Here is a 57,671-nt window from a genome sequence, read left to right as displayed (position 1 = left end):
ACGGCGGCTGGTTACGGCAAGGATGATGACCAGGTTGCGTTCGCTGACGGTTTTCCGTTGTTGCTGATTGGCCAGGCGTCCCTCGACGATCTGTCGCAGCGTATCGGTCGGCCCATGGAAATGCTGCGCTTTCGCCCCAACCTGGTGATTGAAGGCAGCGAGGCCTTTGCCGAGGATGGCTGGAAGCGTATCCGCATTGGCGATGTGGAGTTGCGGGTGGTCAAGTCCTGTTCCCGTTGCATTCTCACCACCATCGACCCGGCAACCGGTGAGCGCAGTGCTGACCGTCAGCCGCTGGCAACCTTGGAAACCTACCGTAAAGAGCCCGATGGCGTGATGTTCGGCCAGAACCTGGTCAATGACGGGGTTGGCCGCCTGGAAGTCGGCATGCCGGTGACGATCCTGGAGTAAACCAGGCTTCACAAAAAATGCCCGTCTCACAGAGACGGGCATTTTTTTGCGCGGGGTAAAGGCTTAGCCGCGGTATTCGCACAGGTAGGCAGTGTCCACGGCCACCTTGAGCTGGAACTTGCTGTCGGCAGGCACATTGAACTGGCTGCCGGCGGCGAAGGTTTCCCAGGCATCGCTACCTGGCAACTTGACGCTCAACGCGCCCGAGACCACGTGCATGATTTCCCGCTGGGCCGTGCCGAATTCGTATTCACCCGGTGCCATGACGCCGATGGTCGCCGGGCCTTCCGGGGTACCGAAAGCGATCGACTTGACGGTGCCGTCGAAGTACTCATTGACTTTGAACATGGGTGAATCCTCGAAAAAAGGGGCAAGAAAGGCCGGCCAGTATGCCTTCTACACGGGCAAAATCAACGGCAGCAAGCGTGCCGTGTTACGCGCATCTTCCAGTGCCCGGTGTTGCTGGCCGTTGAACTGCATGCCCGCCAGTTGCAACGCGCCATTGAGCCCCAGCGGCTTGTCCAGGCGCCGGGCCTTGGCGAAGCGTTGTTTGAGGTTCACATGGCGTGTCTGGCCAAGCACACTGGCCAAGCCATGGCGCTGCCACTCCAGCTCCAGTTGCTGGCGATCGTAGTCGCCCCAACTGGCCCAGCCTTCCAGGCGCGAATGATGCTGGCCCAGCCAGCGTTCGAACAGCGGCCAGACCTCGGTCAACGGCGCAGCGCTGTCGATATTGGCCTGGCTGATGTGCGTCAACTGGCGACAGAACGGCGTCAACAGCGGGCGGCGCAACGGCCGCACGAAACGCTGGAAGTGATCCAGTTCGCGGCCTTGACGGTTGACCAGGCTCACGCCGATTTCGATGATTTCCATCTCCGACACGGGCCAGCCGCCTTCATCCGTTGTGGCTTCAAGATCAATAATCAGCCAATGAGGCATCGCAGGTTCCCGTACTCATCCCTTTCTGATGGGGATAGAGCGTAGCCAAGCCTGGTAGTTCCGCCCAGGGCTACTCGATCTGCAGCAATACCTGGCGATTGCGCACCTGATCGCCTGCGGTGACGTGAATGGCCTTGACCACACCGTCGATGCCCGCCTTGAGCGGGTGCTCCATTTTCATGGCTTCGAGCACCAGCAGCAGTTGGCCTTTGCTCACCCTATCGCCTTCGCGCACCTGCGCCAGAATGATGGCCCCGTCCATCGGCGCCTTGACCGTACCGTTGCTGGCTGGCGTTTCACGACTGGCCACGGTTTGTGTCTGATTGCTCACGCACAGGCTGTTGCCGGCGTGCAACAGCCAGAGCTGGGTGCCTTGCAGGTGATAGGCAACCCGTCGCCGAACGCCATTGATGTCCAGGCTGGCCCAACGCCCGTCGCTGTGGCGGATGTGTATATCGATGTTGGCGACTTGCACATGATCGTCCGCCAATAGCCGCACGCTGACCTCGTGACGGTGTTCATCGATGCCCAGGCGGCAGGTCCAGGGCACGTTGGCGTTGTTGCGCCAGCCCGCCAGGGCCGGGCGATGCACTGCCGAGCTGTGCCGATAGAACAGGGCGGCGGCCAGTGCCAGCGCTTCTTCGCTGATGGCGGGGCGGGCAATATCGCTGAAGTGTTCGGCGATAAACCCGGTGCTGAAATCTGCCGCGACAAACTGTGGATGCTGGAGCAGGTCCGCCAGTAACCGCTGATTGCTGGGAACCCCCAGCAACACGCAGTCCTGCACCGCGCGCAGCAGCTTGCGCCGCGCCTCTTCGCGAGTGGCGCCATGGGCGATGATCTTGCCCAGCATTGGGTCATAGAACGGGCTGATGTGCTGCGGGGCCTGCAAGCCATGGTCGACCCTGACGCCGGCCGCCGGCTCCCAGCGCAGTACCTCGCCGGTTTGTGGCAAGAAACCCTGGGCCGGGTCCTCGGCGTACAGTCGCACCTCCATGGCATGGCCGGTCAGCGTCACCTGCTCCTGGCGCAACGGCAGGGGTAGGCCGGCGGCGATTTGCAGTTGCCAATCCACCAGGTCCAGGCCGGTGATCAGTTCGGTAACCGGGTGTTCCACCTGCAGGCGGGTGTTCATTTCCAGGAAATAGAACTGCCCGTTCTGGTCCAGCAGGAATTCCACGGTGCCAGCACCGACATACTCCACCGCGCGCCCAGCCTTGAGCGCCGCCTCGCCCATGGCCTGGCGCAGCTCGGCGGTCATGACCGGGCAGGGCGCTTCTTCGATGACCTTCTGATGGCGGCGCTGCACCGAGCAATCACGCTCGCCCAGGTAGATCAGGTTGCCGTGGGCGTCGCCGAACAGCTGGATTTCCACATGGCGTGGCGCAATCAACGCCTGCTCCAGAATCAGCTCGTTGCTGCCAAACGCGTTCAGGGCTTCGGAGCGTGCGGTGTGCAACTGTTCTAGTAGTTGCGCAGGCGTATGCACCAGGCGCATGCCGCGTCCGCCGCCGCCAGCACTGGCCTTGATCATCAGCGGGTAGCCGATGCGTTCGGCCTCGTTTTGCAGGGTGGCGTCGTCTTGTGCGCTGCCCTGATAGCCGGCAATGCACGGCACACCCGCGGCGAGCATGGCGATTTTCGACAGGCGCTTGCTGCCCATTAGTTCGATGGCGTGGGCGCTGGGGCCGATGAATACCAGGCCGGCGGCGATGCAGGCCTTGGCGAACTCGGGGTTTTCCGACAGAAAGCCATAACCGGGGTGGACCGCATCGGCGCCGGTGAGGCGCGCGGCGTCGAGGATCGCCGGGATGTTCAAGTAGGACTGCTGCACCGGGGCTGGGCCGATGTTGACGGCTTCGTCGGCCATGTGGACGTGCAGGGCGTTGGCGTCGGCCTCGCTATAGACTGCCACGGTGCGGTAGCCCTGGGCCTGGGCGGTGCGCTGGATCCGGCAGGCGATTTCGCCGCGGTTGGCGATCAGTATTTTATTGAAGCTGGGCATGTTCGGTCCCTGTTTGATTGGTTGCGCAGGTGTTGGCTTATGTGGGAGCTGGCTTGCCTGCGATTGCATCACCTCGGTATCCCTGACAGACCGAGGTGCCCGCATCGCAGGCAAGCCAGCTCCCACAGGGGATGTGGCGTTTTCAAGATCAACTCACCCACCTGGCCTTGCGCTTCTCGACAAACGCCCGTGTTCCCTCAATGCCTTCTTCCCCGGTCACTGCTTCGGCAAACCAATCGGCAGCCTGATCCAGCAGCAGTTCCAATGGCTGATCCAGGCTCTGGAGCAACAACGCCTTGGTCCGGGCATTGGCACGCGGCGCACAACGCAACACCTGGCCCAACACCTCATCCAGGCGCTGCGCCAACCCCTGGGGATCATGCTCGACAAAATGCACCACCCCCAGGCGCTGCGCCTCGACCCCGTCAAACTGCGCCGCCGTCAACGCCAGGCGCCGGGCCTGGGTCAGGCCGATACGCTGCACCACAAAGGGTGCGATCTGTGCCGGCAGCACGCCGAGGCTGGTTTCCGGCAAGCCGAACTGCGCCTGGTGATCGGCAATCGCAATGTCGCTAACGCACGCCAGGCCAAAACCACCTCCCAACACCGCACCCTGCAACACCACGATCACCACCTGCGGCAATGCCTGGACCTCTTGCAGCAGCGCACCAAACACCCGGTTCAGATCTCGCAAGCCCTCGCGGCTGCTCGCACGGCTCATGTCCTTTACATCACCGCCGGCACAGAAATGCCCACCGGCGCCGCTGATCACCAATGCCCGCACCTGCTCGTTACGCGCGACATCCGCCAGCACCGTGCGCAGCTCGCTGACCATCTGCACACTCATGGCATTGCGGCTCTGCGGGCGATTGAGGGTGACATGCAGCACGCCGTTGTGCGGCTCCAGCATCAGCGTCTCGCAGGCATTCACGACTTTTTACCCGGCAGCGTGCCCATCAGTTTGCAGATGATCCCCAGCATGATTTCGTCGGCACCGCCGCCAATCGATACCAGGCGCACATCGCGATAGGCGCGGGCCACCGGGTTGTCCCACATAAAACCCATGCCGCCCCAGTATTGCAGGCAACTGTCGCTGACTTCACGGCCCAGGCGCCCGGCCTTGAGCTTGGCCATCGAGGCCAGCCGCGTCACGTCCTGGCCCTTGATGTATTGCTCGGTGGCCTGGTAGACCAGCGCACGCAGGCATTCGATCTCGGTGGACAGTTCGGCCAGGCGGAAGTGGATCACCTGGTTGTCGATCAAGGCCTTGCCGAAGGTCTGGCGCTCCTTGCAGTAGGCGATGGTGCTGTCGATGCACGATTCCAGGCCCTTGATCATATTGGCTGCGCCAAACAGCCGTTCCTCCTGGAATTGCAGCATCTGCATCATGAACCCCGCGCCTTCATGGCCGATGCGGTTGCGCTGGGGGATGCGCACATCATCGAAAAACACCTGGGCAGTTTCCGAGCTGTGCATGCCGAGCTTTTCCAGGGGCGGGCTGACGCTGATACCGGGGGTGTTCATCGGCACCATGATCAGTGACTTGTTGATATGGGGCTTGCCGTCCGAGGTGTTGGCCAGCAGGCAGATAAAATCGGCACTGGGGGAGTTGGTGATCCACATCTTGCTGCCGTTGATCACATAGTCGTCGCCATCCTTGCGCGCGTGGGTTTTCAAGCCCGCCACGTCGGAGCCGGCGCCGGTTTCCGAGACGCCGATGCAGCCCACTTGTTCGCCGCTGATGGCCGGGCGCAGGAATTCCTCGCGCAACTCATCGGAGCCAAAACGTGCGAGGGCCGGGGTACACATATCGGTCTGCACGCCGATGGACATCGGGATACCGCCGCAGTGGATGGTGCCGAACTCTTCGGCGGCGACTATGGAGTAGCTGTAGTCCAGGCCCATGCCGCCGAACTTCTCGGGCTTGGAGATGCCCAGCAGGCCGAGGTCACCGGCCTTGCGGAAAATCTCGTGGATCGGGAAGCGCCCGGCTTTTTCCCATGCGTCGACATGGGGGTTGATCTCGCGGTCGACAAAAGCCCGTATGGTACGACGCAGCTCTTCGTGTTCCTGGGTGAAGATCATTTTTATTGTTCTCCTGATCGTTAAAAGCGCGCGGCGCCGAAGCTGTTGGGTTGCAATTGGCGCACCTGGGCCTCTTGGCAGATATCCAGCAGGTAACCCAGCAAGGTGCGGGTGTCCCGTGGGTCAATCAGCCCGTCGTCCCACAGGTTGGCGCTGCCATACAGGGCCGTGGACTGGCTATCGAGTTTCTGTGCGGTGACCTGTTCGAGCATGTCGAGCATCTTGGGATCGGGCACCAGGCCGTCTTTCAATTGCTTGGCCTCGGTGACAATGCGCAGCACTTTGCCGGCCTGGGCTCCGCCCATCACAGCGGTGCGGCTGTTGGGCCAGGCAAAGATAAAGCGCGGGTCCAGGCCGCGGCCGCACATCGCATAGTTGCCGGCGCCGTAGGAACCGCCGACCACCACAGTCAGCTTGGGCACGCGGGCATTGGCCACCGCCTGGATCATCTTCGCGCCGTGCTTGATCACCCCTTGTTGTTCGGATTCGGTGCCGACCATAAAACCGGTGGTGTTGTGGAAGAACAGCAGCGGGGTCTGGCTCTGGTCGCACAGCTGGATAAACTGCGCGGCCTTGCTCGCGCCCTTGGGGGTGATTGGGCCGTTGTTGCCGATAAACCCGCAGGCGCGGCCCTGGATCTGCAAGTGACCGCAGACGGTGTGGGGATCGTACTCGCCCTTGAATTCGAGAAAGTTGGAGCCGTCGGCGATGCGCGCGATGATTTCCCGTGCGTCGTAGGGCTTTTTCGGGTCGTCGGGGATCAGGCCCAGCAACTCTTCAATCGGATACAGCGGCTCGGCGTAGGCCCGCACCTGTATAGGCGGCAGCCGGTCGTCCCACGGCAATAGGCTGACAATCTCGCGCACGATGCGCACGCCATCGGCATCATTTTCGGCCAGGTATTCGGCGGTACCGGCGGTTTGCGCATGCATCTGGGCGCCACCCAGCTCTTCATCCGTCGCCACTTCGCCAGTGGCCGCCTTGAGCAACGGTGGGCCGGCCAGAAACAGCTTGGCCTTGCCGCGCACTACCACCACGTAATCCGAAAGTCCCGGCTGATAGGCACCGCCAGCGGTGGCCGAGCCGTGGACTACGGTGATCTGCGGCAGGCCCATGGCCGACATCCGTGCCTGGTTGGCAAAGCTGCGCGCACCTTCGACGAAAATCTCGGCGGCGTAGTTGAGGTTGGCGCCGCCGCTTTCGGCCAGCGTCACCACCGGCAGTTTGTTTTCCATGGCGATCTGTTGCAGGCGCAGGGATTTTTTCAGGCCCGATGGCGAGATCGTGCCGCCCTTGATCGCACTGTTATTGGCCACCACCAGCATGCGCACGCCGCTGACATAGCCGATACCGGCAATCAAGCCGCCACCGGCGGCGCTGCCGTCCTTGTCGTCGTGCAGCTTGTAGCCGGCCAGGCTCGCCAGTTCGAGGAAGGGCGCACCGGGGTCGAGCAACAGGTTCAGGCGTTCGCGGGGCAGCAGTTGGCCGCGTTTGTCGAACTTGCCCTTGGCTTCGGCGGCCTTGTCCAACAGGTTCTGTTCCAGTTGGCGCAGGTGGTTGATGGCGGTGAGCATGGCCTCGCGGTTCTGCGCGAACTGCGGGCTGTGGGCGTCGAGTTGGGAGTCGATGACCGGCATGGTTTATTGGCCCTCCTTGAGTACATCCGGCAGGTAGGCGCGGTGAAAACCATTGAAGGACGGGCTCGGCGCCTGCGCCTTGTGCAGCGGCCAGGCACGGCTGCCCAGGCTGGCGGCGCCGTCGATGCGCAGGGTGCTGCCGCTGACGAACGCGGCGGCGGGGCTGAGCAGGAACACAATCGCCGCGCTGACTTCCGACTCGGTGCCAATGCGCTTGAGCGGTACATGCTCGCGCAGGGTCGGGATCACCGCCTTGAACGCACCTTCGTAGGTGTCCATGCCGCTGGAGGCGATCCAGCCTGGCGCCACGGCATTGACCCGCACCCCGGCGTAGCCCCACTCGAACGCGGCGGTCTTGGTGAAGTTGTCCATCCCCGAGCGTGCCGCGCCGGAGTGGCCCATGCCAGGCATGCCGCCCCACATATCGGCCAGCATGTTGACGATGGCGCCGCCTTTTGTTCCCAAAGAAGGTTTGCTCATGGATTGGTTGAACACCTCACGCGCCATCAGGAAACCGCCCACCAGGTTGGTGCGCAGCACCGTTTCAAAGCCTTTTTGATTGATCGACGCCAGGGGCGAGGGGTATTGGCCACCTGCGTTGTTCACCAGGCCGTGGATTGGCCCGTGTGCTTCGATGATCTGGCTGACCAGCGCCTTGACCGCTTCTTCATCACGAATATCGCAGGCCTGCCAACTGGCGCGGCCGCCGTCATCGCTGATTTCCTGGGCGACACCTTGCAGTTTTTCCGGCTTGCGCCCCACCAGCACCACATGGGCGCCGAGGGCTGCCAGTTCATGGGCGGTGCAACGGCCGATGCCACTGCCGCCACCGGTGACGATAATGGTCTGCCCCAGGAACAGGTCGGCTTTGAAGATCGAGTCGAAGGCCACGGCGAGAGTCCCTTAGTTGAGTTGATCGGCGAGGTGGCGGGGCACGGCAACCGGTATTTCCAGCAGTTGCTGGGCGAAGGCCTTGCCCTGTGGGTCGATGCGCAGGCTGGCGATACCGCCGCCGCCCAGGGCGTTTTCGAGGAGGAAATTGAGGCTGTGGCTGCCGGGCAGGTACCAGCGTTCCACGCGCCCATGCAGTGGGTCGAGGACGTGGCTCATCCAGTCGACGATCACCTCGGGCGTCAACGCCTCAGCGATCCACGGCAAGTATTCGGGGCGGCGCGCGATCACCCCGATATTGCTGTGATTGCCCTTGTCACCGGAGCGCGCCACGGCCAGTTTGACCAAGGGCACGCTGGCATCGGCACGGCCTTCGGGCTTGGGTGGGTCGAGCGGTGTGTGGGGCGTGCCCAGGGCCGCTGTGGCAGGCAGCTCGCAGGGGTGGGACTGGCCCTGGAAGTCGACGCTCAAGGTGCAGGCGCGCTTATCGATCAGGAACGAAAACAGGCGGATCAGCGGATACACGGTGGGCCTGCCGCCAACTATGCCGGTCAGGCCCGGCGCCATGCCGGTGGCTGCCTGGGCAATTTCCCGGGCGAACAGCACCAGCGCTTGTTTGTTCGGGTGGCGCACCGCCAGTTTGAGCACCACCTCGCGGCAATCCTGGCGCCGGGCGTGGGCGCCGTAGGTGGCTTCGCTGCCGAGCAATTCAATATTGACCTCGGTATAGGGCGCCCAGCCGCGCTGGCTGAACAGTTGCGAAGTCTTGTTGATGATCGCCTGGCTGACCCGCTCGGCCTTGGCCACCGCATCCATGCCGGCCAGCAGGCAACTGGCGGTGCAGCGAAAACCGTCGGGGTAGGTGGCGCTGACTTTGTACTGATCGGTCGGCGCCAGGCCTTTGGCACCGCGCAGGCGTACGCGGTTTTCGCCTTGTTGCTCCAGCGTGACCTGGCTGAAGTCGCAGATCACATCCGGCAGCAGATAGGCGCGGGGGTCGCCGATTTCATACAGCAGTTGTTCGGCGACGCTCAGTTCGCTGATCAACCCGCCCGTGCCCGCAGCTTTGCTGACGGTGAACTGGCCGTCGGCGCTGACGTCGACAATCGGGAAGCCGATGTGCTCGTAGTCCGGCACCTCGTGCCAATCGGTGAAGTTGCCGCCGGTGCACTGCGCGCCGCATTCGATGATATGCCCGGCCAGCGCGGCCTGGGCCAGTCGGTCGTAGTCCTGCCACGACCAGTTGAATTCATGCACCAGGGCCGCGCTGACCACCGCGCTGTCCACTACGCGCCCGGTGATGACGATATCGGCGCCCAGTTGCAGGGCCTGGACGATGCCCGGCGCGCCGAGGTAGGCATTGGTCGACACGCACATCGCCGGCAACGGCGCGCCGCTGAACATATCGTTGATGCCCTGCAGTTGCTTGAACTGCGGTTGCAGGTCGTCGCCCAGCACCACGGCGATTTTCAGCGGCACCCGTGCCTGGTCGCAGGCAGCCTGCAATGCCGCGGCGCAGGCCTGGGGGTGGATGCCGCCGGCGTTACTGATCACGCGGATGCCCTGGCGCTGGATATCGGCGAGCAATGGCGCAAGCACTTCGACAAAGTCCGTCGCGTAGCCGGCCTGGGGATCCTTCATCCGCGCCCCGGCGAGGATCGACATGGTGACCTCCGCCAGGTAGTCGAACACCAGGTAATCCAGGGCGCCGCCGTGCACCAACTGCGCGGCGGCGGTGCAGGTGTCGCCCCAGAATGCACTGGCGCAGCCGATACGAACGGTCTTGTCCATGGGACGTCCTTCTCTGGAAAATCGCTGGGTCGAGACTACCAAGCAAGCGCTTGGTTTGTAAACTCCGCTCATAACTTTTGCCCAAGCGCTTGCTTGGGTGGCTGTCACGGCCTAAATTGCCGGCCATGACGCAATCAAAGTAGTTGAGGAGAGCAGCATGGATGAGCAAAAAGCCCTGGAGGTGATGCGCACCATGGTGGACGGCGGGCAACTGACCGACCCCGACAGCGCCCGGGGCAAGCTGCTGCAGACCGCGGCCCACCTGTTTCGCAACAAGGGCTTTGAACGCACTACCGTGCGTGACCTGGCCAGTGCCGTGGGGATCCAGTCCGGCAGCATCTTTCATCACTTCAAGAGCAAGGACGAAATCCTGCGGGCGGTGATGGAAGAAACCATCCATTACAACACCGCGCTGATGCACGCCTCCCTGGCCGAAGCGGGCAACGTGCGCGAGCGGGTGCTGGCGCTGATTCGCTGTGAGTTGCAGTCGATCATGGGCGGCAGCGGCGAAGCCATGGCCGTGCTGGTGTATGAATGGCGTTCGCTGTCGGCAGAAGGGCAGGCCCAGGTGCTGGCGTTGCGTGATGTCTACGAAAACATCTGGCTGCAGGTGCTGGGCGAGGCCAAGCAGGCGGGTTATATCAAGGGGGATGTGTTTATCACCCGGCGTTTTCTGACCGGGGCGTTGTCCTGGACCACGACCTGGTTCCGCGCCCAGGGCAGCATGACCCTCGAACAATTGGCCGATGAGGCGTTGCTGATGGTTCTCAAGGCTGATTAGGCCTGGAGCGCAAGCCATTTATTGTCGGGCCGAAAGTTGTCTCTCCAGACAAAAACGCCTAGCTTAGCGAGATTCAGATTTGAACGGTGCGTGCCTGATGTTTTCGCCATTGCGGCTGGCTGCGGGACTTACAGTATTGGCAATGGGCACCCTGTGGCAGGCGCAAGTTTCGGCGGCCCAGTTGGTGCGGATCGGTGCCGCGCATTTTCCGCCGTACACCGTGCGTCCGGAGCAGGGCGCCGACACCGGATTGCTGCCGCAACTGCTGGAGGCGCTGAATCGTGCGCAGACCGAGTACCAATTCGTGCTGGTGCCGACGTCCATCCCCCGGCGTTTTCGTGATTTCGAACAAGGCCGGGTCGACATGGCCATCTTCGAGAACCCGCAGTGGGGGTGGCAGGATATTCCCCATACCAGCGTCGACATGGGCCTGGAGGACGCCGAGATTTTTGTCGCCCAGCGCCAGCCCGGTCGCGACCAAGGGTATTTCGCCGAGCTCAAGGGCAAGCGCCTGGCGGTGTTCAGCGGTTATCACTACGCCTTTGCCAACTTCAACCCCGACCCCAAGGCCATGGCCGCGCAGTTCAATGCCACGTTGACCTATTCCCATGACAGCAACTTGCTGATGGTGACCCGTGGCCGTGCGGATATCGCCCTGGTGACGCGCTCCTACCTCAGTGACTTCATGGTGCGCAATGCCGACACTGCCGGGCAGTTCCTGGTGTCCGAACGCATTGACCAGGTCTACCACCACTACGCATTGCTGCGGCCCAAGGCAGCGATCAGTGGCCCGGCGTTTGCCGAGTTGCTCAAGGGCCTGCGCGACAGTGGCGAGTTGCTGAAGATCTTCGAACCGTACCGCATCGATGTGCTGCCGGTAGCGGATGCGCCCTGATCCCGGGAACGGCGCTTAAATTTTTGCTGTTGGTTCACGTCACTTCGTCTAACTGTCGATGATTACCGTGAGCCCCTTCCATGCCTAATCCCAATGATTTGTCAGTCCTGCCACTTCCGGCAGGGCCCACCCTGAACGCAGACGAAAGCGATAGCCGCCTGACCCTGACCCTTGCAGGCCAGCCGTTGGTGCGCCTGCGCCTGGCGCGCGGCGATGCACTGGACGTGCATCTGCAAAACCCCGCTGAGGTTCCTTCGGTGCAAGCCTTGTGGGCGGCGTGTTACTGGCTGTTTGCCCGGGAACCCGAGCGCCAGCAACTGACCTGGCACCTGGAGCACACCCCTGACGAGGCCCTGCGCAGCGGCCTGCTGCTGGCCACCGACGTGGTGGGGCAGTTGCGTTGCGAGCGCACCCTGTTCTGGCAATTGCCGCAGCCGTGGTTGGGCCAGCCGTTGAATGATGCCTATCCGCAGCAGATGATTATCAGCAACGGCAAGCGCCATCCGGTGCGTGCGCCCAAGCCGCGCGGTGAAGTCTATCGACGCTTCGATGCACGCCTGGGTGCGTGGATCTCACTGCGTACGCTGGAAATCGATGTCGACCTGGCGCGCTTCAATCGCTGGCAGAACAGCGCGCGGGTCGCCAACTTCTGGCAGGAAAGCGGCAGCCTGGAGCAGCATCGCGACTACCTGGCGAAGCTGGACGCCGACCCGCATACCCTGACGCTGATCGGCTGTCTCGACGATGAACCCTTTGCCTATTTCGAGGCCTATTGGGCCAAGGAAGACCGCATCGCGCCGTTCTATGATGCGGACGATTACGACCGGGGTATCCATATGCTGGTGGGGGAGGAGCATCACCGTGGGCCGCACAAGGTTGCCAGTTGGCTGTCGGCGCTGGTGCACTACCTGTTCCTCGACGACCCGCGCACCCAACGCGTGGTGGCGGAACCGCGAGCCGACAATGCGAAGATGATCGGGCATATGCAGAACCAGTGTTTCCACTGCGAGAAGGAATTCGATTTCCCCCACAAGCGTGCGGCGCTGATGATCCTGGGGCGGGAGCGGTTTTTTGAGCGGTGTGGGTTGGTCTGAGCGCTACAGGGCAACGAATATCAAATGTGTGGGAGCGAGCAAGTCCGCTCCCACACAAGCTCACCCGTGATTGCAATTGCGGGGTGCTCAGACGCGTCGGGCAAAGGTATCGCTATGCGTCCCCGAAACCTTACGGCAGTGCACCAACGCATCGCGGATCATGAAGTTGACCAGGGTCGGCGACACGCCCAGTTCCTTGGCAATGTCCTTCTGCGGCACGCCATGCAGGCGGTACATCTCGAACGCGTAGCGCGTGCGCTGGGGCAACTCGGTCAGGGCGTCGGCGATGTTTTCCAGGGTGGAAAAATTGATATGCGAGGTTTCCGGTGAAGCGCCATGAATAACCACATTCAAGCCTTCCTCTTCCGTCCCGGAGTATTTCAGTTCCAGGGCCTGTTTACGGTAGTGGTCGATAGCCAGGTTGCGCACGATCTGGAACAGATAGCTCAGTTGCGCCTTGAACGATGAGGTGATCTGCGGTGCCGATTGCAGTCTGAAGTAGGCGTCCTGCACCACATCTTCGGCGCGGGAACGGCAGCCGGTAATGCGCGCCGCGATCTTGACCAGGATCAGTCGATTATCGACAAACGCCTGGAGTAACGGTGAATCGCACCTGCTTGTGGATACTTGTTCCGTCATGGAAATCACCTTGCTGCAATAAGGTTAGTGGAGGGCATCCCTGCTGAGGCCTCCTACACATCGGGCAACAAATTATTCTTAATGATAATGATTGTCAAATGAGAAGCGGAACTAATCTTATACCGAAATGCAAACGGTGAGGCACTTCTCTTTGTCTGCGGACCTTGGCCTGTCGAGTAATTATTTTGCCGGGCCATCCGTTCTCATTGGTGACAGGCCCGCCAACACGCCGGCCATGGATGTGCACCCAGAGGAGGACGACATGCGTTTGTATCGCGAGAACCCGGCGTTCCAGGCAGGGGTGTCTGAGATGAGCCCATCGACCCGCTGGCACCATGGCCCGGCGCGGCAGGCGGCCGGCTGAATACGCCGCGACACGCCCCCTATCCCCCGATTTCCCCGTAAGCCGATTGCAGGCAGGAACCCCTCATGATGGACGCCCTCGAACTTCCCCGCACCCTGGTCCAGTCCCTCCAGCGCCGTGCCGCGCAGACCCCGGACCAGGTGGCCCTGCGCTTTTTGGCCGAGTCCGCCGATGACAGTGTGGTGCTCAGCTACCGTGACCTGGACCTGCGCGCCCGCACCATTGCCGCCGCCCTGCAGGCCTCGGCCGGCCTGGGCGAGCGTGCGGTGTTGCTGTTCCCCAGCGGCCCGGATTATGTCGCGGCGTTCTTTGGCTGCCTGTATGCCGGGGTGATCGCGGTGCCGGCCTATCCGCCGGAGTCCACCCGCCGGCATCACCAGGAGCGCTTGCTGTCGATCATCGCCGATGCCGAGCCCAGGCTGTTACTGACCAGCAGCGGTTTACGCGATGCCCTGAGGCAGATCGAGCAAGCGCCGCCGTTGCTCTGCGTGGATGAGCTGCACAGCGAAATCGCCGCTGATTGGGTCGCGCCAAACCTGCAGGACAACGATATCGCCTTCCTGCAATACACCTCCGGCTCCACGGCCTTGCCCAAGGGCGTGCAAGTCACCCACGGCAACCTGGTGGCCAACGAACTGCTGATTCGCCGCGGGTTTGGCATCGACCTCAACCCCGATGACGTGATTGTCAGCTGGCTGCCGCTGTACCACGACATGGGCCTGATCGGTGGCCTGCTGCAACCGATCTTCAGCGGCGTGCCGTGTGTGTTGATGTCGCCGGCGTACTTCCTTGGCCGGCCCCTGCGCTGGCTGGAAGCGATCAGCCAATACCGCGGGACCATCAGCGGCGGCCCGGACTTCGCCTACCGCCTGTGCAGCGAGCGGGTCAGCGACTCGGCCCTGGAGCGCCTGGACCTGAGCCATTGGCGCGTGGCCTATTCCGGCTCCGAGCCGATCCGCCTCGACACCCTGGAGCGCTTCGCCGAAAAATTCGCCTGCTGTGGTTTTACCCCGAACAACTTCTTTGCCTCCTATGGCCTGGCCGAGGCGACCCTGTTTGTCGCTGGCGGCACCCGTGGCCAGGGCATCCCGGCGTTGCGCGTGGACGAGCAGGCGCTGGCCGCCAACCGGGCCGAGCCAGGGCAGGGCAGTGCGATCATGAGCTGCGGCACCAGCCAGCCCGAGCATGGGGTGCTGATCGTCGAACCGCAGACCCTGGCTGAACTGGCCGACAACTGTGTCGGCGAAATCTGGGCCACCGGCCCGAGCATTGCCCACGGCTACTGGCGCAACCCCGAAGCCACCGCCAAGACGTTTGTGTCGCACGCCGGGCGCACCTGGTTGCGCACCGGGGACCTGGGCTTTATGCGCGACGGCGAGGTGTTTATCACCGGGCGCCTGAAAGACCTGCTGATTGTGCGTGGCCACAACCTGTACCCGCAGGACATCGAGCAAACCGTCGAACGCGAAGTGGAAGTGGTGCGCAAGGGGCGTGTCGCGGCCTTTGCAGTGAACGACCAGGGCCTGGAAGGCATCGGTATCGCCGCAGAAATCAGCCGCAGCGTACAGAAGATCCTGCCGCCCGAAGCCCTGATCAAAGCCATTCGCCAGGCGGTGGCCGAGGCCTATCAAGAGGCGCCGTGCGTGGTGCTGCTGCTCAACCCCGGCGCGTTGCCGAAAACCTCCAGTGGCAAGCTCCAGCGTTCGGCCTGCCGCACCCGCCTGGCCGATGGCAGCCTCGACAGCTACGCGCAGTTCCCCGAACAGGGCGGGCAGGCCGGCGAGGAGGGCCTGCAATCAGCACTGCAACAGCAGATTGCGGCGATCTGGTGTGAACAGCTGCAGGTGGCACAAGTGGCTGGCGATGACCATTTCTTCTTGCTTGGTGGCAACTCCATCAGCGCCACCCAGGTGGTCGCCCGCCTGCGCGAAACCCTGGGCCTGGAACTCAACCTGCGCCTGTTATTCGAGGCGCCGGTGCTGGCCGATTTCGCTGCCGGCATCGGGCAGTTGCAGCTGGACGGGGGTGTGGCCCAGGGCGCAATCAGTGCCTTGTCACGCCAGCAGGAGATGCCGCAATCCCTGGCGCAAAACCGCCTGTGGATCACCTGGCAATTGGACCCGCAAAGCAGCGCCTACACCATCCCCGGTGCCCTGCGCCTGCGTGGCGAGCTGGACGAAGACGCGCTGCATGCAAGCTTCGCGCAACTGATCCAGCGCCACGAAGCGCTGCGTACGCGGTTCTATGAGCGTGACGGCCAGGGCTACCAGCGCGTCGATGCCCAGCGTGAATTTGCCGTGCAAGTCATCGACCTGCGCGACCTGCCCGTGGCCGAGCGTGAAGCCCGCGCCGCGCAGATCCGCGAGGACGAGGCACGTACCGTATTCGACCTGGAACAAGGCCCGCTGCTGTGGGTCACCCTGTTGCGCCTGGACGATGAAGATCACCAGTTGCTGGTGACCCTGCACCACATCATTGCCGACGGCTGGTCGCTGAATGTATTGATCGACGAATTTTCGCGCCTCTATGCCGCCGCGTCCCAAGGCCAGGCCGTCGAGTTGCCGGCCCTGACTGTGCAGTACGCCGACTACGGCAGTTGGCAGCGCCAATGGCTGGCCGAGGGTGAAGGCCAGCGCCAGTTGGATTACTGGAAGCAACAGTTGGGCGACGAACATCCGACCTTGAGCCTGGCCACCGACCATCCGCGCTCGGCCCAACAACGCCACAGTGCCGCACGCTACAGCCTGCGCCTGGAGGCGGGCCTCGGCGAAGCGATCCGCCAGACCGCCCAGGCCCACCAGGCCACCCCCTTCGTGCTGTTGCTGACGGCATTCCAATGCCTGTTGCACCGCTACAGCGGCCAGCGCGATATCCGCATCGGCGTGCCCAATGCCAACCGTGGGCGCCAGGAAACCCAGGGCCTGATCGGCTTCTTTATCAATACCCTGGTCATGCGCGCCGAGGTGGACCCGCGCCAGCCCTTCAGCGAACTGCTGGCGGCGAACCGCCTGGCGGCCACCGAGGCCCAGGCCCATCAGGACTTGCCCTTCGAGCAATTGTTGGAAGCTTTCCCACAGGCCCGCGAGCAAGGCCTGTTCCAGGTGCTGTTCAACCATCAGCAACGCGACCTGGGCGCCTTGCGCCGCCTGCCGGGCCTGCTCGCCGAAGAGCTGCCATGGCACAGCCGCGAGGCCAAGTTCGACCTGCAGCTGCACAGCGAAGAAGACCGCCACGGGCGCCTGAGCCTGTCATTCGACTACGCCGACGAACTGTTCGACGCCCGTACTATCCAGCATCTGGCGACGCATTTGGTCAACCTGTTGCAGGCCGTCTGCGCGCAACCGCAGCAAGCCCTGGGCGATATCCCGCTGCTGAACGCCAACGAGTACGTCGAGCAACGCCACTGGGGCGAGGCCCCCTGCGCACCGGCGCAGCGCCTGGTGCCGGAGCAACTCAACCACTATAGCGACGAGCGTACCGCTCTGGTCTGGCACGATGCCAGCCTGACCTTCGCCCAACTGCACACCCAGGCCAACCGCCTGGCCCATTACCTGCGCGACAAAGGCGTCGGCCCGGACGTGTGCGTGGCGATTGCCGCCGAGCGCTCGCCGCAACTGCTGATCGGCTTGTTGGCGATCCTCAAGGCCGGCGGTGCCTATGTGCCGCTGGACCCGGACTACCCGGCCGAGCGCCTGGCCTACATGCTGGCCGACAGCGGCGTGCAATTGCTGCTGACCCAGACCCATCTGTTGCAACAGTTGCCGGCGGCCGAGGGCGTGTCGGTGATCGCCATGGACAGCCTCAAGCTCGACAGCTGGCCGACCCAGGCCCCGGGCCTGCACCTCAATGCCGACAACCTCGCCTATGTGATCTACACCTCCGGCTCCACTGGCCAGCCCAAGGGCGTGGGCAATACCCATGGGGCCCTGGCGGAGCGTTTGCAGTGGATGCAGGCCACCTATCAGTTGGATGCAAGCGATGTGCTGCTGCAAAAGGCACCGATCAGTTTCGACGTGTCGGTGTGGGAGTGCTTCTGGCCACTGATCAGCGGGTGTCGCCTGGTCCTGGCCGGCCCTGGCGAGCATCGCGACCCTCATCGGATTGCGCAACTGGTGCAGGCGCATGGGGTGACCACCCTGCATTTTGTGCCGCCGCTGTTGCAACTGTTTGTCGATGAACCCCTGGCGGGCGAATGTACCAGCCTGCGCCGGGTGTTCTCCGGTGGCGAAGCCTTACCCGCCCAATTGCGCAATCGACTCCTGGCGCTACTGCCAATGGTGCAGTTGCACAACCGCTATGGGCCCACCGAAACCGCGATCAACGTCACCCATTGGCACTGCCAGCGCGCCGACGGCGAACGCTCGCCGATTGGCCGCCCATTGGGCAATGTGATTGGCCGGGTGCTGGACGCGCAATTCAACCTGTTGCCTGCCGGGGTGCCGGGTGAGCTGTGCATCGGCGGGGTTGGCCTGGCGCGCGGTTATCTGGGGCGTGCCGGGTTGACCGCCGAGCGTTTTGTCGCCGACCCCCTGGGCGCGGCGGGCGCACGCCTGTACCGCACCGGCGACCGTGTGCGCTGGACGGCCGACGGGGTGCTGGAGTACCTCGGGCGCCTGGATCAGCAGGTCAAGTTGCGTGGTTTTCGTGTGGAACCGGAAGAAATCCAGGCGCGGTTGCTGGCCCAGGCCGGCATCGCCCAGGCCCTGGTGCTGATCCGCGACACCGCCGGCGGTGCCCAGTTGATCGGTTACTACACCGCCAGCGGCAAGTTGGATGAGCAGGACGTGAAAGCCGCCCTGGCCGCCGAGTTGCCGGAGTACATGGTGCCGGCGCAACTGATCCGCCTCGACGTCATGCCCCTGGGCCCCAGCGGCAAAGTGGACCGGCGTGCCTTGCCGGAACCGGTATGGCAGGTGCGTGAACATGTGGAGCCGCAGACCGCCCTGCAACAGCAGATCGCCGGGATCTGGCGCACAGTGCTGGGCGTGCCGCGTATCGGCCTGCGTGACGACTTCTTTGCCCTTGGCGGCCATTCGCTGCTGGCCACGCAAATCATCTCCCGCACACGCCAGGCCTGTGATGTGGAGCTGGCGCTGCGCACCTTGTTTGAAGCCAGTGAGCTGGGGGATTTCGTCGAGCAAGTGCGGCTGATCCAGGCCAGTGGCCAACGCAACCAGCAGACCGCGATCGGCAAGGTGGATCGCCGCCAGGCGGTGCCGCTGTCCTATTCCCAGCAGCGCATGTGGTTCCTCTGGCAAATGGAGCCAAACAGCCCGGCCTATAACGTCGGTGGCATGGCGCGCTTGCGCGGGGTGCTGGATGTGGGGCGTTTCGAGGCGGCGTTGCAAGCCTTGATCATGCGCCACGAAACCCTGCGCACCACCTTCCCGAGTGTCGATGGCGTGGCCCGGCAGAACGTCGCCGCGCAAAGCAGCGTACGCATGAGCTGGCAGGATTTTTCGGCGCTGCACGAGGCTGAACGGCAAGTACGCTTGCAGCAACTGGCTGACCAGCAAGCCCACAGCCCCTTCAACCTGGAAACCGGGCCGTTGCTGCGCGCCTGCCTGGTCAAGGCCGGCGAGCAGGAGCACTACCTAGTGCTGACCCTGCACCATATCGTCACCGAAGGCTGGGCCATGGACATCTTTGCCCGTGAACTCAGCGCGCTCTACGAAGCCTTTATCGATGAGCGCGAATCGCCCCTGGAACCGCTGCCGGTGCAGTACCTGGACTACAGCGTGTGGCAGCGCCAATGGCTGGAGGCCGGTGAGCGCCAGCGCCAGCTCGACTACTGGACCACGCAACTGGGCAACGAGCATCCATTGCTGGAACTGCCCAGCGACCGGCCACGCCCGGCGGTGCAAAGTCACCAGGGCGAGCTGTACCGTTTTGACCTTGGCGATGAACTCGCCGCCAAGGTGCGCGCCTTCAATGCCGAGCAGGGCCTGACCCTGTTCATGACCATGACCGCGACCCTGGCGACGCTGCTCTACCGCTACAGCGGCCAGACCGACCTGCGCATCGGCGCGCCAGTGGCCAACCGTATTCGCCCGGAAAGCGAAGGGCTGATCGGCGCTTTCCTCAACACCCAGGTGCTGCGTTGCCAGCTCGACGGGCAGATGCGCGTTGCTGAGCTGTTGGAGCAGGTGCGTCACACCGTGATCGAAGGCCAGTCCCATCAGGACCTGCCGTTCGACCACCTGGTGGAAGCCCTGCAACCGCCGCGCAGCGCCGCGTACAACCCGCTGTTCCAGGTGATGTGCAACGTGCAGCGCTGGGAGTTCCAGCAAAGCCGGCAACTGGCCGGGATGACCGTCGAATACCTGGCCAACGATGCGCGCGCTACAAAGTTCGACCTCAACCTGGAAGTCACCGACCTCGACCATCGCCTGGGTTGCTGCCTGACCTACAGTACCGACCTGTTCGACGAGCCGCGCATTGCGCGCATGGCCGCCCATTGGTGCAACTTGCTGGAGGCGTTGATCGCCGACCCGCAACAGCGCTTGAGCGAACTGCCGCTGTTGCACGTCGATGAACAGCGTGCACTGCAAGACAGCCTCGGCCTTGAGGCTGGCGAGCACCGTCTCGACCAGTGCATCCATCATCTGTTCAGCCAACAGGTCCAGGCCCGTGGCGATGCCCCTGCGCTGACCTTTGCCGGCCAGACCCTGAGCTACCGCGAGCTGGACAGTCGCGCCAATCGCCTGGCCTGGATGCTGCGCGAGCGTGGGGTGGGCCCGCAGGTGCGGGTCGGCCTGGCGCTGCCGCGCTCACTGGAAATGGTCATTGGCCTGCTGGCGATCCTCAAGGCCGGTGGCGCCTATGTGCCGCTGGACCCGGAATACCCCCTGGACCGCCTGCACTACATGATCGAAGACAGCGGCATCGGCCTGCTGCTCAGCGATGGGGCGATGTTCAAGGCCCTGGGCGAGTTGCCCGCCAGCGTCAGTGGCTGGTGCCTGGAAGATGACCTGCCGGCGCTGGCCAACTACCCGGCCAGCGACCTGCCGACGATCAGCCTGGCGCAGCACCAGGCGTACCTGATCTACACCTCCGGTTCCACCGGCAAGCCCAAGGGCGTGGTGGTGTCCCACGGTGAAATCGCCATGCATTGCCAGGCGGTGATCGAGCGCTTTGGCATGCGCCCCGACGATTGTGAGCTGCACTTCTATTCGATCAACTTCGACGCCGCCACCGAGCGCCTGCTGGTGCCGCTGCTCAGTGGCGCGCAGGTGGTATTGCGCGCCCAGGGCCAATGGGATGCCGAGGAAATCTGCGGGCTGATCCGTGAGCACCGTATCAATATCCTCGGCTTTACCCCCAGCTATGGCAGCCAGTTGGCGCAATGGCTGGCCACGCAAAACCAGACCTTGCCGGTGCGCATGTGCATTACCGGCGGCGAAGCCCTGACCGGCGAGCATTTGGCGCGTATCCGTGCGGCGTTCCAGCCGGCGCTGTTTTTCAACGCCTACGGGCCGACCGAAACCGTGGTCATGCCCCTGGCCAGCCTGGCGCCGCAGGTGCTGGAGGAGGGCGCCGGCAGTGTGCCGATCGGCAGCATCATCGGCGCCCGGGTTGCCTATATTCTGGATGCCGACCTGGCGCTGGTGCCCCAGGGCGCGACCGGCGAGCTGTACGTGGGCGGCGCCGGCCTGGCCCAGGGTTATCACCAGCGTCCGGGCATGACCGCCGAACGTTTTGTGGCCGACCCCTATGCCGATGGCGGGCGTCTCTATCGCACCGGCGACCTGGTGCGCCAGCGCGCCGATGGCCTGGTGGAGTACCTGGGGCGCATCGATCATCAGGTGAAAATCCGTGGTTTCCGTATCGAACTGGGCGAGATCGAAACCCGCCTGCTGGAACACGAGGCGGTACGCGAAGCCGTGGTCCTGGCCCTGGACACGCCGGGTGGCAAGCAACTGGCGGCGTACCTGGTCAGCGCTGCCAGCAATCATGGCGCCTTGCGCGAGGCACTCAAGAGCCACCTGAAGGCGCAACTGCCGGACTATATGGTGCCCGCGCACCTGATGGTGCTCGACAGCATGCCGCTGACCGCCAACGGCAAGCTCGACCGCCGCGCCTTGCCGCAGCCGGACCCCGAGGCCAATCGGCAAGCGTACGTGGCGCCGAGCAATGCGCTGGAGCTGAGCCTGGCCGCGATCTGGTGTGCGGTGCTCAATGTGCGGCAGGTCGGGCTGCACGATAACTTCTTTGAGCTGGGCGGCGATTCGATCCTGTCGATCCAGGTGGTCAGCCGGGCGCGCCAGGCGGGGATTCATTTCAGCCCTCGCGACCTGTTCCAGCACCAGACCGTGCAGGCCCTGGCCGCAGTGGCCACGCGCAGTGAGCAGATCACTGCCGAGCAAGGTGTATTGACCGGCCCTTCGGGCATGACGCCAATCCAGCACTGGTTCTTCGACAGCGAGATCCCGGCGCGCCAGCACTGGAACCAGGCCTTGGTGCTGGCACCGGTGCAGGCCCTCGATCCACGTCGCCTGGAGCAGGCGCTACTGGCTGTGCTGGAACACCACGACGCCTTGCGCCTGGGCTTCACCCAGCGCGACGCGCAATGGCACGCCGAGCATCTGGCGGTGCCGGAGGGCGGCGTGTTGTGGCTGGCCCAGGTGGCGGATATGGCGCAGTGCGAGGCGTTGTTCGCCGATGCCCAGCGCAGCCTCGACCTGGAGCACGGCCCGCTGTTGCGCGCTTTGCTGGTGGACGGGCCGCTTGGCCAGCAACGCTTGCTGATCGCCATCCATCACCTGGTGGTGGATGGCGTGTCCTGGCGTGTCTTGCTGGAAGACCTGCAAAACGTCTATCGCCAACTGAGCGACGGCCAGGCGGTCAGCCTGCCGGCCAAGACCAGTGCCGTGCGCGACTGGGCCGCCCGTTTGCAGGCCTATGCCAGCAGCGAATCCCTGCGCGAAGAACTGAGCCTGTGGCAGCAACAGTTGGCTGGCCCGGCGGTGGCGCTACCGGTGGACCGGGCGCACGGCAGCCTGCGCCATCGCGATGCCGAGACCGTCAGCGTGCGCCTGGATGCCGAGCGCACCCGCCAATTGCTGCAGCAGGCGCCGAGCGCCTACCGCACCCAGGTCAACGACTTGTTGTTGACGGCATTGGCCCGCGTGCTGTGCCGCTGGAGCGGGCACCCATCGACCCTGGTCCAACTGGAAGGCCATGGCCGCGAAGCCCTGTTCGATGAGATCGACCTGACCCGCAGTGTCGGGTGGTTCACCAGCGCCTACCCACTGCGCCTGACGCCACAGGAGGCCGGGCCGGGCGCGTCGATCAAGGCGATCAAGGAACAATTGCGCGCTGTTCCGCACAAGGGCCTGGGCTATGGCGTGCTGCGCTACCTGGCCGACAGTCCTTGTCGCCAGGCCATGGCGGCGTTGCCGAGCGCTTCGATTACGTTCAACTACCTCGGGCAGTTCGACCAGAGCTTCGACAGCCAGGCGCTGTTCCACCCACTGGAAACGTCTGCCGGCCCAGCCCATGACCCGGATGCGCCGCTGCCCAACGCCCTGAGTGTGGACAGCCAGGTGTACGGTGGCGAACTGGTGCTGCGCTGGACCTTCAGCCGTGAACGCCACGAGCGCCAGACCATCAGCGAACTGGCCGACGCCTACCTGGACGAATTGCACAGCCTGATCGCCCACTGCCTACATGACGATGCCGGTGGCCTGACGCCGTCCGACTTCCCGTTGGCGCACCTGACCCAGGCGCAACTGGATGCACTGCCGGTGCCGGCCAGCGCCATCGAGGACGTGTACCCGCTGACGCCCATGCAGGAAGGCCTGCTGTTGCACACCCTGCTGGAACCGGGCACCGGCCTGTATTACATGCAGGACCGCTACCGCATCCACAGCGAGCTCAACCCCGAGCGCTTTGCCCTGGCCTGGAAAGCCGTGATCGCCCGGCATGAAGCCTTGCGCGCGTCGTTCTGCTGGAATGTCGGCGAAGAGATGTTGCAGGTGATCCACAAGCCCGGCAGCACGCCGATCGAATACCTGGACTGGACCGGCACCCCGGCCGAGCACCAGGAGCCACGCTTGCAAGCCCTGCTCAAAAGCGAGCGCGAGGCCGGTTTCGATCTGCTCAACCAGGCGCCGTTCCACCTGCGCCTGATCCGCGTCGGCGAGGCCCGCTACTGGTTCATGATGAGCAACCACCACATCCTGATCGATGCCTGGTGCCGTTCGTTGTTGATGAATGACTTCTTCGAGATCTACATGGCCCTGGGGGAGGGCCGCGAGGCACAATTGGCCGCGCCGCCACGCTATCGTGACTACATCGCCTGGTTGCAACGCCAGAACCTGGCCGAGGCGCGGCAGTGGTGGCAACAGAACCTGCAAGGCTTTGAGCGCACCACGCCGATCCCCAGCGACCGGCCATTCCTGCACGAACACGCCGGCCACAGTGGCGGCATGGTCGTAGGCGATTGCTATACCCGTCTGGATTCGCGCGATGGCGCGCAATTGCGCGAGCTGGCCCAGGCTCATCAACTGACCGTCAATACCTTCGCCCAGGCCGCATGGGCCCTGGTGCTGCGGCGCTTGAGCGGCGAGCGTGACGTGCTGTTCGGCGTCACCGTGGCCGGGCGCCCGGTGGACATGCCGCAGATGCAGCGCACGGTCGGCCTGTTTATCAACAGCATCGCCCTGCGGGTCAAGGTGCCCGAGGACGATCAGCCGTGCAGCGTGCGCCAGTGGTTGAGCGCCTTGCTCGACAGCAATATGCAACTGCGCGAGTACGAGTACCTGCCGCTGGTGACTATTCAGGAACACAGTGAGCTGCCCAAGGGCCAGCCGCTGTTCGACAGCCTGTTCGTGTTTGAAAACGCCCCGGTGGAAGTCTCGGTGCTGGACCGTGCGCAAAGCCTGAACGCCACCTCGGACTCGGGCCGCACCCACACCAACTTCCCGCTGACGGCGGTGTGCTACCCGGGCGATGACCTGGGGCTGCACCTGTCCTATGACCAGCGTTATTTCGATGAAAGCACCGTGCAGGGCATGCTCGCCGAGTTCAAGCGCCTGCTGCTGGCGCTGGTGCAGGGCTTCCATGGCGAGATGGCCGACCTGCCGCTGATGGGCGCGCAGGAACGCGAGTTCCTGGTGCACGCTTGCAACCAGAGCGCCCATGAGTACCCGCTGGAGCGCAGCTACGTCGAACTGTTCGAGGCGCAAGTGGCGCAGCATCCGCAGCGCATCGCCGCCAGTTGCCTGGAGCAGCAATGGACCTATGCCGAGCTGAACCAGCGCAGCAACCGCCTGGGCCATGCCCTGGTCGCGGCGGGTGTCGGCCTGGACCAGCCGGTGGCGCTGCTGGCCCAACGTGGCCTGGACCTGCTGGGCATGATCATCGGCAGCTTCAAGGCCGGTGCCGGTTACTTGCCCCTGGACCCCGGCCTGCCGAGCCAGCGCTTGAGCCGGATCATCGACCTGAGCCGCACGCCATTGCTGGTGTGCACCGCGGCCTGCCTTGAACAGGCGCAGGTGTTGCTCGACGACTTTGCCTGCGGCGCGCGGCCGAAGTTGCTGGTGTGGGAAGACATCGTGGGCGCAGATAGCAATCCGGGGATCTACAGCGGCCCGGACAACCTGGCCTATGTGATCTACACCTCCGGTTCCACCGGGTTGCCCAAGGGCGTGATGGTCGAGCAGCGTGGCATGCTCAACAACCAACTGAGTAAGGTGCCGTACCTGCACCTGAGCGAGCAGGATGTGATCGCCCAGACCGCGTCCCAGAGCTTCGATATTTCCGTGTGGCAGTTCCTCGCCGCGCCGCTGTTTGGCGCGCGAGTGGACATCGTCCCCAACACCATCGCCCATGATCCGCAGGGCTTGCTGGCCCATGTGCAGGCCCAGGGCATCACCGTGCTGGAAAGCGTACCGTCGCTGATCCAGGGCATGCTTGCCCAGGAGCGCATCGGCCTGGAGGGCCTGCGCTGGATGCTGCCGACCGGTGAAGCAATGCCGCCGGAACTGGCGCTCCAATGGCTGCTGCGTTACCCGGACATTGGCCTGGTCAATGCCTACGGCCCGGCGGAATGCTCGGATGACGTGGCGTTCTTCCGCGTCGACCTGGCCTCGACCCGTGGCACCTACCTACCGATCGGCACGCCGACCGACAACAACCGCCTGTACCTCCTTGATGGCGCGCTGGAGTTGGTGCCGCAAGGCGCGGTGGGCGAGTTGTGCGTGGCCGGCACCGGTGTGGGGCGCGGGTATGTCAGCGATCCGCTGCGCACCGCCCAGGTGTTTGTGCCGGACCCGTTTGGCGCACCCGGGGAGCGTCTGTACCGCACCGGCGACCTGGCGCGGCGGCGCAGCGATGGGGTGCTGGAGTACGTCGGGCGTATCGACCACCAGGTGAAGATTCGCGGTTACCGCATCGAGCTGGGTGAAATCGAGGCGCGCCTGCATGAACAACCCGAAGTGCGCGATGCCGCCGTCGGCGTGCAGGAAGGGGCCAATGGCAAGCACTTGGTCGGCTATCTGGTTGCCAGCGACGCCAGCCTCAGCCCTGGCGAACGCCTGGACCGCATCAAGCAACGCCTGCGTAGCGAGTTGCCGGAGTATATGGTGCCGTTGCACTGGTTGTGGCTCGAGCGCCTGCCGCTGAACGCCAACGGCAAGCTCGACCGCAAGGCCCTGCCGGCCCTGGAGATCGGCCAACTGCACAGCCAGGACTACCTGGCGCCGCGCAGCGAACTGGAGCAGACCCTGGCCACGATCTGGGCCGAGGTGCTGAAGGTCGGGCAGGTGGGCGTGCTGGATAACTTCTTCGAGCTGGGTGGGCATTCGTTGCTGGCCACACAAATCGCCTCGCGGGTGCAGAAGAGCCTGCAACAGGATGTACCGCTGCGGGCGATGTTCGAGTGCAGCACGGTGGCCGAGCTGGCGAGCTATATCGAGGGCTTGGCGGTCCATGAGATCAGTGCCGGCACGGTGGACCGGTTGAGTGATTTGATGGCGGAGCTGGAGGGACTCTAAACAGGAGTGGGGCTGCTGTGCTGAGCAGGCAGCGGCGCCACTTTTCCATGCAAACTGTGAATTCTGACAGTAGAAAATTACTTTTTTTGGGCGTTTGCTAGGCCAGTGCCAATGGGGCGTAAGGCTTAAGCCTCTGGCAAAACGGCCATTGAAAAGGAGTTTTCATTATGTCAGGTACATTGCCACCTCTTGAGCTGCCTGCCCCCATCCTCGTTGAGGCTGAGGGCGCACTGAAAGTCGATTCGCTGAAATTGGTGGCGGGAGCTACCATTCGGGTCCGCTATGAGGAGATGACTCCGCGTCACCGGATTACGGTCCGTTGGCCTATCTCTGGTGGGGAGTACGCTCCTGTCAGCGCTCAGGATGGAGTCGAGGCCGGGTTTGTCGATTTTGTGATTCCTGCGCAATACGTGGGGATAAACATCAGCATTGCCCCCATCTCGTTCTCTTACATCGTAACGGTAGATGGCCAGGCGTATCCCCCTTCGGCGGCAGGGGCAGTTGTCATTGATCGGCCCTCGAATGCACCTTCCCCACTCTTTTTAGGCATGCACAAGGACGTTCTGGATCTGGCTCTACTGTGCTGCGATGACCCGGTTATCCATGTCGAGCCTTGGGCATTTATCGCCACGACCAATGTGGTCGAGCTTTATGTTGCTGGGGAATATATCGACGGTTCGCGATTCAGGCGTACTTACTACCGTAACGAGGCGGTCACGGCGGACGAAGTGCGTAATGGCTGGAGTAGGGCTCTGCCTCGAGCCGATCTGGCAGCGCTCAAGCATGGCAGTGAACTGTATGCGTATTTTTATGTAGCGTTTCGCCCCAGTACGGGTCCGAATCCTACTTACATTGGGTTTCCGGGCCTTGTTACGACGTTGCTCACCGAACCCCATCTGGCACTGACCGCGCCCCATCTGGTCGAGTCCGTGGACTGCGGCGCCGACGGCTGGGTACTCAACCCGGTGAACACGGTAGACGGCGCACATCTTCAGGTGGCCTACGAGTTTATGTGTCCAGGGGACCGGGTGTGCCCAACGGTTATCGGCACGCCAGGGTCGGGTTCGCCAGTGTTGGAGTGTCAGCAGGTGGCGGATGAGGCCAGTCTTGAGTTTTGGGTGCCGCCTTCTGCCATCAGTGCCAATTTCAACCAGCCCATTCTGCTGGCCTACCGCGTGATGCGCTGCGATGGCAGTGAGTGGCAATCGCCTGCGAGGGAGGTCGAGGTTTTAGGTCTCAGTGGCTTGCCGACGCCAAGGGTGGAGCAATCAACCGGTAATGTTTTGGACCTCAATACGTTTAGCGGCGATGCCACTGCCTTGGTGGTGGTATGGGACTATATGGCCTTGGGGCAAGCGTGCTGGATGTGGATCACAGGCGAGGAGGAAGATGGCAGCCCCTACCGCTTTGAGGTACTGGAAGGTACGCCGGTCACCGAAGAGTGGCTGGCCAGTGGTGTCAGTGCGCAGCTGCCGCGCCTGGCGTTGCAGGCACTGGCCGATTGCAGTGATCTCCAGGTGCATTTTGCGGTGAATTTCAACGGCCGGTTGGACCGGGGCAGTGCGCAGACATTCCCCGTGTTGAGCCTGGAGGTTGTCCAGGAAGACCTGGTGCTCAACGCCCCAACGGTGCGCGAAGCGGTGGGTTCCCAACTGACGGTGTACAACGGCCGGGAGGGTGTGACGGTACGGGTAGCGTATGAGCGCATGAGTGCCAGCCATGGGATCAGCGTGTGCTGGAAACGCTCGGACGGTACATGCCTGCCGCTGATGTCCAAGCCAGGCAATAACGACCCGCAATACGTGGACTTCCATATACCTCGGGAAGCGGTGATCCATGGGAGCGGCAAGACGGTAAAGATCCACTACACCGTCACCAGCCTGTGCAAAGTGGCGACTTCTGCGGACCTTGATTTGCAGATCAGTGTGCCGGTGCGTTTGCCGACGCCGGTGGTGCCACAGGCGACCAATGGCATCCTGGATTTGCGCACCTTTACCGGGGATGCGGACATCAGGGTTGAGCCCTGGTGGTTTATCTTGCCAGGTCAGAAGGTGTGGCTGCGGGGTATCGGGACGCGTAAGGATGGCAGCCCTTACCTCTTCAATATTTACCTGGGCAATGAGGTGACGGCAGGCGAGCTCACTGCCGGTTTGAAAGATGTTTTGAGGCGAGTCGAGCTTGAGTTACTCAAGGATGACAGCCAGTTGACGTTTACCTGCAAGGTGACGCCCGACGGCAGTACCCGTGAAAGTGACGCAGTGCAGTTCTTGCCACTGGTGTTGCTGGTAAAAACAGTTTTTGATGATTTGACCACTTTTGATCGTGATGACTGGAATGGCTGGATGCGGGGCCCGGCAGCCTCTGACCCGCGAGACTTACAGATTGATAGAACCGGACCCAATCCGTATTTGCGCAACAATACGTATACCGACAAATCAGAGGGGGTTGTCCTGTGGAAGAATGTCACGGGTCTTAAGGTCAATACACGCTATGAGTTCAGCATCTCGATCAAAGGGATGAATGAAGTGCCTCCGCTGCCGAGACTTTCTTTGTTGGCAGCAGGGCAGACGCTGGTGGGGCCTGTGGAGATCACGGGTACGAATTGGTTGACGTACAGGGGGGTGTTTGTTGCTCAAGCGCAGACCGTGAAACTTGAGTTGTACAGCCATGTTGCCACTGGATATGGGAACGACTACGGCCTTGATGATCTGCGGGTCAGACAGTTGTGAGCGCCTCCTGAGTGACCTGATGCCCGCCTTGTGCGGGCGTTTTTTATGGGCCGATTCAGTGCCGGAACCGTACACCGTTGGTCGATTATGTGCGTTCCCAGTGGTTGAACTGTCAATTCTGACAGTAGGCAAAACGCCTGTTTCCAAGGCTAGATAACTGCAGTTTTTGGCCTGCCAGCCAGGCCTGCTGGTTATCTTTCCTTGGACAGGAGGTCTTGTCATGGTTAAAAAAACCACCCCCCAACGTTCGCCATCGGCTGCTGTCGGGCCAGATGCCGAAGTTGCCGTCGAATTGCCCGTTCCGCAGATCCACTACGCCATCAATAACAATACCCTGGACCCCATTAAAGCGCGTGACGGCACGGCCGCGACCATTGCTTTTGCGGGGATGGGCACCACACCCATCACCGTGTATTGGGCGATCAAGGACCAGGATGAGCCTGTATTCGAGCCTATCGCCTATCCGGGCAGTACCAGCGGCAGCATCGATATTCCCATTCCATGGCAGTGGGTCAGTACCAGCATTGGGCATACGGTTTTGGTCTGGTACACCGCGAGGGTGGCAGGCCAGTTGAAGAAATCGTTGGTGCTGGAGTTGGAGGTCCAGCAGATCAGGGAGGAGGACCTCAAGGAGTCGCTGCCGGTGTTCGAGCATGCCAAGTATGTCCAGAGCACCTGGAAACTGGATATGAAGACCTTCAGGGGCGATGAGATTATCCGCCTTAAGGCCTGGCCGATGATCCAGGCCGGGCAGCGGTTGTTTATCAATGTGGCCGGCGATCAGCACAAGCCGCCGTTCGCGTTTAGCTGGGTGGCGCGGGACCATGTGGTCACGGAGGCCGAAGCCCATGAGGGGCATGTCTTTGAGTTCAAGCTGTCACGCAGCTGGATGGCACGTCGCGAGGACTATTCGGCACTGACCCTTCATATCGCTGTGATCTTTGATGGCACCGCCCCCAAGCCGCCGGTACCGGTCGACCCGATCTACGAAACCCAACTGCCCGAAAACGCCCACGAGTTTCATCCGCGTACGACGGTGCTGCTGTTGGTTGATAAGTCCCTGCATTTGCCTGCTCCGACCCTGGTCGAGGCTGAAGGCTCGGGCCAGGTCGATCCACTCAAGTTGTTGGAGGGGGCCACAGTCCGTGTCTGTTACGACGATATGCAGAGCACGGACCTGATCACCCTGCGTTGGGAGTCCACCTTTGGTGATGACGCGCCCATTGCACCCCAGTATGGCGTGGAAGACGGGTGTGTCGATTTCCATGTTCCGCCGTTGTACGTAGGGATGCGCCTGGATAACTTTGCACTTTTTTCCTACACCGTGACTCGGGAGGACGAGGTTTTTGCGTCGCTTGAAGGTGTGGTGAGAATCCCGCTCCCCTCCAACTTGCCTGCACCCCAGGTTCTCCAGGCATATGACAAGACCCTGGATCTTTCCCGGTTGTGCTGTAAAGACCCGATTCTTTATGTAGCGCCCTGGGCTTTTATTGATCCGACGCAACGTGTCGATGTGTATATCGGGGGCACTTATGCCGATGGCTCAAAAGCCAGGTGGAACTTTTTTACCGACTCACCGGTAACCGAAGAAGATGTTCGCAATGGCTGGAGCAGAGCCCTGCCACGGGAGGAACTGGCCAAGCTCAAGCATGACAGTGAGTTGTATATCGTCTTCTATGTGGAGTTCCTTCCGCGTAAAACGGGGCGCCCGGTTTACCGCATGTTCCCTTCGCTTTTACTGACGCTGCAGACCGAGCCCCATCTGGAGCTGACAGCTCCTCATCTCGTCGAATCGGTTGACGACGGTACCCACGGTTGGGTGGTTAACCCGATCAATACCGTGGAGGGCGCACATCTTCAGGTGGCCTACGAGCATATGTGCCCAGGGGATCGGGTGTGCCCAACGTTTAGCGGCACGCCAGGGCCGGGTTCGCCAGCGTTGGAGTGTCGGCCGGTTGAGGATGAGGCCAGTCTTGAATTTTGGGTGCCGCCTTCTGCCATCAGTGCCAATTTCAACCAGCCCATCCTGCTGGCCTACCGCGTGATGCGCTGCGATGGCAGTGAGTGGCAATCGCCTGCGAGGGAGGTCGAGGTTTTAGGTCTCAGTGGCTTGCCGACGCCAAGGGTGGAGCAATCAACCGGTAATGTTTTGGACCTCAATACGTTTAGCGGCGATGCCACTGCCTTGGTGGTGGTATGGGACTATATGGCCTTGGGGCAAGCGTGCTGGTTATGGGTAACGGGCGAGCAGGAAGATGGCAGCCCCTACCGCTTTGAGGTGTTGGAAGGTGAACCGGTCACCGAAGAGTGGCTGGACAGTGGCGTCAGTGCGCAGCTGCCGCGCCTGGCGTTGCAGGCACTGGCCGATTGCAGTGATTTCCAGGTGCATTTTGCGGTGAATTTCAACGGTGAGTTGGACAGGGGCAGCGCGAAGACATTCCCCGTGTTGAGCCTGGAGGTTGTCCAGGAAGACTGGGTACTCACAGCACCGACGGTGCGCGAAGCGGTGGGTTCCCAACTGACGGTGTACAACGGGCGGGAGGGTGTGACGGTACGGGTAGCGTATGAGCGCATGAGTGCCAGCCATGGGATCAGCGTGTGCTGGAAACGCTCGGACGGTACGTGCCTGCCGCTGATGTCCAAGCCAGGCAATAACGACCCGCAATACGTGGACTTCCATATACCTCGGGAAGCGGTGATCCATGGGAGCGGCAAGACGGTAAAGATCCACTACACCGTCACCAGCCTGTGCAAAGTGGCGACTTCTGCAGACCTTGATTTGCAGATCAGTGTGCCGGTGCGTTTGCCGACGCCGGTGGTGCCACAGGCGACCAACGGCATCCTGGATTTGCGCACCTTTACCGGGGATGCGGACATCAGGGTTGAGCCCTGGTGGTTTATCTTGCCAGGTCAGAAGGTGTGGCTGCGGGGTATCGGGACGCGTAAGGATGGCAGCCCTTACCTCTTCAATATTTACCTGGGCAAAGAGGTGACGGCAGGCGAGGTCACTGCCGGCTTGCGGCAAGCCTTGAAACGAATCGAGCTTGAGCTATTGAAGAATTTCAGCACCTTGACCTTTACCTGCAAAGTCACTGCTGATGGGAGCAATCAGGAAAGTGCGGCGGTGGTGTTCCCCGCCTTGATCCTGAGTGTGCGCATGGAGCCAGAAATACGTTATGAAAACTTCACCGGGCAGCCCAATCGCAAAATTTCCGCAGGTCAAAGCGTTGATATTGCAACAATGACGATCACACTATTACCGGGGTCTGGGGGGACATCCGGTATTGAGTTCTACGCGTGGACCACCCCCGGCATGTTGGATGGCCCGGCGTTAGTGGTTTGTAGCAATAGCTCTAACCAGGTTCCCGAGCAGCGCATACGGGTTGATTTCAAATTGGCTAGCCAAAGAGTCAAATTTGCCTACACATGGCAACAGCATCCGGTTGACATTGTGTTTTACGATAAGACCGGTAGGAGCATTGGTTCACGTTACCTCCCCCCGGCACCTTCGGATAATGATCAGCAAAATCACTGGATTGATTTTACGGCGCCTGCTGACAGTAGCATTACGTCAATGATCGTCAGGGCATCAGATCATGCGTATATAGACTTTTTCACTTTTTGGGGGGCTTGAAACCGGTGCTCCTTCCGTTGAACCAGTGGGGGAGTACCTTCTCTTTTACTGAGACATGGCCCTGCTAGCAGGGCCTGTCTTTTAACGGGCAATTATTTGCTGCCAAGGATTTTCCCCAACTTGTCCGGCGACGGCGCCCCTTGCTGTTGCTGCAACTGACCCTTGTCATCCAGATAGAAAATCGCCGGGGTGGCCGACAACTCCAGCTCCTCCATCAGCTTCATATTGGCATCGAGCTTGGCCTGGATCTGGGCGGGGATCTTGTTCAGTGCCTTGAGCTTGCTGGCTTTACCCGCCGACTCATGTTCTTCCAGGGCCTTGGCCGTATCGTTGCTGGCCAGCAGCGCCGCCGATTTGCCCGGGCTGTCCTCGCGGATAATCCCCACCATGATGTGGCGCAATTGCACCTTGCCGGCCTTGACCCAAGGCCGCGCCTGTTCCCAGAACATATTGCAGTACGGGCAGTTGGGGTCGCTGAACAGGTAGACGGTGCGCGGCGCATTTTTATCGCCGTCCTGGATCCAGCTGCTTTGCTCCATCTTGGCCCAGATTTCCTTGGCCATCGGCGCGTAGACCAGCTTTTCCAGGGGCGCGGTGCTCAGGTCATTGCCCTTGGCGTCGTACAGGTTGCCGGCCAGCACGTGCTGGCCGTCGGCGGTCAGGTACAGCGCCATGCCGCGGTTCTGGTATTGCGCGGCATAGCCCTTGAGCCCGCCCGGTGCGTCGAAGCTACCGATGATCTTGGCACCCTTGGCTTCGATCTGTTTGATCGGTGCCGGCCATTCTTCGGCATGGGCGAGGCTGGCGGCGAGGGTCAGGGGCAGTAGGGTCAGCAGGTGGCGGAGGTGGGGCATAAGGGTTTCCTTGCAGGGGCCGTCTTGGCGGCAGTCGAGTCCGTGGGGGCGAAAGATTCCATGGCGCGGGCCAGGCTGGCCTGGGACAGCTCGCCCAGGTGGCTGTTGATCAGCCGGCCATCGGCTTGATAGAAGAGGGTGGTGGGCAGGGCCATGGAGCCCACGGCCTGGCCCAGGCGGCCGCTGGCGTCGAACAGCACGTTGTCCAGGTTCAGGCCCTGGGTGGCCAGGTAGGTGCTGACGCTTTGCATGCTTTCGGCCTGGTTGACGAACAGAAAGGTCACATCCGGCCGTTGTTTCTGGGCGTTTTCCAGCACCGGCATTTCCCGTCGGCAGGGTGGGCACCAGGTGGCCCACAGGTTGATCACCAGTGGGCCGCCCTGGTAGTCGGCCAGTTGCACGGTTTCGCCATCGGCATTGCGCAGGGCGATATCCGGCAGGCGCGTGCCTTTTTCGTAGATATTCAACGAGAAACTGGCCAGCGCCCAGAAGGCCAGGCCGCTGACCACACCGGCCGTGAGCGGCTTGCGCAGGGCCGGGCGGCGCCAGCTCCACAGCAGGGCGGCGATGATCAGCACGATCACCCCAGGCCAGGCCAGGAAACCGCCGTCGCGCAGGTCGACGATCTGCAGCGGGTCGTCGCGGTAGTACGACCAGTACATCAGCACAAAACCGATACGCGCACTGAGCATGCCCAGCAGGAACAGGCTGAACAGCACGGATTCGGGGTTCTCGCCGCCTCGTTTGGCCACGCGCCAGCCCACCAGGGTGGCGAGGATCAGCGCACTGATCAGCAGCAGGTGGTTCAAGGCGATGGCGAAGGTGCCGATGGTCAAGGTCAGCATCAGCGGGCGTCCCGGGTCTGGGTCCAGCGTTGCAGGAAGGCGGCGGCATCCACTTCGCCAGTGATGCGTTGGGCGCGGCGCTCTTCACCGTCCGGGCCGATCCACACAAAGCTCGGTGGGCCGGGGACTTTGTAACGGCCCAGCAGTTCGCGGCTGGCGGCGTTGTCGGCGGTGACGTCCAGGCGCAGCAGGCGCACGTTCTTCAGGGCGTCCAGCACTTCGGCTTTGCCGAACACCTGTTTTTCCATGATCTTGCACGATACGCACCAGTCGGCGTAGTAGTCCAGCAACACCCATTGGCCCTGGGCCTTGGCGCTGTCGAGCTGGGCTTGCAGGGCTATCGGATCGTTGACGGTGATAAAGCTGTCATGGGCGCTCGGCGCGCCAGCGACCGGCGAGCCGCCGAAAACCTTGAGCGGCTGATAGAGATCATCGCTACCACCGGCGGCGCCGATCACCAGGATCGCGCCCCACAACCCCAGGACCAGGGAACCGGCACCCAGGACCCTGGCGACCAGCCCGTGCTCGCGGGCCAGGCTCCAGCCGCAGTAGGCCATGACCAGGGCCAGCACGCCCCACAAGCCGAGCCACAGGCTTTCGTCGACGACCGGGCGAATCATCAACACGGCGGTCGCGAGGAACAGGAAGCCAAACACGCCCTTGAGCACATTCATCCAGTTGCCCGGCTTGGGCAGGAAGCGATTGCCCACCGTCACCAGCAACAGCAGGGGCACACCGATACCGATACCCATGGCAAACAGGATCAGGCCGCCGTGCAGGGCATTGCCGCTTTGCGCGATATACAGCAGGGCGCCGGCCAGGGGCGCGGTCATGCACGGGCCCACCAGCAGGCCGGACAAGGCGCCGAGCACCCCGGCGCCGACCAGGCTGCCGCCACGTTGCTGGCGGGTGGCGTTGTCCAGGCGATCGCGCAGGAAGGCCGGCAGTTGCAGTTCAAAGAAACCGAACATCGGCAGGGAGAGGATCACAAACAAGGCGGCGAAGCTACCGAGGATCCACGGGGTTTGCAGCAGCGCGGCCAGGTTGCTGCCGGCCAGCGCGGCCAGCACGCCGAGGGCGGCATACACCAGGGCCATGCACACCACATAACTGGTGGCCATGGCAAAACCACGGCGTGGGCTGGCACCGCTGCCCACCACCAGGCCAGCCAGGATCGGCAGCATCGGCAGCGAACATGGGGCAAACGCCAGCAACAGGCCCAGGCCGAAGAACACCAGCAGGCTCCAACCCAGGCTGCGTTGTTGCAGGCCGCTGGCCAGGCTTTCATCCTGGGCCTCGGCGGTGGCGGCCACGGCGGGGTTGCCGCCCAGGTCCACGGTGAGCGATTGCGGCGGGTAGCACAGGCCGGCATCGGCACAGCCCTGCCAGCCCAGTTTCACCTGGCCGGTGGCGCCGGCCGGGAGCTTCACTTCCAGGCCCTGGCGATACACCTGTTGCTCGCCAAAGAACTCGTCGCTATGGGCCTCGCCCTGGGGCAACACCGGTTGCTCGGCCAGGCCCTCGAACTTCATGCGTTGCTGGTACAGGTAATAACCATCGGCAATCTGCCAATACAGCTGGGTTTCACCGGAAGCCAGGCGCTCGGAGGTAAAGGTGAAGGCCTTGCCCACCGGGAGGAATTCGGTTTTGGTCTCGAACGGATTGCTGCCAGGCGCGGCCTGGGCCAATCCAGTGAAAAATACCAGCAGGAAGATAAACAGATGCCGCATGGTCAAGCCTTAGTTCGATGCAAGTGGAGCACACAATGTGGGGTGCTGATTAACCGATGATTAACCGGGCTATATTCTAGAGTGTAGGGATTTTCGGAGCGCGGATCTTTTGCCTGCATAATGCGCGCTTAATCCGCCCGCCTTTCAATCAGCATTTTTGCAAAGGGTTCAGCATGCACGTACTGGTCTGTGAAGACGATGACCTGATCGCCAGTGGCATCGTTGCCGGTCTCGGCGCCCAGGGCTTTACGGTCGAGCGCGTAGCCACGGCCGCCGCCGCGCGGGCGATGCTCAAGGCGGCGGAGTTCGACATCATGGTGCTCGACCTCGGCCTGCCGGATGAAGACGGCCTGAAACTGCTGCAGCAACAGCGCAGCGCGGGCCTGGAGATTCCGGTGCTGATCCTCACTGCGCGCGACTCGGTGACCAACCGTGTCGACGGCCTACAAGCCGGTGCCGACGACTACCTGCTCAAGCCCTTCGACCTGCGCGAACTGGCCGCGCGCCTGCAAACCCTGTTGCGTCGCGTGGCCGGGCGCAGCGTCAACCTGATCGAACATGGCCAGCTGACCTACAACCCCAGCAGCCGCGAAACCCTGCTGGGCGGTCAGCCCGTGGACCTGTCCCGTCGCGAACAGGCCCTGTTGCAGGCCCTGCTGCACAACCGTGGCCGGGTGCTGTCCAGCGAGCAGCTCAAGGACAGCGTCTACGGCTTCAACGATGAGCTGGAAAGCAACGCCCTGAACGTGCATATCCACCACCTGCGCCGCAAGCTGGGCAACGGCATTGTCGAAACCGTGCGCGGCCTGGGCTATCGCCTGGGCCCGGCGGCCGGTGCAGAGGACGCCTCGTGATGAGCCTGCGTCTGCGCCTGACCTTCAAGTTGGGCGCTGCTTTTGTGCTGATCTGGGTGCTGGCGGCGGCCTGGATGCTCAACGACCTGCGTAACCAGATGATGTTTTCCCTGGACCAACGGCTGGTGGCCTCGGCGCGCATGGTGGCCGGGCTGATGGAGCAGATGCCGGGCCTGGCCAGCGTGGGCGAGGGCAAGCGTTTTGGCGCCGAGCAACTGAATGTGCCGGGTGGCATGGCGTGCCAGGTCAGCTCATTGCGTGGCGAAATCCTGGCCCGTAACCACAACACCCCGGACCAGGGCCTGGAATCCCGGCAAAGCGGCTTTCGCGACCAGATCATCGACGGTGCCGCCTGGCGTAGCTTTACCCTGGCCCGTGGCGATTTGTTCATCACCACGGCGGATCGCCAGGTAGAGCGCGAGGCGTTGAACCTGTCGATCCTGCTGGCGGCCTCGGTGCCGGTGGGCGTGGCCCTGCTCGGCTGCCTGTGCCTGTTGTGGCTGGGGATCGGCCAGAGCCTGGTGCCGCTCAACCGCATGCGCGACGCCTTGATGCGCCGCAGCGCCGACTCCCTTGAGCCCTTGCAGATTCACCCGTTGCCCAGCGAACTCAAGCCGTTGCTCGACACCCAGAACCAGCTGTTGCAACGCATCGCCAAGACCATCGAACGCGAGCGCCGGCTGACCGGCGATGCCGCCCACGAGCTGCGCAGCCCGCTCACGGCGATCAAGACCCACCTGCAAGTGGCGCGCATGACCGATGGCGCGGCCCGCGACCAATCCCTGGCCCATGCCGAGGAGGGCGCCGACCGCCTGCATCGCACCCTGGAGCAATTGCTGCTGCTGGCGCGGGTCGAGGGCAGCCTGTCGTTTGACGACGGTTTGCAGTCCAGCGCCGAGCAAGTGGCGCGCCTGGCGATCCAGGACGCCCATGCCGGCGACAACCGCCGCATCGACCTGATCTTGCCGGACAACCTGCCCGATAACCCGGTGGAAATGCCCGTGGGCCTGGCAGTTGCCGCCTTGCGCAACCTGCTGGATAACGCCCTGCGCCATACCCCGGCCGAGACGCGGGTGCAATTGAGCGTGTTTACCCAGGGCCATCAAGTGGTGTTCCGCGTGCGCGACCATGGCGCGCCGATCTCCAGCGAAGACCTGCAGCACCTGACCGAGCGTTTCTGGCGCAATGGCAACAGCGGCGGTTGTGGCCTGGGCCTGGCCATCGTGCAGGCGATTGTCCAGCGCTGTTCCTGTTCCCTGGTCTTCGACAGTCAGCCCGACGGCCTGCGGGTCGACCTGGGGATGCCGTTGCGCCGCTGATCCTTGCTTGCACACACATAACTACCGCCATCCTCAGGCCCGACGCTTCAGGATGGCGTTAATTTTTGTGTTTGCAGGTTTGCCGGCTGAATGACTCAGCCTGTATTGAAAAGGACAGCGCTTATGTTGGTCATCGATTCCACTTACCCCGCCAAGGATTTTAATGCGCGCAATGGCGAAGCCGTGCGCCAGTTGGTGGTGCATTACACCGCCGCGCCCTTTGCCTCCTCCCTGCGCACCCTGACGCAGCTGGGTGTCAGTGCCCATTACCTGTTGCCCGATCCCCGTGAGGCCAGCTACCGAAACGCCGGCTACGACGAACTGCGGGTGTTCCAGTTGGTGGACGAGCGCCAGCGGGCCTGGCATGCAGGCGCCAGCCATTGGGCGGGCCGCGATAACGTCAACAGTCGTTCCATCGGCATCGAGATCGTCAACCTGGCCCGCGATGAGGGCGGTGTATTGACCTTTCCGGCCTATGACCTGGAGCAGATCGCCGTGCTGATCACCCTGATCCGCGATATTTGCGCCCGTCATCCGCAGATCGGTGCCAGGGATATCGTCGGCCATGCGGATGTGGCGTTCTGGCGCAAAAGTGACCCGGGGCCACGCTTGCCCTGGCACGATTTGTTCGAGGCCGGCATTGGCGCCTGGTTCGATGAAGAGGTCAAAAATGCCTATGTGCGGCGCTTTCGCCTGGGGTTGCCCCAGGAGGTGGAGGTCGAACGGGCCTTCCAGCGCTATGGCTACGCCCCGGCAAAAAACCGCCAGGCGTTCGAGCAGCGGGTGCGGGCCTTCCAGATGCACTTCCGGCCCGCCGACTATCGTGGGCAGCTGGATATCGAGACCTGCGCGATTCTTTATGCGTTGAATGAAAAGTACACCAGTGCCGGCGAGTGACCGGCTATTTGCCGGTTTTTCGCCGGCACTGGTGTAAATCCCCGCGCCGCTGAAGCGTTTCCAGAACAGGAAACCCGTGTGCACGCCACATCAACGGGTTGGCAGTTTGGTCACCATCATTCGCGTATTGAGGGATCTAGAGATGTCAGTCGCTACCAGTCGCATTGAAGAGTTGCAGGTGTCGGCCAGCCCGACTCCGGTGGAAACGCTGTACCAGTTCGATGAATCACCGCTGCTGGCCCGCCAGCGCCTGCAGGAGTCCAATGCCCGCAGCTACCCGCGGCGCATCCCCCTGGCGCTCAAGCGGGCCAAGGGCATTTATGTCGAGGACGTTGAGGGTCGCAGCTTTATCGACTGCCTGGCCGGGGCCGGGACATTGGCCCTGGGGCATAACCATCCGGTGGTGATCGAGGCGATCCAGCAGGTGCTGCTGGACGAATTACCCCTGCATACCCTGGACTTGACCACACCGGTCAAGGACCAGTTTGTGCAGGACCTGTTCAGCCTGTTGCCCGTGGAACTGGCGCGGGAGGCAAAGATCCAGTTTTGCGGCCCCACCGGCACCGATGCGGTGGAAGCGGCGCTGAAACTGGTGCGTACCGCCACGGGGCGCAGCACGGTGCTGTCGTTCCAGGGCGGTTACCACGGCATGAGCCAGGGCGCGTTGAGCCTGATGGGCAGCCTGGGGCCGAAAAAGCCGTTGGGGGCCTTGCTGGCCAATGGCGTGCAATTCTTGCCATTCCCTTACGACTACCGGTGCCCGTTCGGCCTGGGTGGGGCCGAGGGGGTCAAGGTCAACCTGCATTACCTGGAAAACCTGCTCAATGACCCGGAGGCCGGGGTGTTGCTGCCGGCGGCGGTGATCGTTGAAGTGGTGCAGGGCGAAGGCGGCGTGATCCCGGCCGACCTCGACTGGCTGCGCGGCCTGCGGCGGATTACCGAGCAGGCCGGGGTGGCGTTGATCGTCGACGAGATCCAGAGCGGTTTCGGGCGCACCGGCAAGATGTTTGCCTTTGAGCATGCTGGCATTGTGCCTGATGTGGTGGTGCTGTCCAAAGCCATTGGCGGCAGCTTGCCGCTGGCGGTGGTGGTGTATCGCCAGTGGCTCGACACCTGGCTGCCGGGCGCCCATGCCGGGACCTTCCGTGGCAATCAGATGGCCATGGCGGCGGGCTCGGCGGTGATGCGCTACCTCAAGGAGCACAAGGTGGCCGACCACGCGGCGGCCATGGGTGAGCGCCTGGCTGAACACCTGCGCCTCCTGCAACGGGACTTCCCGCACCTGGGGGATATCCGCGGGCGCGGCCTGATGCTGGGTGTGGAACTGGTGAACCCGAGCGGTACGCCCGATGTCCAGGGCCACCCGCCGGTCCATCGGCAACTGGCGCCGTTGGTACAGCGCGAATGCCTCAAGCGCGGGTTGATCCTGGAGCTGGGTGGGCGCCATGGCAGTGTGGTGCGTTTCCTGCCGCCGTTGGTCATCACCGCCGCAGAAATCGACCGCGTGGCAGAACTCTTCGGGCGGGCGGTGGCGGCGGCCGTGGCCAGCCTCTAATTTTCCTGCGCCGTTGTACGTTCCTACATACATCAGCCACGCGCAGTGCGTGGCAGCCTTTAAGTGACGGAGAACCGCAATGACCTCAGTATTTGACCGCGAAGACATCCTGTTCCAGGTAGTGGTCAACCATGAAGAACAGTATTCCATCTGGCCCGACTACAAGGCCGTGCCAGAAGGCTGGCGCACCGTGGGTAAAAGTGGGATGAAGAAAGAGTGCCTGGCCTATATCGAAGAAGTGTGGACCGATATGCGCCCGCTGAGCCTGCGCCAGAAGATGGACGCCCAGGTTGCTGCTGGCTGAACACAAACAAATGTGGGAGCGGGCTTGTGTGGGAGCGGGCAAGCCCTAATGCCGATCAGTTAAGCGAACGCAATGCTCAAAGCAGCGCAGATCAAATGTGGGAGCGGGCTTGCCCGCGATGGCGGTGGATCAGCCAACACAGTTGTTAACTGACATACCGCTATCGCGGGCAAGCCCGCTCCCACACAAGCCCGCTCCCACATGGGTATTGTGTTGCTTTCAGGGCGCCAATGCCTTGATCACCTGATCCACATTCCCTTCCAGCTCCGCCACCGGGTCCGCGCCGTCGGTGTTCAGCACCAGCAACTTCGATCCCCCCGCACTGATAGCCGCTTTCACCGCCTCAGCCGGTTGGCGATGATGCAGCACCAGTGCCACGTCGTTGTCCTTCAGGCTGGCAGCCAGCGCTTGTAGCGCCTCGGCAGACCACTCGGCATCCGGCCGTGGATCAGCGCTGAGCAACTCCAGGTTCAACCCACTCACCAGATAAGCAAAGTGATCGCTCAGGCTGACCACGCTCAGGTTGTCGGCCTGGGCCAGGCGCGCCTCGCTGTCGGCAGTCAGCTTGAGCAGGCGTTGCTTGAGGCTGGCCAGGTTGCTGTCGATTCGGGCCTTGGCGCCGGGTGCCAGGCGGCTCAGGTCGGCGGCCATGACATCGGCCATGCGCCCCAGGTTGTTGCTCGATTGCCACGGCTGGCTATTGAGACCATCGACAGTGCCTGGCTGCAGGGCCACGCCCGGCAAGCCGCCGTCTACCGGGCGGGCCGCGTCCACTTCGACGATGCGGATATTGCTGCGCCGGGCCACCGGGTACAGCGGGTCATCCGGCCACAGCGAACGCAGGCCGATGGCCGCGTCGGCGTCCAGTGCCAGGGTATGCAAGGCCGGCGCGCCACGCCCGGTAAAGTAGGCGGTCTGGCGCGAACCCGGCAAGTTGGCCGGTGCTGCGCGTTCAAGCTTGACCGGGGTGCCCTTGAGCAGGGCGTCGGCCAGCCCGTAGGTCACGGGCAAGGCCGCCAGGACCTTGACCGGTTTGGCGGACTGGGCTGCCACCGGCAGCGGTTTGGCCGTGTCGGCCGCCAGCAGCGGGGTGCTGATCAGGCAGGCGATGGCCAGGGCGAGGGGGCGTAAAACAGGGCGCATTATCCAAGATTCCCTTTCAGGCTGGGGACCGTGCCGCGCGCGATGGCGGCCAGGGCGAAGGCGATGCCGGCGACGAGGATGATCGCGGCACCGGACGGGATGGGCAGGTCGAAAATGATCGGCAGCAGAATCCCGCACAGGGTGCTGACTGTGGCAATCACCACCGAGACCCAGAAGAACCCCTTGAGCGACTGGCTCAACAGGCGTGCGGCTGCGGCTGGAATCACCAGCAGCGCGCCGACCAGGATGGCGCCGATGACCTTGACCGCCGCCACCGTGATCAGGGTGACGAGGATCACGAACAGGTAGTCCAGGGTCTTCACCGCCACGCCACGCACGGCGGCCAGTTGCGGGTTGAAACTGGCGAGCATGATGCGGTTGTACAGCGGCAACGCCAGGGCCATGACCAACGAGCCGACAACCGCCAGCACCAGCAGGTCATTGCCGTTGACGGTCAGGACCGAACCAAACAGCACGTTTTCCAGGATATGCACGTTGATCTTGCCCGCCAGGATCAGCAACAGGCTCGCGCCCAGGGCCAGGGACACCGAGAGGAACACGCCGATCAGTGTATCGGGGGCCAGGCCGGTGCGGTTGCGCAGGTAATTGAGCAGGATGCCGAACAACAGGCAGTAGCCGAACAGGCTGCCATAAGGCCCGGTGTAGGGTTCCCCCAGCAGAATGCCCACGGCCACGCCGGTCAGCGCGGCATGGCCGACGGCTTCGGAGAAAAACGCAAAGCGCTTGACCACCACCAGCGTGCCCAGGCCGCCCAGTACCGGGCCGATCAGCAGGCCGGCGAGCAAGGCATTGACCACAAACCCATAGGCCAGGGCTTCCGGCAGGTAGCCGGAAGAGGCCCAGCCCTGGACCATCAAGCGAAAGGCTTCGTAGCTCATTGGGCTGCGCTCCGTGGGTGAGTGGAAAACAGCGTGAGCAGGCGCTCCGGGGTCAGGGCTTGTTGCGGCGTGGCGTCGAACAGCACGCGGCGGTTCAGGCCGGTGACGCGATCCGCCAGGCGGCCCACTGCCTCCAGGTCGTGTTCGATCCACAGCACGGTGATCCCGGCCTGGCGCCAGTCGCCCAGCAGGCGCTCGAACACCTGGATCCCGGCTTCGTCGAGGGCCGACATCGGCTCATCGAGCACCAGCAGTTGCGGGGCCGGGATCAGGCCCTGGGCCAGCAGCACCCGCTGGCGCTCGCCGCCGGACAGCGCGCCCATCCGGCGCTTGCGTTTGTCTTGCATGCCCACGCGCGCCAGCGCCTCGCCAATCGCGCCCGCGTAATGCCGGGACAGGCCGAGAAAGGCCGGGCGCCGCTGGCACATGGCAGCCATAAAGTCATCGACGGTCATCGGCAGGCCACGGTCGAACTCCAGGGCCTGGGGCACGTAGCCGATGGTGCCGGGGGTGCCCGGCCAGTGCAGGCTCAGTTGGCCCTGGTGCGGGGTTTGCCCCAGCAGCGTCTTGATCAGCGAGCTCTTGCCGCCGCCGTTGGGGCCGACCAGGGCGTGGATACTGCCCGGTTGCACCTGGAAGCTGACGTTATCGAGGATCGCCGTACGGCCCAGGGTCAGCGAGATGTTATTGAATTCAAGCGTCGGGCCGATGCTGGCCACGCTCAGGTGTTCAGCCGCCGTCATGCCCCCGACTCCTGGATGGCCCGGACCACGGTGTTGAGGTTGCCGGTCATTTCCACTTCGTACTTCTCGGCGCTGTATTCACCGTAGGAAATATGTGACAGCGGGTACAGCTTGACCCCCGACTCACGCTGGATGGTCTCGACGTAGGAGGACGGGAAGTCCATTTCCGAGAAGATCACTTTCACGTCCAGTTCACGCAGTTGGTCGATGGTTTTCTTCAGTTGGCTCGGGCTTGGCTCAATGCCATGGGCCGGTTCGACCACGGCGGTCACTTCCAGGCCGAATTCACGCAACAGGTAGTCGTAGGCGGCGTGCACCGTGGCCACGCGCAGATCGGCGTTGGGTGCGCGGGTGAGCTTGGCCAGGGCATCGGCACGCATCTGGCGCAGGCGCTTGCCGTAGGCGCGGGCGTTCTGGGTGTAGGCGCGGGCGTTGTCCGGGTCGAGCTTGCCCAACTCCCGGGCGATGTTGTTGACCTGGGCAATGGAGGCGCTGATGGACAGGAAGGTGTGCGGGTTGACCACCTTGCCAGCGCCGCGGGCCGCATTGCCGGTGGCGGCCAGCAGCGGCACATTGGCGTTGGCCTCGATCACCGGGATGTCCGGGCGTTCGCTGGTGGCGATCATGCGGTCGGCAAAATCATCATGGCCGACGCCATTGAGCACGATCACGTCCAGGGTGCCAATGCGCTTGATATCTTCGGCGCGCGGTTCGTAGGCATGGGGGTTGAAGCCGGCCGGAATCAGCGGCACCACTTCGGCCTTGTCGCCGACGATATTCGCCACGTAGCTGTAGTAAGGGTGCAGGGTGATACCGATACGCAGGCGCTTGGCCGCCTCGGCATTGGCCAGGGGTGTCAGCAAGACGCTGAACAGGCCCACCAGCAGCAGGCGGAGCAAGGGAGATGACATAGACATGGGTAATCGATCTTCTCTCGGGGTCAGTGGCGATGCTGGCGGGTGACGCCAGCGTCGAATTGCGCAACGACCTGCTGCCAGCCGGCGGCGATCAGCCCCTGGTCGCTCAGGTCGGTAGGGGCGGCCAGGTTGGCGCTGCGGTTGAGCCAGATATCCGGCTCGGCACCGTTCACGCGCATCAGCAGCGAACCGCTGGTGTCGTTGGCCTGGCTCAGGCCCAGGTACGCCGAAGGCGCCAGCAGCTGCCAGCGGTGCTCGCCACGGCTGACTGAGCTGGCGTCCTGGGCGAACGGCGCAAAGCCTTCTTCGGCCAGCTGCGCGGGTGTGGGCAGGGTGCTGTGTTCCTGCGCCAGCAGCTGGATTTCATCCAGGGTCACCCGCAGGTCGGCATAGATGCCTTGCTCGGCGGCGCTCAGGTCGCGGCGGGCGTCCAGTTGGTGGCTGGCCACGGCCTCGACGGCCTGGGTTTCGCCGTGCAGGGACACCACGGTGCCGGCGACGGCCAGGATGATCAGGCACAGCAGCAGGACGTAGAGGGTTTCGTGGCCGGCGCCGGCGGGCCGGACCACCTGGGTGCTGCCTGGGTTCATGCCGCTCATGGCGCCTGGATATCCGCTTGGTCGATCTCGACAACGTGGCCGGGACCGGCGTCAAACAGCACGTAGAACTCGCTGGCAGGTTTCTTGAAGGTCAATGTCGAGTCAGCCCCCAGCTTGCCGGGCACCAGGATGGTCTCGTCGTAGCCGATCACATCCAGGGTCACGCCGGGTGCGCCGCTGCCGTCGGAGAAGCCACCGGTGCACTGGATCTGCTCGCCGGGGATTTCCTTGCATTCGCACATCGGGTTGTGGGCCAGGGCGTAGTTGCTCGCACCCAGGCCGAGGATCAGCGCGGCGCAGGCGCGGGTCAGGCGCAGTACAGTCATGGTTTAACTCCTTGCTTGTTCAACCAGGCAACAGTGGCAGGCGAAGCCTGACTCAAGGGAATGGAGGCCTGTTGCATGCTGCCGTCCCAGCCTTCCATGGTGATCCACAGTTCGGCGTCGGGCGGGGTGCGTTCAGGGATCGGCAGCACGGCGCCCATGCGGTACGGGGTGCCGAAGAAAATCACCCCGGCGGCGCGCAGGCTGCGGGGCTTGCCGATGCGCAGGTAGGTGGCCTTGACCTGCTCGCCGCAGGTGGCGCACAGGGCGGCGTTGAAGGATTTCATCGGGCCGGCCGGATCGGGGCGCGGCGCTTCATTGCGCAACTCGGCGAGGGTGATGCTCCAGGGGCCGACCTGCACTTGGCCAACCTCGCGCTCACCCAGGCCGGCGTCGCCGCGAAACAGCGCGGCGTCGGCAAAGTACTTGGGCATAAAGCCCAGGGGCACCAGCAACAGCAGGATATTGAGGTGGAAGCGCCACTTGAGCCAGAAGGCGCGCAGTGGCGAGGGCGCTTGAACGGGGGTGGCCTTGCTCATGATTTGCCCTCCGAGGTTTCAGCCTGCATGGCGCCGATGAGGTTGGCGGGCGCCGTGTTGCGCGGGGCCTTGGCGCTGCGCTTGAGAGCGTGCAGCGTGGCCAGGGCTGTGCGCTTGCTCCAGATCAACAGACCGCTGAGCACCATCATGCTCAGCAGCAGGCCGAAGAAGAACCACACCAGCTTGATCCAGATCCCGCCAAAGTCGCCGGTGTGCAGCGGGCGCATGGACTCGGTGACGAACTCCAGGCCCGAACGGTCGGACAGCAGGTGCGTGGCGGCGATTTCACCGTTGTAGGGGTTGATGTCGGCCGTCTGGTACATCAACGGGTACCAGCCGCGGCCGCCGACGCTCAAGTGGCTGTAGGCATTGCTTGGCAGGCCGACAAAGCTGACCTCGAACCCCGGGATACGCTGGGTGGCAATATTAATGGCATCGTCCAGGGGAATCATGGGCGCCGGTACGCCAGGGGCCGAGAGCGGCACCTTGTCCCGGGAGATCACCGGCACGATAGGCTGGCTGGAGAGGGTGATCTGGTTGTCCGCGAGAATCGCCTGGATCAAGAACCAGGTGCCGGTGATGGAAATCACCGCGATAAACCAGATCGACCAGATGCCGCTCAGGCGGTGAAAGTCCCCCCAGAAAATCCGCGCCCCATGCCTGAAGCGCAGGGTCGGCTTGAAGAAGCCTTTCCAGAACCGCTTGTACACCACCAGGCCCGTGACCAGCGACGCGAGCATCGGCAGCCCGAGGAGCGACACCAGGTACCAGCCCCAACTGAAGCCATTGGTAAACGGCACCAGCCACCAGCCATGCAGGGCGCGGGTGAACTGGGGGAAGTTGAACGATGGGCTGATGCCCTGGATGCTCCCGGTGTACGGGTTGACGTAGACCGCCACGGAACGGCCGTCGGGGTAGCTGATGTCGACGGTGAGGGCAAAGTGCGACTCGTCTGGTGTGACGATGGCTTCGACAATGGCCGTGGGCTCGGCCTGCTTGATCGCGGCGAGGACCTGGTCGTAACTGAGCAGTTCGGCATCGTCCGATGGCTTGCTGGCGCGGATTTCCGGGTTGGCCAGCCAGACGATTTCCTGGCTGACCACCGCCAGGGTCCCGGTGACGCAGACGATCAGTACGAAGAACCAGATGGGCAATGCCAGCCAGCTGTGGACGAGAAACCAGAGTTTGGAGCGTGACTTCTTCGACATGTCTATGGGGGTCTTGATCGGAGGGGGGCAAGGAGGGCCCGGGAAAGGCCGGTCGTAGCTTTTGCTGACGCGACAGGCTGTATCTAAGTTAAGACGGATGAGAATCGCAAAACCCTAAGGCGCAAATGAAAGCAAATGTTTCAAGCGCGCGGAAAACCCCTGTCGGGGCTGGCTTGTCGGGGCGGCGCATCGCAGCGCCAATCGCCAACGACCGATAACGCGGGGTGCCTGGTACCCCGCGTGGTTCTCGGTTTTTTCGCCGGTAGGCCGGCTCCTCCAGATGATCGGGGGCTTACGCAAACAGCGCCTTGGCACGCTGGCGAATCTGTTCCTCGGTCAACTCCTCTATATGGGTGGCGAGGAACCAGACATGCCCGAACGGATCCTTCAGCGTCCCGCAGCGGTCGCCGTAGAACTGGTCCTTGGGTTCGGAAATCGCGATGGCGCCTGCCGCGATCGCCTGTTTGTACTGCGCATCGACGTCCTTTACATACAGATGCAGGCCAACGCTGGTGGGGTGCGCTCCAGGGCTACCGAAGGCCATTTCGTCACAGGGCGAGGCCAGCATGATCGGTGAATCGCCAATGCGCAGTTCGGCGTGGCCGACCTTGCCGTCTGGCATGTCCAGGCGCATGAAAACGGTGGCATCGAAGGCTTTTTGGTAAAACTCGATGGCTTGCGCGGCCTGGTCGATACCCAGGTAGGGCGTGATGCTGTGATAGCCCTCGGGGATGGGTTTGACGCTCATTTCGCTCTCCTTGAAGGTTGCCAGTGGGCCGGTTTTCCCGGTCTTTTCACTATAGGCCAGGTCTTTCGTGGCCTCTGGGCAACCGACGACTGTCCTGTCACTGCCTGTTGAAGCTTGACCTCAACTTGACTAGAGGTTTTACCCTGCGTGGCATCGAATCGCACGATTGCACTTACAGTTAAAGGGGATGAGTCATGCAGGCATCAGTGAAAAGCCATGGTTTTACCCAACTGATCGAGTTTCAGATCGAGCCGCGGCAGCAATCTGCGCTGGTGCTGGCGCTGTCTGAGCAGGCCGAGCGCCTGGCTCAAGGCCATGAGGGGTTTCTGAGTGCCAGTGTGCAGGTCAGTGAGGATGGACAGCGGGTGCTCACCTACCTGCAATGGCAGACCCGCGCCGATGGCGATACGGCGTTCCTGCGCCTGGAGCGCGCGGGCGAGGACTTCTGGCGATTGATTCGCGCCCACCAGGCCACGGCCGTGACCTTTGGTTCATTCCAGGTGCTGCGCAGTATCGAGCGCAGCGTCGACAATGCATTGATGTGCAACCTATATCGATAGATGCAGCATGCGTTCGCCTTGCAGGTTTTGCTCGGGGCGGCGCTTGTTGACCGCCAGTTCGCCGATCTTGATCAGGCGCGTGCGCGTGATATTGCGGCTCAGGCCCAGCAGGTTGGCGGTGTGGACCTGGTTGTAGTGGCTGAAGCGGTAGGCGGCGCGTAGCAAGGCGTCCTCGACTTTCTCATGCAGGGCGCCGGCCTGTTCGTCGAACAGCTTCTGGAAGGCGCGCTCCAACAGGGCTTCGGCACTGTGGTCGAGGCCGTGCTGGCTATCGTCCTGGCGTTCGATGCGCAGGTTCGACAGGCGCAGGTCATCGCGTTCGATCACGCCATTGCGGCAAATCAGCAAGGTGTGATGAATGACGTTTTCCAGTTCACGGATATTGCCCGGCCAGCTGTAGCCCTTGAGCTTGTGCTCGGCTGCGGGGCTGAGGGTGACGGGGCCGTAGCCCAGGCGCTGGCTGTAGGTGTCGATAAAGTGCCGGGTCAGGGGCAGGATATCGCCGGGGCGCTCGCGCAGGGGGTTCAGTTCCAGGCTGACCACGTCCAGGCGGTAGTACAGGTCCTCGCGAAAATGCCCGGCGTTGATGGCTTTTTCCAGTTGTACATTGGTCGCCGCCAGCACCCGCACATCGATGGGAATACTCTTGCGCGAGCCCAGGCGCACCACTTCGCGCTCTTGCAGGACACGCAGCAGCTTGACCTGGATGGCCATGGGCAGGTCACCGATCTCATCGAGGAACAGCGTGCCGCCGTCGGCCTCTTCAAACCAGCCGGCCTTGGCGCCGAGGGCACCGGTGAACGCGCCTTTTTCATGGCCGAACAGCTCCGCTTCCACCAGGGATTCGGAAAACGCCCCGCAGTTAACCGCCACGAAGGGCCGCTTGCGCCGGGCGCTGAGGCTATGGATATGGCGGGCCACCAGCTCTTTGCCGGTGCCGGTTTCGCCGATGATCAGCACGCTGGCTTCGCTGGGCGCCACTTGCTGCAGATGCGCGAGCAGGGCCTGGGACTTGGGGTCTTCAAAGACTTGCGCGGTGGCGCGAATCGACGTGGCGAGGGCGGGCGAGGGCGGTAGGGTCAAAAGCTGCATGGGCATCTCTGGGAATAGTGGGCGCTGGGTGCCTGATATCAGCGTTCAGGCAGGACATCGTTGGCAATCATTTCGCCGAACGGCCCGCTGAGGTTGGTGATGCCGCGTCCGGCCAGGCTGGCAACAGTGGCGGCGTCGGGGAACCGATATAGAACATAGAGCGTCTTTTTTATTCCGTAAACTAACGTATTTCTATATTTATAGATCTATAAAGAATATAAAGGATTGGCTGATAGCGACTATCAAAGAGGATGATTTTTCCCTGGGAAGGGGCGGGAGTAGCCTGTGTTCATTGCCCTAACGCCCCATTCGCAGGACCTTTGCCATGAACCGTTTACTGTCTGTTGCCTTGTTGTTGGCCGCCTCTTTCCTTGCCGGTTGTGCCACCCATCCGGCGCCTGAATTGCGCCCGTACTCTGCCGAGGAAACCAGGCAATTGGCGATGGAGGCGCTCAACCGCCGGGGGTTGTCGTTTGACGACTATCAACAGCAGAAAGCCAAGCTGGCTGCCCAGCCACAGAAGCCTTTTGGGTTTGATCGCCAGGGTGAAATGAACGCCGAGCGCAACGTGACGTTGCCTGGCCGTCCCAGCTAAAGACACTGGCAGTGGTCCCAGGGCCCGAGGTTCCGAGCAGGAACTTCGGGCTTTTTGTTTTCCATCCTTTTCATCGAGCCTGTTAAGCTCGATTTCAGGAGCGTTCCTACGCACTTTAAATTCTTTAACGGCATCCGATCGGGTTAACCTGACGATCTCTGTACTGATCGCTGCCCCTGGGACGCTGATCTCGGGAACATGCTCTGCGGGTCTTTAATGTCATGAATAAACGTCCTTTGTATTTCGACTACGCCGCCACCACACCGGTGGATGAGCGGGTCATCCAGGTCATGGTCGAGTGCCTGGGTTTCAACGCCAATTTCGGTAACCCTGCGTCCAGCTCCCATGCGTTTGGCCAACAGGCCCGGCAAACGGTCGAGCAGGCGCGCCGGCAGGTGGCGCAGTTGGTCGGCGCCCAGGCCGAGCAGATCGTCTGGACCTCGGGCGCCACCGAATCCAACAACCTTGCGCTCAAGGGCGTGGCCCAGGCGCGGGGTGTGGCCGGTGGCCATATCATTACCAGCCAGATCGAACACAAGGCGACGCTGGACACTGCGCGCCAATTGCAGGACGCCGGGGTTGCGGTGACCTACCTGGTGCCGGACGCCGACGGCCTGATCAGCGTCGAGGCGGTCAGCCAGGCGCTGCGTGAAGACACGTTCCTGGTGTCGCTGATGCTGGTCAACAATGAGCTGGGTACGCTCAACGACATCCCGGCCATTGGCGCGCGGGTGCGTGAGCATGGCGCGCTGCTGCATGTGGACGCGGCGCAAGGGGCGGGTAAGGTCAAGATCGACCTGGCGCGCTGGCCGGTCGACCTGATGTCGTTTTCTGCGCACAAGTTGTATGGCCCCAAAGGTATCGGTGCGCTGTATGTCGGGCCGCGGGCGCAGCAGAACGTCACGGCGCAGATCCACGGCGGCGGCCATGAAGGCGGGCTGCGCTCGGGCACCCTGGCCACCCACCAGATCGCTGGCATGGGCAGCGCCTTCGCGTTGGCGGCGCAATTTTTTGCCGAAGAGTCGGCGGGCATTGTCGCCCTGCGCCAGCGTTTGCTTGAGCCATTGCTGAGCCTCCCCGGCGTGCGCCTGAACGGCAGCGCCACCCAGCGGATCCCCCACACCTTGAGCCTGACCTTCGGCGAAGGCGAGTTCAATTCGGCGGCCTTGAGCGCCGGGATCGCTTTTTCGGCGACCTCGGCCTGCAATTCGGCAAGCAATGCACCGTCCCATGTGCTGCTTGCCCTGGGGCATGATCCACGCAGTGCCGGTCGCACGATTCGCCTGAGCCTGGGGCGGTTTACCACCGAACGGGATATCGATCAGGCGGTGCAGTTGATCAAGGCCGCACTGGCCAGCGCCCCGGCTTTTTGGGCGGTTTGAAACCTATAACAATTATCAGTGGTTAGCAGGAGACAAGATGAGTACGCAGCCTTTGACCCATGGAACGGTTCCCCAGCGCCTGGCGCGCACCCGCGAGCTGATGAAACGGGAGGGTATCGATGCCCTGCTGGTGCCATCGGCCGACCCGCATCTGTCCGAATACTTGCCGGGCTACTGGCAGGGGCGGCAGTGGTTGTCGGGGTTTCATGGGTCGGTAGGCACGCTGATTGTCACGCCTGATTTTGCCGGCGTCTGGGCTGACAGCCGTTACTGGGAGCAGGCGACCAAGGAACTCAACGGCAGCGGCATCGAGTTGGTGAAGCTGCAACCGGGGCAGCCCGGCCCGCTGGAGTGGTTGGGCGAACAGACCCCGGAAGGCGGGGTTGTGGCGGTGGATGGTGCGGTGATGGCTGTTGCGTCCGCCCGTACCCTGGGCGGCAAGCTGGCTGAGCGGGGCGCGCGCCTGCGGACCGATATCGATCTGTTGAACGAGGTCTGGACCGACCGTCCGGCATTGCCCAACCAGCCGATCTACCAGCACCTGCCGCCCCAGGCCACGCTCAGCCGAGGCGAAAAGCTCGCGGCATTGCGTGCCAGCCTTAAGGAAAAGGGCGCGGATTGGCATTTCATTGCCACCCTGGATGACATTGCCTGGCTGTTCAACCTGCGCGGTGCCGATGTTTCGTTCAACCCGGTGTTTGTCTCGTTCGCCCTGATCAACCCGCAGCAGGCCACGCTGTTTGTGGCTCTTGGCAAGGTCGATGCCCAGTTGCGTGCGGTGCTGGAGCAGGACGGCGTGACGCTGCGTGACTACAGTGACGTGGCGGCGGCCCTGGCTGAGGTGCCGGAGGGGGCCAGCCTGCAGATCGATCCGGCGCGGGTGACGGCAGGCTTGCTGGATAACCTGGCCAGTGGCGTCAAGCGGGTGGAAGGGCTCAACCCGACCACGCTGGCTAAGTCCCGTAAAAGCCTGGCGGATGCCGAGCATATCCGGCGGGCGATGGAGCAGGACGGCGCGGCCTTGTGCGAGTTTTTCGCCTGGCTGGACTCGGCCCTGGGCCGGGAGCGCATCACCGAGCTGACAATTGACGAACACCTGACGGCCGCCCGCACCCGGCGCCCGGATTACGTGTCGTTGAGCTTCAACACCATCGCCGCCTTCAATGCCAATGGGGCGATGCCGCATTACCACGCCACTGAAGAAGAGCACGCGGTGATCGAAGGTGATGGCTTGCTGCTGATCGATTCGGGCGGCCAGTACCTGGGCGGTACCACTGATATCACACGGATGGTGCCCATCGGCACGCCGAGCGAGGAGCAAAAGCGCGATTGCACACGCGTGCTCAAGGGCGTGATTGCCCTGTCGCGCGCGCAATTTCCCAAGGGCATCCTCTCGCCCTTGCTGGACGCCATCGCCCGTGCGTCGATCTGGGCCGAAGGCGTGGATTACGGCCATGGTACCGGGCATGGCGTGGGCTACTTCCTCAATGTCCATGAAGGCCCGCAGGTGATTGCCTACCAGGCTGCGGCTGCGCCGCAAACGGCGATGCAGCCGGGCATGATCACCTCCATTGAGCCGGGGACCTACCGCCCGGGGCGTTGGGGGGTGCGGATCGAGAACCTGGTGTTGAACCGCGAGGCGGGCAAGACCGAGTTCGGTGAGTTCCTCGCGTTCGAGACCCTGACCCTGTGCCCGATCGATACCCGTTGCCTGGTGCCATCGTTGCTGACGACCGAGGAGCGGCAGTGGTTCAACGACTACCATGACGAGGTGCGTCAACGCTTGAGCCCGTTGCTCAGTGGCGCGGCGCTGGAGTGGTTGCAACTGCGCACGGCCGCGATATAAGGCCCGGCCGCTCGCAGGTGTAGGCCTGCGAGCGGCTTGCCGGCTTTAACTCAAGGCTTCGCGGACAAAGTCCAGGCGATCCTGGCCAAAGAACAGTTGTTGACCGACAAACAGGCTAGGCGCCCCAAACACGCCACGGGCAATCGCCTCTTCGGTCTTGTGCTTGAGGGCGTTCTTGACGTCCTCATCCTGGGCCAACTCCAGCACTTGGGCAGGGTCGAAGCCGTGTTCCGCCAGGACCGCTGCTACGACTACCGGATCACCCAGGTTGCGCCCCTCCACCCAGAGTGCCTGGAACAGGCAGTCGATGAACGGGATAAAACGCTCTGGCTGGCGTAGTTGAATGCCGGTGACGGCGCGCATCAGTGTCAGGGTATTGATGGGGAAGTGCGGGTTGAACGTGAGGGGGACAGCGTAACGCTTGGCGTAGCGTGCCAGGTCTTGCAGCATGTAGCGACCCTTGGCCGGGATAGTGATGGGCGAGGCATTGCCGGTGGCCTTGAAGATGCCGCCCAGGAGGATGGGCTGATACACCAGCTGGCTGCCGGTTTCGGCACAGATTCCAGGCAGTTGGGTATAGGCCAGGTAAGTGGTGGGGCTGCCGAGGTCGAAGAAGAATTCCAGGGTTTTACTCATGTCGGGTGCTCGCGGCTTATTGTTATGGGGGGGGCTTACCAGGTTTCGCTCCAGGGGCGCAGGTCCAGCTCGAAGGTCCAGGCGTCCCGTGGCTGGCTGTGCAGGTGCCAATAGTTGTCGGCAATATGCTCGGGATCAAGGATGCCATCCTGGTCCTTGAGCGCGTACTTGGTTGGGAAGTTGTCGCGGATAAAGTCCGTGTCGATGGCGCCATCCACCACCACATGGGCCACATGAATGTTCATCGGGCCCAGTTCGCGGGCCATGCTTTGAGCCAGGGCGCGAATGCCATGCTTGGCCCCGGCGAAGGCGGCAAATCCAGCCGCACCCCGCAAGCCTGCGGTGGCACCGGTAAACAGGATAGTCCCGCGCTTGCGGGTCACCATGCGCTTGGCAACTTCCCGGGCATTCAGGAAACCCGAGAAACAGGCCATCTCCCAGATCTTGAAATATTTGCGCGCGGTTTCTTCGAGGATGCTGCACGGCACGTTGGCGCCGATGTTAAACACCAATGCCTCGATCGGACCCAACTCGCTCTCGATCTGCTCGATCAACGCGATGACCTGATCTTCCTTGCGCGCATCGCAGGCAAAGCCGTGGGCCTCGCCGCCAGCGGCCTGGATACTCTCCACCAGGGGTTGCAACTTGTCGGCACTGCGGCGGGTGACGCAGGCCACATAACCCTCGCGGGCAAAGCGCTTGGCGATTGCACCGCCTGTAGCGTCACCTGCACCGACGACCAGGACGATTTTCTTGTTTTCAGCCATGGGGGAGCCCTTTAGTAAACGATCGTTAACTAAACGTACGTTATGCTACGATCTGGCAAGCGTCAAGGTTGTGTATTTTCGGGGGAGTCGATGCGCTATTCGGTCAGTCACAAACAGCAAACCAGAGATAAGCTTTTACAGAGCAGCGCGGCCCTGGCCAAGAAAGAAGGGTTTGCCAGTGTGGGCGTGGACGGCTTGATGAAAGCGATTGGCTTGAGTGGGGGGGCGTTCTATAGCCACTTTTCTTCCAAGGACGCGCTGTTCAGTGCAATTGTCGAGCGTGAGTTGAGCCAGAGCCTTGAGCGTTTGGGGGAAGGGGAGCAGCAGAGCCGCGAGCGCCTGGAGCGGTGCCTGAAGATCTATTTGAGCATGGCCCACGTGGAGCAAGTGCAAGACGGGTGTGCATTGCCCAGCATGGGGGCGGATATTGCGCGCGCTGATATAGCCGTACGCCAGCAGGCGCAGGCGTGGATTTGTCGGCTGCAGGCCAACTGGGCACGGACGTTGGAGAGTGACAGCCTGGCCTGGGCGATTTTGTCCCAGTGTGTGGGGGCGCTGGTGGTGGCCAGGATGCTGGTTGACCCGCAGATTCAGGCACGGGTGATCTCATCGAGCTATGAAGTGCTCAGCCAGAGCATCACCCGGCAATGACCCTCTACTTGCAGAGCACGATCATGCTCCGGCTGGTATAGCCGGCAGGGTTGAGGCCGAAGGGGTAGTCGCCCGGCTCTTCGGTGTTGTCACCGGACTTGGCGATGACCCGGTAGCCCTTCTTGCCGCACGAGTTGGCTGCGCTGGTGTAGCACTGGTCCCAGGAGGAGGACAGGCCAGAGCAGTTGATATGCAGTCCTTTCTTTCCGCGTTTGACTTCTGTCTTGGTGGTCGCGGCACACCCTGCAAGGGCGACCACGACAAGCATTATCACAATTCGCTTCATTACCATCCTTAATAGCCGCGCCGTTGGAAGGTCCGATGCTGGCTTTGCTCGCTCTCAAGTGTAGCGTTCGTGGATGTCCGTATTCAAAAATCTCCATGACTGACACTGAGTTACAGTCTAAACATGGCCTAATTGAGCGGCAAATGCCAGGGCTTCGTTAAATCCTGACTCAATCTGCCGCGACGATGGGTTTCGACTGGCTGCGCATGGTCAGCGTCGCACCCACGGAGGCCAGGATAATGCAGGCGATAGCCAGCCATTGCGCCAGGGACAGGTATTCCTGGAGGAAAAACAACCCGGAAAGCGCGCCGAATGCAGGCTCGATACTCATCAGGGTGCCGAAGGTGCGCGCAGGCAGTCGGGTCAGGGCGACCATCTCCAGGGTATAGGGCAGGGCGGTGGAAAGAATCGCCACGCCGATGGCGATTGGAATCAGCGCGGGGGTCAGCAGTGCGCTACCGGCGTGGACGATGCCGATAGGCGCAACGAACAGCGCAGCGATCATCACGCCGAGGGCGGCTGTCTGGACGCCATTGTCCGCCCCCGCCTTTTGCCCGAACAGAATATAGAGGGCCCAGCAGATCCCCGCGCCCAGCGCGTAGGCGGCGCCGGTCAGGTCAATGCCCTGGCTGGCTTCACCAACCGGTATTAATAGCAGCAGGCCTACGACCGCCAAGGCTATCCACAGAAAGTCGACGGCGCGGCGGGAAGCATAGATGGCAACCGCCAGTGGGCCGGTGAATTCCAGGGCCACTGCGATGCCCAGGGGCACGGTGCGCAATGACATATAGAAGAGGAAGTTCATGCCGCCCAGCGCCATCCCGTACACGATGACGGTGCGCAGTGACTTGGCGGTGAGTTTGGCGCGCCAGGGGCGAAGCAACAGCAGCATGATGATGCTGGCAAAAACCAGGCGCAGCGTGGTGGTGCCTTGGGCGCCAACAATCGGGAACATGCTTTTGGCCAGCGAGGCGCCCGACTGGATCGAGGCCATGGCAATCAGCAGCAGGCCGACAGGGAAAAGCGCCGAGCTCAGGCCGCGGGATGAGGTGGTCATTGGGGTGTTCGTCCAGGGTCATATAGAGGCAGAAGGCACTATGATGATCAACTGCCAGCCATTGAGCAATATATTGCTCAATGGCTGGGCTCTTCTATATAGAAGGGCGGGGTTTTGAGGGTTATTGGGCTCTTCGATAGAAAAATGAAATTAAGGGTTGACGGCAGATCCTGGAAGTCTATAATTCGCCCCACTTCCGGCGCAGTCGAAACGGAAAACTCCTTGGTAAACAAAGAGTTACGCAGAATTCGACAGCGAGTTGCTTCAGTTCATCGAAGCCCAGAAGGAGTTGGTAGAGCAGGGTTGTTTGGCTCTATTAACGTTTCGATCCTCTCGGTCGAAAGCGGAGAAAAAGAGGTGTTGACAGCAGCGTGTAACGCTGTAGAATTCGCCTCCCGCTAACGAGAGATCGGAAGCGCAAGTGGTTGA

General features: G+C 62.7%; 43 protein-coding genes and 1 pseudogene (1 of these 44 running past the window's edge). 17 read left to right on the top strand and 27 right to left on the bottom strand.

Annotated features, from left to right (window positions below; all coding sequences use genetic code 11):
* Positions 1-411 carry the 3' portion of an MOSC domain-containing protein gene (locus BLL38_RS18165; RefSeq protein WP_076963792.1) on the top strand. It extends 396 nt beyond the left edge of the window, so the window shows 411 of its 807 coding nt (coding positions 397-807); its start codon lies off the left edge, out of view; the stop codon is at positions 409-411.
* Positions 412-474: 63 nt separating this feature from the next.
* Here BLL38_RS18165 and ppnP read toward each other — a convergent pair whose 3' ends face one another.
* The 8 genes from ppnP to BLL38_RS18125 form a co-directional block, all read right to left on the bottom strand.
* On the bottom strand, positions 475-759 hold the full coding sequence (gene ppnP / locus BLL38_RS18160) for a pyrimidine/purine nucleoside phosphorylase (RefSeq protein ID WP_076963791.1): 285 nt from the start codon (positions 757-759) through the stop codon (positions 475-477).
* A gap of 48 nt (positions 760-807) precedes the next feature.
* Positions 808-1,350, bottom strand: a complete 543-nt coding sequence (locus BLL38_RS18155) for a 3'-5' exonuclease (protein WP_032862770.1) — start codon at positions 1,348-1,350, stop codon at positions 808-810.
* Positions 1,351-1,420: 70 nt separating this feature from the next.
* Complete coding sequence (locus BLL38_RS18150; RefSeq protein WP_076963790.1) at positions 1,421-3,355, bottom strand: acetyl/propionyl/methylcrotonyl-CoA carboxylase subunit alpha; 1,935 nt, start codon at positions 3,353-3,355, stop codon at positions 1,421-1,423.
* Positions 3,356-3,503: 148 nt separating this feature from the next.
* Positions 3,504-4,265: an enoyl-CoA hydratase/isomerase family protein gene (locus tag BLL38_RS18145; RefSeq protein ID WP_076963803.1), complete on the bottom strand. Its 762-nt coding sequence runs from the start codon at positions 4,263-4,265 to the stop codon at positions 3,504-3,506.
* A gap of 17 nt (positions 4,266-4,282) precedes the next feature.
* Positions 4,283-5,440 carry a citronellyl-CoA dehydrogenase gene (atuD, locus tag BLL38_RS18140; protein ID WP_032862768.1) on the bottom strand — a complete coding sequence of 386 codons (1,158 nt, stop codon included), beginning with the start codon at positions 5,438-5,440 and terminating at the stop codon, positions 4,283-4,285.
* A gap of 20 nt (positions 5,441-5,460) precedes the next feature.
* Positions 5,461-7,077, bottom strand: a complete 1,617-nt coding sequence (atuC, locus tag BLL38_RS18135) for a geranyl-CoA carboxylase subunit beta (protein WP_076963789.1) — start codon at positions 7,075-7,077, stop codon at positions 5,461-5,463.
* A gap of 3 nt (positions 7,078-7,080) precedes the next feature.
* Entirely contained in the window at positions 7,081-7,968 is an 888-nt protein-coding gene (locus BLL38_RS18130) for an SDR family oxidoreductase (RefSeq protein WP_076963788.1), read from the bottom strand.
* 12 nt (positions 7,969-7,980) lie between these two features.
* Entirely contained in the window at positions 7,981-9,759 is a 1,779-nt protein-coding gene (locus BLL38_RS18125) for an acyclic terpene utilization AtuA family protein (protein ID WP_076963787.1), read from the bottom strand.
* Positions 9,760-9,916: 157 nt separating this feature from the next.
* On the opposite strand from BLL38_RS18125, the gene BLL38_RS18120 reads away from it, so the two are divergent.
* The 3 genes from BLL38_RS18120 to BLL38_RS18110 all read left to right on the top strand — a co-directional run bounded on the left by BLL38_RS18120 (position 9,917) and on the right by BLL38_RS18110 (position 12,529).
* Positions 9,917-10,540 carry a TetR/AcrR family transcriptional regulator gene (locus BLL38_RS18120; protein WP_076963786.1) on the top strand — a complete coding sequence of 208 codons (624 nt, stop codon included), beginning with the start codon at positions 9,917-9,919 and terminating at the stop codon, positions 10,538-10,540.
* Between the two features lie 97 nt (positions 10,541-10,637).
* Positions 10,638-11,435 (top strand): substrate-binding periplasmic protein, encoded by a 798-nt coding sequence (locus tag BLL38_RS18115; RefSeq protein ID WP_076963785.1) that lies wholly within the window; start codon positions 10,638-10,640, stop codon positions 11,433-11,435.
* 80 nt (positions 11,436-11,515) lie between these two features.
* Entirely contained in the window at positions 11,516-12,529 is a 1,014-nt protein-coding gene (locus tag BLL38_RS18110; protein ID WP_076963784.1) for a GNAT family N-acetyltransferase, read from the top strand.
* Between the two features lie 87 nt (positions 12,530-12,616).
* On the opposite strand, the gene BLL38_RS18105 is transcribed toward BLL38_RS18110, so the two are convergent.
* Positions 12,617-13,168 carry an RNA polymerase factor sigma-70 gene (locus BLL38_RS18105; RefSeq protein WP_029298131.1) on the bottom strand — a complete coding sequence of 184 codons (552 nt, stop codon included), beginning with the start codon at positions 13,166-13,168 and terminating at the stop codon, positions 12,617-12,619.
* A 429-nt stretch (positions 13,169-13,597) separates the two neighbouring features.
* On the opposite strand from BLL38_RS18105, the gene BLL38_RS18095 reads away from it, so the two are divergent.
* From BLL38_RS18095 to BLL38_RS18085, 3 genes are all read left to right on the top strand, one after another.
* Entirely contained in the window at positions 13,598-26,530 is a 12,933-nt protein-coding gene (locus BLL38_RS18095) for a non-ribosomal peptide synthetase (protein WP_076963782.1), read from the top strand.
* A 167-nt stretch (positions 26,531-26,697) separates the two neighbouring features.
* A complete protein-coding gene (locus tag BLL38_RS18090) occupies positions 26,698-29,259 on the top strand; it encodes a hypothetical protein (protein ID WP_076963781.1) in 2,562 nt (853 codons plus the stop codon).
* Between the two features lie 220 nt (positions 29,260-29,479).
* Positions 29,480-32,893 (top strand): hypothetical protein, encoded by a 3,414-nt coding sequence (locus BLL38_RS18085; protein WP_076963780.1) that lies wholly within the window; start codon positions 29,480-29,482, stop codon positions 32,891-32,893.
* Between the two features lie 92 nt (positions 32,894-32,985).
* On the opposite strand, the gene dsbG is transcribed toward BLL38_RS18085, so the two are convergent.
* Genes dsbG through dsbD form a run of 3 tightly spaced genes read right to left on the bottom strand, consistent with a single transcriptional unit; the run spans position 32,986 to position 36,322 of the window.
* Positions 32,986-33,747, bottom strand: coding sequence for a thiol:disulfide interchange protein DsbG (gene dsbG, locus BLL38_RS18080; protein ID WP_076963779.1), 762 nt, complete (start codon positions 33,745-33,747; stop codon positions 32,986-32,988).
* Positions 33,723-34,592, bottom strand: coding sequence for a TlpA disulfide reductase family protein (locus BLL38_RS18075; protein WP_076963778.1), 870 nt, complete (start codon positions 34,590-34,592; stop codon positions 33,723-33,725). Before BLL38_RS18075 ends, dsbG begins: the two co-directional genes overlap by 25 nt.
* A complete protein-coding gene (gene dsbD / locus BLL38_RS18070; RefSeq protein ID WP_076963777.1) occupies positions 34,592-36,322 on the bottom strand; it encodes a protein-disulfide reductase DsbD in 1,731 nt (576 codons plus the stop codon). Before dsbD ends, BLL38_RS18075 begins: the two co-directional genes overlap by 1 nt.
* Before the next feature lie 173 nt (positions 36,323-36,495).
* Here dsbD and BLL38_RS18065 point away from each other — a divergent pair, with 173 nt between their 5' ends.
* The 5 genes from BLL38_RS18065 to BLL38_RS18045 all read left to right on the top strand — a co-directional run bounded on the left by BLL38_RS18065 (position 36,496) and on the right by BLL38_RS18045 (position 41,251).
* The gene (locus tag BLL38_RS18065; RefSeq protein ID WP_076963776.1) at positions 36,496-37,176 is read left to right on the top strand and encodes a response regulator; all 681 of its coding nucleotides are present in this window, start codon (positions 36,496-36,498) and stop codon (positions 37,174-37,176) included.
* The gene (locus BLL38_RS18060) at positions 37,176-38,495 is read left to right on the top strand and encodes an ATP-binding protein (protein ID WP_076963775.1); all 1,320 of its coding nucleotides are present in this window, start codon (positions 37,176-37,178) and stop codon (positions 38,493-38,495) included. The genes BLL38_RS18065 and BLL38_RS18060 overlap by 1 nt, the downstream gene beginning before the upstream one ends.
* 123 nt (positions 38,496-38,618) lie before the next feature.
* On the top strand, positions 38,619-39,392 hold the full coding sequence (locus BLL38_RS18055; RefSeq protein ID WP_076963774.1) for an N-acetylmuramoyl-L-alanine amidase: 774 nt from the start codon (positions 38,619-38,621) through the stop codon (positions 39,390-39,392).
* Between the two features lie 142 nt (positions 39,393-39,534).
* Positions 39,535-40,947: an aspartate aminotransferase family protein gene (locus BLL38_RS18050; protein ID WP_076963773.1), complete on the top strand. Its 1,413-nt coding sequence runs from the start codon at positions 39,535-39,537 to the stop codon at positions 40,945-40,947.
* A 79-nt stretch (positions 40,948-41,026) separates the two neighbouring features.
* A complete protein-coding gene (locus BLL38_RS18045; protein ID WP_076963772.1) occupies positions 41,027-41,251 on the top strand; it encodes an MbtH family protein in 225 nt (74 codons plus the stop codon).
* Positions 41,252-41,470: 219 nt separating this feature from the next.
* Here BLL38_RS18045 and BLL38_RS18040 read toward each other — a convergent pair whose 3' ends face one another.
* From BLL38_RS18040 to BLL38_RS18000, 9 genes are all read right to left on the bottom strand, one after another.
* Entirely contained in the window at positions 41,471-42,394 is a 924-nt protein-coding gene (locus BLL38_RS18040; RefSeq protein WP_076963771.1) for a metal ABC transporter solute-binding protein, Zn/Mn family, read from the bottom strand.
* A complete protein-coding gene (locus tag BLL38_RS18035) occupies positions 42,394-43,293 on the bottom strand; it encodes a metal ABC transporter permease (RefSeq protein ID WP_076963770.1) in 900 nt (299 codons plus the stop codon). The genes BLL38_RS18040 and BLL38_RS18035 overlap by 1 nt, the downstream gene beginning before the upstream one ends.
* Positions 43,290-44,036 carry a metal ABC transporter ATP-binding protein gene (locus BLL38_RS18030; RefSeq protein WP_076963769.1) on the bottom strand — a complete coding sequence of 249 codons (747 nt, stop codon included), beginning with the start codon at positions 44,034-44,036 and terminating at the stop codon, positions 43,290-43,292. Before BLL38_RS18030 ends, BLL38_RS18035 begins: the two co-directional genes overlap by 4 nt.
* Positions 44,033-44,953, bottom strand: coding sequence for a metal ABC transporter substrate-binding protein (locus BLL38_RS18025; protein ID WP_076963768.1), 921 nt, complete (start codon positions 44,951-44,953; stop codon positions 44,033-44,035). The genes BLL38_RS18030 and BLL38_RS18025 overlap by 4 nt, the downstream gene beginning before the upstream one ends.
* Before the next feature lie 23 nt (positions 44,954-44,976).
* Complete coding sequence (locus tag BLL38_RS18020; protein ID WP_076963767.1) at positions 44,977-45,543, bottom strand: DUF6162 family protein; 567 nt, start codon at positions 45,541-45,543, stop codon at positions 44,977-44,979.
* A 5-nt stretch (positions 45,544-45,548) separates the two neighbouring features.
* Complete coding sequence (locus tag BLL38_RS18015; RefSeq protein WP_076963766.1) at positions 45,549-45,878, bottom strand: hypothetical protein; 330 nt, start codon at positions 45,876-45,878, stop codon at positions 45,549-45,551.
* Positions 45,875-46,414 carry a thiamine pyrophosphate-binding protein gene (locus BLL38_RS18010; protein WP_076963765.1) on the bottom strand — a complete coding sequence of 180 codons (540 nt, stop codon included), beginning with the start codon at positions 46,412-46,414 and terminating at the stop codon, positions 45,875-45,877. The genes BLL38_RS18015 and BLL38_RS18010 overlap by 4 nt, the downstream gene beginning before the upstream one ends.
* On the bottom strand, positions 46,411-47,622 hold the full coding sequence (locus BLL38_RS18005; RefSeq protein ID WP_076963764.1) for a PepSY-associated TM helix domain-containing protein: 1,212 nt from the start codon (positions 47,620-47,622) through the stop codon (positions 46,411-46,413). Before BLL38_RS18005 ends, BLL38_RS18010 begins: the two co-directional genes overlap by 4 nt.
* Positions 47,623-47,914: 292 nt before the next feature.
* Complete coding sequence (locus BLL38_RS18000) at positions 47,915-48,370, bottom strand: VOC family protein (protein WP_076963763.1); 456 nt, start codon at positions 48,368-48,370, stop codon at positions 47,915-47,917.
* A 194-nt stretch (positions 48,371-48,564) separates the two neighbouring features.
* Here BLL38_RS18000 and BLL38_RS17995 point away from each other — a divergent pair, with 194 nt between their 5' ends.
* Entirely contained in the window at positions 48,565-48,930 is a 366-nt protein-coding gene (locus tag BLL38_RS17995; protein WP_076963762.1) for an antibiotic biosynthesis monooxygenase, read from the top strand.
* Here the strand turns inward: BLL38_RS17995 and BLL38_RS17990 are convergent.
* Both BLL38_RS17990 and BLL38_RS31440 read right to left on the bottom strand, forming a co-directional pair.
* Positions 48,919-50,022: a sigma-54 interaction domain-containing protein gene (locus tag BLL38_RS17990; RefSeq protein WP_076963761.1), complete on the bottom strand. Its 1,104-nt coding sequence runs from the start codon at positions 50,020-50,022 to the stop codon at positions 48,919-48,921. The two genes, BLL38_RS17995 and BLL38_RS17990, sit on opposite strands and share 12 nt — an antisense overlap.
* A gap of 38 nt (positions 50,023-50,060) precedes the next feature.
* Positions 50,061-50,144, bottom strand: a pseudogene (locus BLL38_RS31440) (hypothetical protein); the annotation flags it as partial.
* Between the two features lie 203 nt (positions 50,145-50,347).
* Here BLL38_RS31440 and BLL38_RS17985 point away from each other — a divergent pair.
* The 3 genes from BLL38_RS17985 (at position 50,348) to BLL38_RS17975 (ending at position 53,845) form a co-directional block, all read left to right on the top strand.
* On the top strand, positions 50,348-50,617 hold the full coding sequence (locus tag BLL38_RS17985; RefSeq protein WP_076963760.1) for a hypothetical protein: 270 nt from the start codon (positions 50,348-50,350) through the stop codon (positions 50,615-50,617).
* A gap of 221 nt (positions 50,618-50,838) precedes the next feature.
* On the top strand, positions 50,839-51,999 hold the full coding sequence (locus BLL38_RS17980; RefSeq protein ID WP_076963759.1) for a cysteine desulfurase family protein: 1,161 nt from the start codon (positions 50,839-50,841) through the stop codon (positions 51,997-51,999).
* Positions 52,000-52,036: 37 nt separating this feature from the next.
* Positions 52,037-53,845 (top strand): aminopeptidase P family protein, encoded by a 1,809-nt coding sequence (locus tag BLL38_RS17975; RefSeq protein ID WP_076963758.1) that lies wholly within the window; start codon positions 52,037-52,039, stop codon positions 53,843-53,845.
* 45 nt (positions 53,846-53,890) lie between these two features.
* Here the strand turns inward: BLL38_RS17975 and BLL38_RS17970 are convergent, their stop codons facing one another.
* Together BLL38_RS17970 and BLL38_RS17965 are read right to left on the bottom strand one after the other, a co-directional pair.
* Positions 53,891-54,481 carry a 2-hydroxychromene-2-carboxylate isomerase gene (locus BLL38_RS17970; RefSeq protein WP_076963757.1) on the bottom strand — a complete coding sequence of 197 codons (591 nt, stop codon included), beginning with the start codon at positions 54,479-54,481 and terminating at the stop codon, positions 53,891-53,893.
* Positions 54,482-54,516: 35 nt separating this feature from the next.
* The gene (locus BLL38_RS17965) at positions 54,517-55,248 is read right to left on the bottom strand and encodes an SDR family oxidoreductase (RefSeq protein WP_076963756.1); all 732 of its coding nucleotides are present in this window, start codon (positions 55,246-55,248) and stop codon (positions 54,517-54,519) included.
* Between the two features lie 90 nt (positions 55,249-55,338).
* Here BLL38_RS17965 and BLL38_RS17960 point away from each other — a divergent pair, with 90 nt between their 5' ends.
* A complete protein-coding gene (locus BLL38_RS17960; RefSeq protein ID WP_076963755.1) occupies positions 55,339-55,899 on the top strand; it encodes a TetR/AcrR family transcriptional regulator in 561 nt (186 codons plus the stop codon).
* Between the two features lie 4 nt (positions 55,900-55,903).
* Here the strand turns inward: BLL38_RS17960 and BLL38_RS17955 are convergent, their stop codons facing one another.
* Together BLL38_RS17955 and rhtA are read right to left on the bottom strand one after the other, a co-directional pair.
* Entirely contained in the window at positions 55,904-56,185 is a 282-nt protein-coding gene (locus BLL38_RS17955) for a hypothetical protein (RefSeq protein WP_076963754.1), read from the bottom strand.
* 169 nt (positions 56,186-56,354) lie between these two features.
* The gene (rhtA, locus tag BLL38_RS17950; RefSeq protein ID WP_076963753.1) at positions 56,355-57,242 is read right to left on the bottom strand and encodes a threonine/homoserine exporter RhtA; all 888 of its coding nucleotides are present in this window, start codon (positions 57,240-57,242) and stop codon (positions 56,355-56,357) included.
* Between the last annotated feature and the right edge of the window lie 429 nt (positions 57,243-57,671).

It is taken from the genome of Pseudomonas gessardii (assembly GCF_001983165.1).
Classification (GTDB): Bacteria; Pseudomonadota; Gammaproteobacteria; order Pseudomonadales; family Pseudomonadaceae; genus Aquipseudomonas; species Aquipseudomonas gessardii.
The sequence above is the reverse complement of the archived record's forward strand: the minus strand, read 5'-3'. Positions and strand labels throughout refer to the sequence as shown.

What these genes read in the sequence shown, in the direction of transcription:
- ppnP (WP_076963791.1), bottom strand. Translation starts at nt 759, where the DNA reads ATGTTCAAAGTCAATGAGTACTTCGACGGCACCGTCAAGTCGATCGCT.
- BLL38_RS18155 (WP_032862770.1), bottom strand. Translation starts at nt 1,350, where the DNA reads ATGCCTCATTGGCTGATTATTGATCTTGAAGCCACAACGGATGAAGGC.
- BLL38_RS18150 (WP_076963790.1), bottom strand. Translation starts at nt 3,355, where the DNA reads ATGCCCAGCTTCAATAAAATACTGATCGCCAACCGCGGCGAAATCGCC.
- BLL38_RS18145 (WP_076963803.1), bottom strand. Translation starts at nt 4,265, where the DNA reads ATGCTGGAGCCGCACAACGGCGTGCTGCATGTCACCCTCAATCGCCCG.
- atuD (WP_032862768.1), bottom strand. Translation starts at nt 5,440, where the DNA reads ATGATCTTCACCCAGGAACACGAAGAGCTGCGTCGTACCATACGGGCT.
- atuC (WP_076963789.1), bottom strand. Translation starts at nt 7,077, where the DNA reads ATGCCGGTCATCGACTCCCAACTCGACGCCCACAGCCCGCAGTTCGCG.
- BLL38_RS18125 (WP_076963787.1), bottom strand. Translation starts at nt 9,759, where the DNA reads ATGGACAAGACCGTTCGTATCGGCTGCGCCAGTGCATTCTGGGGCGAC.
- BLL38_RS18120 (WP_076963786.1), top strand. Translation starts at nt 9,917, where the DNA reads ATGGATGAGCAAAAAGCCCTGGAGGTGATGCGCACCATGGTGGACGGC.
- BLL38_RS18115 (WP_076963785.1), top strand. Translation starts at nt 10,638, where the DNA reads ATGTTTTCGCCATTGCGGCTGGCTGCGGGACTTACAGTATTGGCAATG.
- BLL38_RS18110 (WP_076963784.1), top strand. Translation starts at nt 11,516, where the DNA reads ATGCCTAATCCCAATGATTTGTCAGTCCTGCCACTTCCGGCAGGGCCC.
- BLL38_RS18105 (WP_029298131.1), bottom strand. Translation starts at nt 13,168, where the DNA reads ATGACGGAACAAGTATCCACAAGCAGGTGCGATTCACCGTTACTCCAG.
- BLL38_RS18095 (WP_076963782.1), top strand. Translation starts at nt 13,598, where the DNA reads ATGATGGACGCCCTCGAACTTCCCCGCACCCTGGTCCAGTCCCTCCAG.
- BLL38_RS18090 (WP_076963781.1), top strand. Translation starts at nt 26,698, where the DNA reads ATGTCAGGTACATTGCCACCTCTTGAGCTGCCTGCCCCCATCCTCGTT.
- BLL38_RS18085 (WP_076963780.1), top strand. Translation starts at nt 29,480, where the DNA reads ATGGTTAAAAAAACCACCCCCCAACGTTCGCCATCGGCTGCTGTCGGG.
- dsbG (WP_076963779.1), bottom strand. Translation starts at nt 33,747, where the DNA reads ATGCCCCACCTCCGCCACCTGCTGACCCTACTGCCCCTGACCCTCGCC.
- BLL38_RS18075 (WP_076963778.1), bottom strand. Translation starts at nt 34,592, where the DNA reads ATGCTGACCTTGACCATCGGCACCTTCGCCATCGCCTTGAACCACCTG.
- dsbD (WP_076963777.1), bottom strand. Translation starts at nt 36,322, where the DNA reads ATGCGGCATCTGTTTATCTTCCTGCTGGTATTTTTCACTGGATTGGCC.
- BLL38_RS18065 (WP_076963776.1), top strand. Translation starts at nt 36,496, where the DNA reads ATGCACGTACTGGTCTGTGAAGACGATGACCTGATCGCCAGTGGCATC.
- BLL38_RS18060 (WP_076963775.1), top strand. Translation starts at nt 37,176, where the DNA reads ATGAGCCTGCGTCTGCGCCTGACCTTCAAGTTGGGCGCTGCTTTTGTG.
- BLL38_RS18055 (WP_076963774.1), top strand. Translation starts at nt 38,619, where the DNA reads ATGTTGGTCATCGATTCCACTTACCCCGCCAAGGATTTTAATGCGCGC.
- BLL38_RS18050 (WP_076963773.1), top strand. Translation starts at nt 39,535, where the DNA reads ATGTCAGTCGCTACCAGTCGCATTGAAGAGTTGCAGGTGTCGGCCAGC.
- BLL38_RS18045 (WP_076963772.1), top strand. Translation starts at nt 41,027, where the DNA reads ATGACCTCAGTATTTGACCGCGAAGACATCCTGTTCCAGGTAGTGGTC.
- BLL38_RS18040 (WP_076963771.1), bottom strand. Translation starts at nt 42,394, where the DNA reads ATGCGCCCTGTTTTACGCCCCCTCGCCCTGGCCATCGCCTGCCTGATC.
- BLL38_RS18035 (WP_076963770.1), bottom strand. Translation starts at nt 43,293, where the DNA reads ATGAGCTACGAAGCCTTTCGCTTGATGGTCCAGGGCTGGGCCTCTTCC.
- BLL38_RS18030 (WP_076963769.1), bottom strand. Translation starts at nt 44,036, where the DNA reads ATGACGGCGGCTGAACACCTGAGCGTGGCCAGCATCGGCCCGACGCTT.
- BLL38_RS18025 (WP_076963768.1), bottom strand. Translation starts at nt 44,953, where the DNA reads ATGTCTATGTCATCTCCCTTGCTCCGCCTGCTGCTGGTGGGCCTGTTC.
- BLL38_RS18020 (WP_076963767.1), bottom strand. Translation starts at nt 45,543, where the DNA reads ATGAACCCAGGCAGCACCCAGGTGGTCCGGCCCGCCGGCGCCGGCCAC.
- BLL38_RS18015 (WP_076963766.1), bottom strand. Translation starts at nt 45,878, where the DNA reads ATGACTGTACTGCGCCTGACCCGCGCCTGCGCCGCGCTGATCCTCGGC.
- BLL38_RS18010 (WP_076963765.1), bottom strand. Translation starts at nt 46,414, where the DNA reads ATGAGCAAGGCCACCCCCGTTCAAGCGCCCTCGCCACTGCGCGCCTTC.
- BLL38_RS18005 (WP_076963764.1), bottom strand. Translation starts at nt 47,622, where the DNA reads ATGTCGAAGAAGTCACGCTCCAAACTCTGGTTTCTCGTCCACAGCTGG.
- BLL38_RS18000 (WP_076963763.1), bottom strand. Translation starts at nt 48,370, where the DNA reads ATGAGCGTCAAACCCATCCCCGAGGGCTATCACAGCATCACGCCCTAC.
- BLL38_RS17995 (WP_076963762.1), top strand. Translation starts at nt 48,565, where the DNA reads ATGCAGGCATCAGTGAAAAGCCATGGTTTTACCCAACTGATCGAGTTT.
- BLL38_RS17990 (WP_076963761.1), bottom strand. Translation starts at nt 50,022, where the DNA reads ATGCAGCTTTTGACCCTACCGCCCTCGCCCGCCCTCGCCACGTCGATT.
- BLL38_RS17985 (WP_076963760.1), top strand. Translation starts at nt 50,348, where the DNA reads ATGAACCGTTTACTGTCTGTTGCCTTGTTGTTGGCCGCCTCTTTCCTT.
- BLL38_RS17980 (WP_076963759.1), top strand. Translation starts at nt 50,839, where the DNA reads ATGAATAAACGTCCTTTGTATTTCGACTACGCCGCCACCACACCGGTG.
- BLL38_RS17975 (WP_076963758.1), top strand. Translation starts at nt 52,037, where the DNA reads ATGAGTACGCAGCCTTTGACCCATGGAACGGTTCCCCAGCGCCTGGCG.
- BLL38_RS17970 (WP_076963757.1), bottom strand. Translation starts at nt 54,481, where the DNA reads ATGAGTAAAACCCTGGAATTCTTCTTCGACCTCGGCAGCCCCACCACT.
- BLL38_RS17965 (WP_076963756.1), bottom strand. Translation starts at nt 55,248, where the DNA reads ATGGCTGAAAACAAGAAAATCGTCCTGGTCGTCGGTGCAGGTGACGCT.
- BLL38_RS17960 (WP_076963755.1), top strand. Translation starts at nt 55,339, where the DNA reads ATGCGCTATTCGGTCAGTCACAAACAGCAAACCAGAGATAAGCTTTTA.
- BLL38_RS17955 (WP_076963754.1), bottom strand. Translation starts at nt 56,185, where the DNA reads ATGAAGCGAATTGTGATAATGCTTGTCGTGGTCGCCCTTGCAGGGTGT.
- rhtA (WP_076963753.1), bottom strand. Translation starts at nt 57,242, where the DNA reads ATGACCACCTCATCCCGCGGCCTGAGCTCGGCGCTTTTCCCTGTCGGC.